The organism is Novacetimonas maltaceti, assembly GCF_002906255.1.
GTDB classification, from domain to species: domain Bacteria; phylum Pseudomonadota; class Alphaproteobacteria; order Acetobacterales; family Acetobacteraceae; genus Novacetimonas; species Novacetimonas maltaceti.
Genome location: NZ_POTC01000017.1, coordinates 1 through 57671 on the forward strand (window position 1 = coordinate 1; position 57671 = coordinate 57671).

The 57671-nt window shown below is 58.5% G+C and carries 55 protein-coding genes and 3 pseudogenes (1 of these 58 running past the window's edge); 33 read left to right on the forward strand and 25 right to left on the reverse strand.

Annotated features, from left to right (window positions below):
- Window positions 1-436: IS5 family transposase (locus KMAL_RS07865; protein WP_110095195.1), on the forward strand; the 436-nt coding region annotated here is incomplete at its 5' end.
- A gap of 8 nt (window positions 437-444) precedes the next feature.
- On the opposite strand, the pseudogene KMAL_RS07870 reads toward KMAL_RS07865, so the two are convergent.
- From KMAL_RS07870 to KMAL_RS07915, 11 genes and pseudogenes are all read right to left on the reverse strand, one after another.
- Window positions 445-1611: pseudogene (locus KMAL_RS07870) on the reverse strand (histidine kinase dimerization/phospho-acceptor domain-containing protein); the annotation flags it as partial.
- Window positions 1608-2279, reverse strand: a complete 672-nt coding sequence (locus KMAL_RS07875) for a response regulator transcription factor (protein ID WP_110095196.1) — start codon at window positions 2277-2279, stop codon at window positions 1608-1610. The gene KMAL_RS07875 and the pseudogene KMAL_RS07870, both read right to left, overlap by 4 nt.
- Window positions 2279-5353: an efflux RND transporter permease subunit gene (locus KMAL_RS07880; protein WP_110095197.1), complete on the reverse strand. Its 3075-nt coding sequence runs from the start codon at window positions 5351-5353 to the stop codon at window positions 2279-2281. The genes KMAL_RS07875 and KMAL_RS07880 overlap by 1 nt, the downstream gene beginning before the upstream one ends.
- Window positions 5353-6504, reverse strand: coding sequence for an efflux RND transporter periplasmic adaptor subunit (locus tag KMAL_RS07885; protein ID WP_019092070.1), 1152 nt, complete (start codon window positions 6502-6504; stop codon window positions 5353-5355). The genes KMAL_RS07880 and KMAL_RS07885 overlap by 1 nt, the downstream gene beginning before the upstream one ends.
- On the reverse strand, window positions 6501-7748 hold the full coding sequence (locus tag KMAL_RS07890; protein WP_019092071.1) for a TolC family protein: 1248 nt from the start codon (window positions 7746-7748) through the stop codon (window positions 6501-6503). Before KMAL_RS07890 ends, KMAL_RS07885 begins: the two co-directional genes overlap by 4 nt.
- Window positions 7749-7759: 11 nt before the next feature.
- On the reverse strand, window positions 7760-8236 hold the full coding sequence (locus KMAL_RS07895; protein ID WP_408887905.1) for a hypothetical protein: 477 nt from the start codon (window positions 8234-8236) through the stop codon (window positions 7760-7762).
- A 198-nt stretch (window positions 8237-8434) separates the two neighbouring features.
- Window positions 8435-8948: pseudogene (locus KMAL_RS07900) on the reverse strand (transposase); the annotation flags it as partial.
- Window positions 8949-9467: 519 nt separating this feature from the next.
- A complete protein-coding gene (locus tag KMAL_RS07905) occupies window positions 9468-9782 on the reverse strand; it encodes a type II toxin-antitoxin system PemK/MazF family toxin (protein ID WP_306308847.1) in 315 nt (104 codons plus the stop codon).
- Between the two features lie 87 nt (window positions 9783-9869).
- Window positions 9870-10022, reverse strand: a complete 153-nt coding sequence (locus tag KMAL_RS17230; protein WP_029335895.1) for an AbrB/MazE/SpoVT family DNA-binding domain-containing protein — start codon at window positions 10020-10022, stop codon at window positions 9870-9872.
- Window positions 10023-10099: 77 nt separating this feature from the next.
- Entirely contained in the window at window positions 10100-10768 is a 669-nt protein-coding gene (locus tag KMAL_RS07910) for a MucR family transcriptional regulator (protein ID WP_110095198.1), read from the reverse strand.
- 384 nt (window positions 10769-11152) lie between these two features.
- Window positions 11153-11452 carry a WGR domain-containing protein gene (locus KMAL_RS07915; RefSeq protein WP_039736669.1) on the reverse strand — a complete coding sequence of 100 codons (300 nt, stop codon included), beginning with the start codon at window positions 11450-11452 and terminating at the stop codon, window positions 11153-11155.
- Window positions 11453-11993: 541 nt separating this feature from the next.
- Here KMAL_RS07915 and KMAL_RS07920 point away from each other — a divergent pair.
- From KMAL_RS07920 to KMAL_RS07930, 3 genes are all read left to right on the forward strand, one after another.
- Window positions 11994-12383: a hypothetical protein gene (locus KMAL_RS07920; protein WP_087608997.1), complete on the forward strand. Its 390-nt coding sequence runs from the start codon at window positions 11994-11996 to the stop codon at window positions 12381-12383.
- Between the two features lie 61 nt (window positions 12384-12444).
- A complete protein-coding gene (locus KMAL_RS07925) occupies window positions 12445-13449 on the forward strand; it encodes a thiol:disulfide interchange protein (RefSeq protein WP_167376464.1) in 1005 nt (334 codons plus the stop codon).
- A complete protein-coding gene (locus KMAL_RS07930) occupies window positions 13446-13982 on the forward strand; it encodes a hypothetical protein (RefSeq protein WP_110095199.1) in 537 nt (178 codons plus the stop codon). The genes KMAL_RS07925 and KMAL_RS07930 overlap by 4 nt, the downstream gene beginning before the upstream one ends.
- Window positions 13983-14387: 405 nt before the next feature.
- Here KMAL_RS07930 and KMAL_RS07940 read toward each other — a convergent pair whose 3' ends face one another.
- The 6 genes from KMAL_RS07940 to KMAL_RS07965 are packed head-to-tail and all read right to left on the reverse strand — an operon-like array spanning window position 14388 to window position 20871.
- On the reverse strand, window positions 14388-14885 hold the full coding sequence (locus tag KMAL_RS07940) for a hypothetical protein (RefSeq protein WP_061275192.1): 498 nt from the start codon (window positions 14883-14885) through the stop codon (window positions 14388-14390).
- Between the two features lie 23 nt (window positions 14886-14908).
- Window positions 14909-17269: a DotA/TraY family protein gene (locus KMAL_RS07945; protein WP_110095200.1), complete on the reverse strand. Its 2361-nt coding sequence runs from the start codon at window positions 17267-17269 to the stop codon at window positions 14909-14911.
- A gap of 22 nt (window positions 17270-17291) precedes the next feature.
- A complete protein-coding gene (locus tag KMAL_RS07950; protein WP_110095201.1) occupies window positions 17292-18704 on the reverse strand; it encodes a hypothetical protein in 1413 nt (470 codons plus the stop codon).
- Window positions 18705-18713: 9 nt separating this feature from the next.
- Window positions 18714-19898: a hypothetical protein gene (locus KMAL_RS07955; protein WP_110095202.1), complete on the reverse strand. Its 1185-nt coding sequence runs from the start codon at window positions 19896-19898 to the stop codon at window positions 18714-18716.
- Complete coding sequence (locus tag KMAL_RS07960) at window positions 19898-20485, reverse strand: hypothetical protein (protein WP_010511933.1); 588 nt, start codon at window positions 20483-20485, stop codon at window positions 19898-19900. Before KMAL_RS07960 ends, KMAL_RS07955 begins: the two co-directional genes overlap by 1 nt.
- A complete protein-coding gene (locus tag KMAL_RS07965; protein ID WP_239020025.1) occupies window positions 20482-20871 on the reverse strand; it encodes a hypothetical protein in 390 nt (129 codons plus the stop codon). Before KMAL_RS07965 ends, KMAL_RS07960 begins: the two co-directional genes overlap by 4 nt.
- Here KMAL_RS07965 and KMAL_RS07970 point away from each other — a divergent pair.
- From KMAL_RS07970 to KMAL_RS08035, 13 genes are all read left to right on the forward strand, one after another.
- A complete protein-coding gene (locus tag KMAL_RS07970) occupies window positions 20870-21247 on the forward strand; it encodes a hypothetical protein (RefSeq protein ID WP_102325804.1) in 378 nt (125 codons plus the stop codon). The genes KMAL_RS07965 and KMAL_RS07970 overlap by 2 nt on opposite strands.
- A gap of 355 nt (window positions 21248-21602) precedes the next feature.
- The gene (locus tag KMAL_RS07975; RefSeq protein ID WP_025440161.1) at window positions 21603-22406 is read left to right on the forward strand and encodes a helix-turn-helix domain-containing protein; all 804 of its coding nucleotides are present in this window, start codon (window positions 21603-21605) and stop codon (window positions 22404-22406) included.
- A gap of 248 nt (window positions 22407-22654) precedes the next feature.
- Window positions 22655-23533 carry a hypothetical protein gene (locus KMAL_RS07980; protein ID WP_180999767.1) on the forward strand — a complete coding sequence of 293 codons (879 nt, stop codon included), beginning with the start codon at window positions 22655-22657 and terminating at the stop codon, window positions 23531-23533.
- 132 nt (window positions 23534-23665) lie between these two features.
- The gene (locus KMAL_RS07985) at window positions 23666-24301 is read left to right on the forward strand and encodes a DotI/IcmL/TraM family protein (protein WP_053323851.1); all 636 of its coding nucleotides are present in this window, start codon (window positions 23666-23668) and stop codon (window positions 24299-24301) included.
- Window positions 24298-25278 carry a DotH/IcmK family type IV secretion protein gene (locus KMAL_RS07990; protein WP_102325803.1) on the forward strand — a complete coding sequence of 327 codons (981 nt, stop codon included), beginning with the start codon at window positions 24298-24300 and terminating at the stop codon, window positions 25276-25278. The genes KMAL_RS07985 and KMAL_RS07990 overlap by 4 nt, the downstream gene beginning before the upstream one ends.
- Window positions 25278-26516: a DotG/IcmE/VirB10 family protein gene (locus KMAL_RS07995; RefSeq protein WP_110095204.1), complete on the forward strand. Its 1239-nt coding sequence runs from the start codon at window positions 25278-25280 to the stop codon at window positions 26514-26516. Before KMAL_RS07990 ends, KMAL_RS07995 begins: the two co-directional genes overlap by 1 nt.
- 678 nt (window positions 26517-27194) lie before the next feature.
- Window positions 27195-27749, forward strand: coding sequence for a hypothetical protein (locus KMAL_RS17570; RefSeq protein WP_239020026.1), 555 nt, complete (start codon window positions 27195-27197; stop codon window positions 27747-27749).
- A gap of 17 nt (window positions 27750-27766) precedes the next feature.
- Complete coding sequence (locus tag KMAL_RS08005; RefSeq protein ID WP_110095205.1) at window positions 27767-28312, forward strand: hypothetical protein; 546 nt, start codon at window positions 27767-27769, stop codon at window positions 28310-28312.
- A 907-nt stretch (window positions 28313-29219) separates the two neighbouring features.
- The gene (locus tag KMAL_RS08015; protein ID WP_048852463.1) at window positions 29220-29492 is read left to right on the forward strand and encodes a BrnT family toxin; all 273 of its coding nucleotides are present in this window, start codon (window positions 29220-29222) and stop codon (window positions 29490-29492) included.
- A complete protein-coding gene (locus KMAL_RS08020) occupies window positions 29461-29739 on the forward strand; it encodes a helix-turn-helix domain-containing protein (RefSeq protein ID WP_110095206.1) in 279 nt (92 codons plus the stop codon). Before KMAL_RS08015 ends, KMAL_RS08020 begins: the two co-directional genes overlap by 32 nt.
- Before the next feature lie 187 nt (window positions 29740-29926).
- A complete protein-coding gene (locus KMAL_RS08025; protein ID WP_110095207.1) occupies window positions 29927-30397 on the forward strand; it encodes a hypothetical protein in 471 nt (156 codons plus the stop codon).
- 274 nt (window positions 30398-30671) lie between these two features.
- On the forward strand, window positions 30672-31073 hold the full coding sequence (locus KMAL_RS17575; RefSeq protein ID WP_239020027.1) for a hypothetical protein: 402 nt from the start codon (window positions 30672-30674) through the stop codon (window positions 31071-31073).
- A 13-nt stretch (window positions 31074-31086) separates the two neighbouring features.
- Entirely contained in the window at window positions 31087-34170 is a 3084-nt protein-coding gene (locus KMAL_RS08035; RefSeq protein WP_110095209.1) for a secretion protein, read from the forward strand.
- A 95-nt stretch (window positions 34171-34265) separates the two neighbouring features.
- Here the strand turns inward: KMAL_RS08035 and KMAL_RS08040 are convergent, their stop codons facing one another.
- Window positions 34266-34535: a DNA-binding protein gene (locus tag KMAL_RS08040; protein ID WP_167370176.1), complete on the reverse strand. Its 270-nt coding sequence runs from the start codon at window positions 34533-34535 to the stop codon at window positions 34266-34268.
- A 431-nt stretch (window positions 34536-34966) separates the two neighbouring features.
- Between KMAL_RS08040 and KMAL_RS08045 the strand changes: the two genes are divergently transcribed.
- Window positions 34967-35650, forward strand: coding sequence for a hypothetical protein (locus KMAL_RS08045; RefSeq protein WP_010512313.1), 684 nt, complete (start codon window positions 34967-34969; stop codon window positions 35648-35650).
- Window positions 35643-36428: an RES family NAD+ phosphorylase gene (locus KMAL_RS08050; protein WP_231290174.1), complete on the forward strand. Its 786-nt coding sequence runs from the start codon at window positions 35643-35645 to the stop codon at window positions 36426-36428. The genes KMAL_RS08045 and KMAL_RS08050 overlap by 8 nt, the downstream gene beginning before the upstream one ends.
- 2 nt (window positions 36429-36430) lie before the next feature.
- Here the strand turns inward: KMAL_RS08050 and KMAL_RS08055 are convergent, their stop codons facing one another.
- Entirely contained in the window at window positions 36431-37087 is a 657-nt protein-coding gene (locus tag KMAL_RS08055) for a DUF433 domain-containing protein (protein WP_110095224.1), read from the reverse strand.
- A gap of 220 nt (window positions 37088-37307) precedes the next feature.
- On the opposite strand from KMAL_RS08055, the gene KMAL_RS08060 reads away from it, so the two are divergent.
- From KMAL_RS08060 to KMAL_RS08115, 11 genes are all read left to right on the forward strand, one after another.
- Window positions 37308-37766 (forward strand): DotD/TraH family lipoprotein, encoded by a 459-nt coding sequence (locus tag KMAL_RS08060; RefSeq protein WP_048852667.1) that lies wholly within the window; start codon window positions 37308-37310, stop codon window positions 37764-37766.
- The gene (locus KMAL_RS08065; protein ID WP_110095210.1) at window positions 37759-38799 is read left to right on the forward strand and encodes a type IV secretory system conjugative DNA transfer family protein; all 1041 of its coding nucleotides are present in this window, start codon (window positions 37759-37761) and stop codon (window positions 38797-38799) included. Before KMAL_RS08060 ends, KMAL_RS08065 begins: the two co-directional genes overlap by 8 nt.
- On the forward strand, window positions 38796-39959 hold the full coding sequence (locus KMAL_RS08070; RefSeq protein ID WP_110095211.1) for a type IV pilus twitching motility protein PilT: 1164 nt from the start codon (window positions 38796-38798) through the stop codon (window positions 39957-39959). The genes KMAL_RS08065 and KMAL_RS08070 overlap by 4 nt, the downstream gene beginning before the upstream one ends.
- Window positions 39959-40207 carry an IcmT/TraK family protein gene (gene icmT / locus KMAL_RS08075; protein WP_010511855.1) on the forward strand — a complete coding sequence of 83 codons (249 nt, stop codon included), beginning with the start codon at window positions 39959-39961 and terminating at the stop codon, window positions 40205-40207. The genes KMAL_RS08070 and icmT overlap by 1 nt, the downstream gene beginning before the upstream one ends.
- Window positions 40204-40626, forward strand: a complete 423-nt coding sequence (locus KMAL_RS08080; RefSeq protein WP_110095212.1) for a hypothetical protein — start codon at window positions 40204-40206, stop codon at window positions 40624-40626. The genes icmT and KMAL_RS08080 overlap by 4 nt, the downstream gene beginning before the upstream one ends.
- Window positions 40623-41132, forward strand: coding sequence for a lytic transglycosylase domain-containing protein (locus KMAL_RS08085; protein ID WP_110095213.1), 510 nt, complete (start codon window positions 40623-40625; stop codon window positions 41130-41132). The genes KMAL_RS08080 and KMAL_RS08085 overlap by 4 nt, the downstream gene beginning before the upstream one ends.
- Window positions 41129-42310: a secretion/conjugation apparatus DotM-related subunit gene (locus tag KMAL_RS08090; protein ID WP_110095214.1), complete on the forward strand. Its 1182-nt coding sequence runs from the start codon at window positions 41129-41131 to the stop codon at window positions 42308-42310. Before KMAL_RS08085 ends, KMAL_RS08090 begins: the two co-directional genes overlap by 4 nt.
- A complete protein-coding gene (locus tag KMAL_RS08095; RefSeq protein WP_110095215.1) occupies window positions 42285-42890 on the forward strand; it encodes a hypothetical protein in 606 nt (201 codons plus the stop codon). Before KMAL_RS08090 ends, KMAL_RS08095 begins: the two co-directional genes overlap by 26 nt.
- 3 nt (window positions 42891-42893) lie before the next feature.
- Complete coding sequence (locus KMAL_RS08100) at window positions 42894-45236, forward strand: type IV secretory system conjugative DNA transfer family protein (protein ID WP_007396657.1); 2343 nt, start codon at window positions 42894-42896, stop codon at window positions 45234-45236.
- Window positions 45233-46537, forward strand: coding sequence for a DUF1173 family protein (locus tag KMAL_RS08105; protein ID WP_007396656.1), 1305 nt, complete (start codon window positions 45233-45235; stop codon window positions 46535-46537). The genes KMAL_RS08100 and KMAL_RS08105 overlap by 4 nt, the downstream gene beginning before the upstream one ends.
- 227 nt (window positions 46538-46764) lie before the next feature.
- On the forward strand, window positions 46765-47370 hold the full coding sequence (locus tag KMAL_RS08115; RefSeq protein WP_007396654.1) for a hypothetical protein: 606 nt from the start codon (window positions 46765-46767) through the stop codon (window positions 47368-47370).
- Between the two features lie 34 nt (window positions 47371-47404).
- Here KMAL_RS08115 and KMAL_RS17865 read toward each other — a convergent pair.
- Window positions 47405-47678: pseudogene (locus tag KMAL_RS17865) on the reverse strand (MucR family transcriptional regulator); the annotation flags it as partial.
- Between the two features lie 306 nt (window positions 47679-47984).
- Here KMAL_RS17865 and KMAL_RS08125 point away from each other — a divergent pair.
- Window positions 47985-49529 carry a Fic family protein gene (locus KMAL_RS08125; protein WP_014106806.1) on the forward strand — a complete coding sequence of 515 codons (1545 nt, stop codon included), beginning with the start codon at window positions 47985-47987 and terminating at the stop codon, window positions 49527-49529.
- Between the two features lie 387 nt (window positions 49530-49916).
- Here KMAL_RS08125 and KMAL_RS08130 read toward each other — a convergent pair whose 3' ends face one another.
- The 5 genes from KMAL_RS08130 to KMAL_RS16920 all read right to left on the reverse strand — a co-directional run bounded on the left by KMAL_RS08130 (window position 49917) and on the right by KMAL_RS16920 (window position 55854).
- Window positions 49917-50402: a MucR family transcriptional regulator gene (locus tag KMAL_RS08130; RefSeq protein ID WP_014106805.1), complete on the reverse strand. Its 486-nt coding sequence runs from the start codon at window positions 50400-50402 to the stop codon at window positions 49917-49919.
- Between the two features lie 625 nt (window positions 50403-51027).
- A complete protein-coding gene (gene mobF, locus KMAL_RS08140) occupies window positions 51028-54246 on the reverse strand; it encodes a MobF family relaxase (protein ID WP_110095217.1) in 3219 nt (1072 codons plus the stop codon).
- Window positions 54246-54542 (reverse strand): hypothetical protein, encoded by a 297-nt coding sequence (locus KMAL_RS08145; protein WP_110095218.1) that lies wholly within the window; start codon window positions 54540-54542, stop codon window positions 54246-54248. The genes mobF and KMAL_RS08145 overlap by 1 nt, the downstream gene beginning before the upstream one ends.
- Before the next feature lie 295 nt (window positions 54543-54837).
- Complete coding sequence (locus KMAL_RS08150; RefSeq protein WP_110095219.1) at window positions 54838-55137, reverse strand: helix-turn-helix domain-containing protein; 300 nt, start codon at window positions 55135-55137, stop codon at window positions 54838-54840.
- A gap of 423 nt (window positions 55138-55560) precedes the next feature.
- The gene (locus tag KMAL_RS16920; RefSeq protein ID WP_139064261.1) at window positions 55561-55854 is read right to left on the reverse strand and encodes a hypothetical protein; all 294 of its coding nucleotides are present in this window, start codon (window positions 55852-55854) and stop codon (window positions 55561-55563) included.
- Window positions 55855-56258: 404 nt separating this feature from the next.
- On the opposite strand from KMAL_RS16920, the gene KMAL_RS16925 reads away from it, so the two are divergent.
- Window positions 56259-56930, forward strand: a complete 672-nt coding sequence (locus tag KMAL_RS16925) for a hypothetical protein (protein ID WP_146044181.1) — start codon at window positions 56259-56261, stop codon at window positions 56928-56930.
- Between the two features lie 109 nt (window positions 56931-57039).
- Window positions 57040-57671, forward strand: the 5' portion of a protein-coding gene (locus tag KMAL_RS08160) for a hypothetical protein (protein ID WP_110095221.1). It continues 43 nt past the right edge of the window; 632 of the gene's 675 nt are visible here — the first part of the coding sequence; it begins with the start codon at window positions 57040-57042; its stop codon lies off the right edge, out of view.

The window sequence follows — 57671 nt, forward strand, 5'->3', positions numbered from 1 at the left end:
AGAGCGAGACCATCGTGAAGCACTTGGCCGCTCTCGCGGCGGCTATGGCACAAAAGTCTGCGTGATCGCTGATGGACATGGAAAAGCCTTCGGTTTTGCGCTGGCCCCTGGACAGGCTCATGAACTGCCTCTGGCACCAGCCATGCTCGACAGCCTTCCCGCCACTCCCCTGTGGGTAGTAGCGGACAAGGGCTACGCGTCGAACGCCATGCGTGAACGGATATGGGACATGGGAGCACGGCCAGCCATTCCCGCGAAACGACGCGATGGCCCGGTCGCCTGCCCCAAATGGGCCTATCGGTGTCGGCATCTCGTTGAGAACCTCTGGGCTCGCCTCAAGGAGTGGCGCGCTGTCGCAACCAGATATGAAAAAACAGCAACGTCGTTCCTCGCGGTCATCCACATCGCTGCCGCAGCAGACTGGATCAAGCCCTAACAGGCCCTAGTCAGCCGCTGGAATATGCCGGGTGGCAGCGCGGGGCAGTCATTGGTGATGTCGATTCCACCATCTGGTAGCACGGCCACCCGCACGGGCATATGGTGCCCTCCATGCAGCAGGGCGTTTTCAAGCAGGTTGCGCAACATGATGCCGGTCGCATCCATGTCACCATGTACGAATATGTGGTGAATCCCGTCTGGCGCGATGACAATGCCCTGCCCGTCACACGGATTATGCCCAAGATCATCGACAAGGACATGCACTACGGTCATCAGGTCGAAACGGTCGCGCCGGAAAGCGACGCCGGACGAGGCGCGGGAAAACTGCAGCAGTTTTTCCACCGTGCGGCCCAGCCTGCGGGTCCGGTCGGCAATGAGCTCCACCCGCCGGCCCGTATCCGAAGCCGCCGGCATCAGTCGGCCCAGCATCTGTACCTGCGCCAGAAGGGCTCCAAGCGGGTTACGCAGTTCATGCGCAGCGCTTGCGGCAAAGGCGCGCTCGGTAGAGAGCGCTGCCTCCAACCGCGCCAACAGCGTATTGATCGAGCGCTGGATGGAGACTAGTTCGTCAGGGAGATCAAGGGGGGGAATGGGCTGAAGGTTGCCGCTGCCACGTGCGCGCATCTCGTCATGCAGCAGGTCCAGCGGGCGCAGGGCGCGCCGCACGATCAGGCGCACCAGCCACCAGATCACCGGCATGAAAAGCAGCATGGGCACGACAGAGATCAGCATCGCGCGCCGGACGGCCTCGCGCCGGTGGAAGGTCGGTTCCCCCACAAGAACGCGGTATTTCTCCGCCACGGGTGACGCGACATAAACGCGAAAATGCGGAACATTAGCAAACCAGGTCCGCCACGCGCGCTCGAATGCGTCCTGCGGGGCATTCTGGGAACGCAACACGACATGCCCGGTCACATCCACGATCTGATAGGCCAGGGTGCGTGGCCCGACTTCCGGCAGCCAGGCGATGGACGACGCCGCACCCGGATCATGCAGTCGTGTCTCCACAGCCGTCTGCAGGCGCTCGGAAACTTCCTGAAGCGAGTTGTCCAGCCGTTCCGTTACCTCGTAGCGGGTAAATCCACCTACCGCGACACTGAGGATCAGCAGCCCCAGTATCACGACCATGAGTACGCTGCTGATGATCCGGGTAGACAGGCTCCAGCTTTTCATGCGCCGTCCCTTGCATCGAGGCAGTAGCCACGGCCGCGTATGGTCCGGATGACCGTGTTGCCGACCTTGCGCCGCAGGCGGCTGATGAAAACCTCGACGGTATTGATGTCCACGTCCCGGTCCAGCGCATACAGCGCGGTGTCAATCTGCTGGCGCGAATAGATCCGGCCCGGACTGCGCGACAGCAGTTCCATGATGCTCCATTCCCGCGCGGTCAGGTCCAGCCGCTCGCCATCACGCGATACAGACCGGTTCTCCCGGTCTATCGTAATCTCTCCCACGCGGCAGTGCGCGTGCCTGCGCGGCGATGCATACCGGCGGGCCACTGCCGCAATACGTGCCACGAGTTCATTCAGGTCATAGGGCTTGACGATATAATCATCTGCCCCTTCGGACAGACCCGCGATACGGTCACTGATCTGGTCCTCTGCCGTGGTGATGAGGATGGCGATGTCTGATGATGTCCGACGGACCTCACGCAACAGGTCGCGCCCACTTCCATCGGGCAGGCCAAGGTCGAGCAGCATGAAATCATAATCCACCGTTGCCATGGCCGCGCGCGCGTCCTCCAGCGTCGTGAACCAGTCCACGGCATGCCCGTCCAGACCCACGCGCTCCTGCACCGCCACACCCAGATCGTATTCATCCTCGACAATAAGGATACGCATCAGTCCTGATCCTTTTCCCGCATGACCCGGGCATACAGTGATGGCAGCACAAGCAGGGTCAGCAACGTGGACGTGACCAGCCCGCCGATCACCACACTGGCCAGCGGGCGCTCGACTTCCGCGCCCGCACTTTCGGAAAACGCCATGGGAAAAAAGCCAAGGCTGGCGACAAGGGCTGTGGCCATGACGGGACGGAAGCGGGATTCCGCGGCCGCAAAGGCCGCCTGTGCCACGGCCATTCCCCGTGCCCGCAGGGCTGCGATCTCACTGACCAGCACCACGCCATTCAGGATCGCCACGCCAAACAGCGCGATGAAGCCGATCCCCGCCGAAATGCTGAACGGCATGCCGCGCAGCGTCAGCGCCACGATGCCGCCGGTTGCCGCCACCGGCAGGTTGACGAACACCAGCAGCGCGGGCCGCACCGCGCCAAACGCCACCACCAGCAGCGCAAAGATCAGGCCAAGGGCAACGGGCAGCACGATCTCCAGCCGCCTTGTAGCTGATTGCAGGTTACGGAACTGCCCGTCCCACTGCATGTTATATCCTGCAGGCAGTTTTACGTCCCGCGCCACACGGGCCTGTGCTTCGGCCACGAATGATGCAAGGTCACGCCCGCGCACGTTGGCCTGCACCACCATGCGCCGGCGTACCCGGTCGCGGCTTATGCGCGGCGGCCCATCGACTTCATGCACATGCGCCACCTGTGACAGCATCGCATTCCCCTGCCCGTCCATCCGCCGGACCTGCAGCGCGCCAATGGCGGCGGCGGATGTCGCCACGCGGGGGTCAAGGCGGACCTGCGTGCCGATGATGGCGTTATCCACGATCACCGGCCGGGCGCCGATATGCCCGCCTATGGCCTCCACCGTATCGAGAATGTCCTGCACCGCCACATTGCGGCTGGCAGCCTGCGTGCGGTCAATGTCGACCACGATCAGCGGCACGGTGCCGTCCCCCGCAGCCGCCACGTCCGCTGCCCCCTTCACGCCGGACATAGCCGCCACCACCCGGTCACCCAGCTCGGCCAGCATGGCCAGGTCATCGCCAAAGATCGAGACGGCAATCTGCGTGCGCACGCCAGAGAGCAGGTCATCCATGCGCATCTGCACCGGCTGGCTCCATGAATACAGCGCATCGGGCAGTTCGCGCCGCAGGGTATCATCCATCGCGGCGACCAGCCCCGCCTGCGTGCGGGCGGTTTTCCATGTGGAGGGCGGGTTGAGGAAGATGAAGCTGTCGGTCTCGTTCACGCCCATCGGGTCGGTGGGAATGGCGGACGTGCCGGTATTGCTGACCACCGCGCGCACTTCAGGGAAGCTGCGCAGGATCTGCTCCTGCTTCGTGACCGAAGCCAGCACGGTATCAAGCGAGGCCGAGGGCAGCCGCGTGGTGGTGACCGCCAGCGCCCCTTCATCAAGCTGGGGAATGAACTCACCGCCCAGCCTCATCGCAAGCCCCGCTGAAAGGGCCAGCACCACCAGCGTACCGCCAAACAGGATGCGTGGATGGGTTTCCCCCCATGTCACCATATGGGTATAGGGCCGGCGCAGGAAGGCAATCAGCCGCGTATCACCCGCAGGCCGCACGCCCCCCAGCGCAAGGGCGGCCAGAACGGGCACGCAGATGAAGCAGTACGCCAGCGACGCCAGCAGCGCCATGATGACCGTCTGCGCCATGGGGCGGAACATGTGCCCCTCGATCCCCTGCAGGGTCAGGATCGGCAGATAGACCATGATGATGACCAGTATGGCAAACCCCACCGGGCGCATGACCTGCTGCACGGAGGAGATGACCAGCGGAATGAATTCGGCGTCCGGCTCCTCCTCCCTGCGCGACAGCACATGTTCGATCACCACCAGCGAACCATCGACAATCATGCCGAAATCGATTGCGCCAAGGCTGAGCAGGTTGGCCGAGATACCGAACTGCCGCATGCCCGCCATCGCGCAGACAAGGGCAACCGGAATGACCGAGGCAATGACAAGGGCGGCCTGCCAGCTCCCGATCACCACCACCAGCACCCCCACCACCAGCACGGCGCCCATGACCAGGTTGTCACGCACGGTGGCGATGGTCTGCCCGGTCAGGGTGGCGCGGGTGTAATAGGGTTCGATCGTGACGCCTGCGGGCAAAGCCTGCCGTATGCCCGGCAGCGCACGGTTGATGGCGGCAAGCGTTGCGTTGGAACTCGCCCCGCTTTCCATCATCACCACGCCGATCACGATCTCGCCCTGCCCGTCACGCGTTACCGCCCCCAGACGGGTGCGCGCGCCCCTAGTGATGCGGCCAAGGTCACGCAGCCGCACGGCGGAGCCATCGGGGTTGGTCCGCACGGCGATATTGCCAAAATCCGCAAGGCTGCCCACCAGCCCGCGTCCGACCACGCTCTGCTGTTCGGCATGGTGCGTGATCCATCCGCCGCCGGATGCCGCGTTGCCGGCATCCACCGCACGATAGACCTCGCCTACCGAAAGGTTGCTGCCGATCAGCCGCGCGGGGTCCAGCGTCACCTCATAGGTTTCTTCCGCCCCGCCATTGACGTTGACATCCACCACACCGGGTACAAGACGCATCTGCGGCACCACGGTCCAGTTCATGATGCGGTTGAGTTCCATGAGCGAACGCCCCGCGCCACGGATCTGGAACTGCATGATTTCGCCCATGCCAGTGGCCAGCGGCCCCATGCTGACGGTAATGCCGGGCACGGATATGTTTGAACGCGCCTGCTGCATGCGCTCGTTCACGCGGGTGCGGTCCAGGTTGATGTCGGTATCATCGGCAAACTGCACATACACCACCGAGACGCCGCCGCGCGATACGGAACGCAGGTCAGTCATGCCGGGGATTCCGGTCATGCTGGTCTCGACGGGAAAGGTGATGAGTTTTTCCACTTCCTCCGTCGCAAGGCCCGGCGCCACGACCGAGACGAGAACCTGCCGGGGCGAAATATCCGGCACCGCTTCCACCGGCAGGCCCAGGACAGTCATGATGCCCGCGGCCAGCAGCAGGCCAAGACCGCCCAGCACCAGCATGCGCGCGCGGATCAGGGTGGCAAGGTAGGCATGTGCCATCAGTCTGCATCCATTCCGGCCAGACCGATGACGGAACGCAGGGCAAAACTACCATGACCCACCACCGGCTCGCCCTCTGTCAGGCCGGAACGCAGCACTGCCTGCCGCCCGTCATCCAGTGCCACATCGACCACGACCGGCCGGTAGTCCGTCGCGTTCACCCGCACGAACACGACGCTGCGCCCGTCAATCTGCTGGATGGCTTCGGACGGCACGACAAGACCCGCCACGCTGTCACGCTGAGCCAGTGCGGAATCCAGCACCATACCGGGCACCAGCGCGCCAGTGGGGTTTGACACACGGCTTATGACCCGGACCAGCCCGGTCAGGGAACTGGCCATCCCGTCCACCGTATCGATACGGGATGTAAACGGGCCGTCTGCCGTCCGCGTTACCTGCTGGCCGCCTGGTGCGATCCGCGCCGCCTGGTCCGGCGGGATGTCGGAGACAAGCCATATGCTGGACAGATCCGCGACGGTGGCCACATCCATGCTCGGGTCCACATCACCCGCCACTGACGTACCGATCACCTGCACCATGCCGTTGACAGGGGAGATCAGGGTCGAGGTTTCGTCTTCCGCGCCCTGACTGTCCTGCTCCGATGATGAATTGAACTCCTCGGCAAAACGGTGGCCCAACGTGTCCACATCCGCCTGGCGTGCACGCATGGTGGCATCCGCCTGTGCCAGCACGTCCTGCCTGCGGCGCAGTTCGGCCAATGATATGCTCTCGCCAGCCAGTGCCCTAGCCCGCTGCACCGCGCCTGCCGCATCGGTCCGGGCCGCAATGGCGGCAGCAAGCGCTGCACGCATCTGAACCGCCTGCAGGCGCGCAACATGCAGGGAATGATCCTGATAGCGCACCAGCGCCTGCCCCCGCTGCACGGATGCTCCGGGCTGTACCATTACTGCCAGCACCTTGCCACTGCCGGCGGGATGGATATGCACGACCCGCGTCGTATCGGGCATGACCCGGCTCATGACCGGCAGCATGGGTGCCACGCGACCCGGCGTGGCCGTGACGATGGTTACCCCTTCATTGGCAACCGCCGCCCCGTCCAGCTTCACGATCGGGGGCAGCGCCCCCTCCCCGGCATGGGCAGGCAGGGCGGGCAGGCCGAGAAGAAACAGGATGGAGGCAATCCGCTTCATGGCACAACACCTGTTGCAATCAGCATGCGGATGCTGGCGACATGCCATTCCACCTCAGCCCGGGCACTGGCCAGTCGGGTATTGGCGGCCGCCTGCCGGGCGGCAAGCGCCGTATCCACACCGGCTTCGCCTACCCGCCAGGCCCGTTCCTGCGCCTGGGCCCGCTTTTCCATATTCTCTGCGGCACTGCGGGTAGCCTGTCGTGCCGTGGTGGCCGCGATCAGGCGTTCACGCACGCGCATCATTTCCAGATGCACCATGCGCCGCGCCTGCGTTTCCTGGCTGGTGGCCGTGGCCAGGCGGTTGCGGGCTTCGGACATGATGGGCGTGTTACGGACCTCGCTGGGCAGGGGGATGCTGAAATTCACGCCCACACGATCATCCCACGGGCTGCCGTACTGCTTTTCATGAATGGCGTCCACGCCGATTTCCGGGTTGGGCATGAACGAACGGCGCGCCAGTTTCATGTTCGCTTCGGCGGCTTCCACATTGCGGTGCGCGACCTTTATGCGGGGATCGTTGTCTTCCATGTCGCGCGGGCTGACAAAACGGGCCTGCGTCACGTCGCCGCCACCATAACGGCTCAGGTCAGGCACAACCGGGCGCCCCAGCAGCACCTCCAGGGCCGTAGTCGCGTTCTGCGCTTCCTCCTGTGCCAGGGCCAGTTCATCGCGCGCGTTCTCCATCGCCGCCTGCGCCACCTGCCCGTCGGTCGCGGCCAGTTCGCCCCCCTGCACCGCGCGCGTGGCGCTGGCGGCCATGCGCGCGGTCGCATCATACAGGGTGCGGGCCACATCCACCCGGCTGCGGGCGATCAGGGCGGCGGCGCCTGCATCAAGCACCCGGATGGACAGTGCCATGTGTTCGACATTGAGCTGTTCATCAATCGACGCGGCTTCCGCGCTGGCGACCTGTTTCGTGGCGCTGCCCTGCCCCGGCAGCCACAGCGGCACCGACACGCCGCCCTGATAGGTTGTATAGCCTTCGTTACTGCCCAGCATGTGGTCATCCATGTATTCACCCGACAGGGTCGGGCCGCCGGCAAACCATGACCCGGCAGCGCTGGCGCGGGCGCGGGCGGAATGATGGCCGACCTGAAGTTCGGTGCGGACGGGATCGATCGCCCAGGCCATGCCGACGGCTTCATGGAAGGATGGGCCAGGGCGGGCGTCCTGGGCCAGGGCCATCCATGGCAGGGCACAGGCCATGGCGATCGACACGATGGGGGGGATGGCGCGGTTCATGCTTCAGGCCATCATGGAATGGCGCGACCACCATGGCTGATCCGTTCGGCCAAATCGCTCCACAGTCGCGCCATCAGCAGATTGATCTCGGACGTGACCGAAAACGGGGACTGCGAACGCGCCAGGGGCGAAAGGGACATGCGTTCCCCGATGACAAAATGCCCCTGCGAGAACAGCCGGGCCGAAATCGCCCCCTGCTGCCCCTGCCCCATGGGCCTCGTAACGGAAATACGCAGGTGTGGCGGCGGGTCGGCAATGAGACCGAAGACATGCCGTTCAGCTTCATCAGAGGGGCACGCCACGCCCTGCAGCACGGCGTCACGCAGTACGGAATGGGGATAACCCCCATACATGCCATCTACATGCAAACGTATACCATGCCGGACCATCATACATATGCCCTCTGTCCCATCATCCGCCCAAGCGGCCGACACCCCTAGGAAGAAAATACAGGCTGCATACAGACTATCCCGCACTATCCTTTGCATAATAAGCGTCTGTTCCCCGGCGTACATAAAGTTCCTGCCATCACGACGATGACTTTCTGACGGTAACAGAGAAACCTGACGTGAACCTGAACATCCGGTCTACAAAAGAGAATTTATATTATGAAAATGATTATCATTTCTATATTTAGAGTAAGCGATAATTTCATATGTGAATTTAAGGCTCTGTTAGAGCCTGAATTAGAAAGCGGTTTGATTGATTTGTCTCAGCACCCTGCAGATATGGACAATCATCACCTGTGCACAGGATAACGAGATTGGTGCCTCGACATGTTTCGTGAAACGGCGGCAGCGTCCGAGCCATACGAAGCGATGCTCCACGATCCAGCGTTTCGGCATGATGATGAAGCCTTCAGCCCGATCGCTGCGCTTGACGATCTCGATCGTCCGTCGGCCACGTTCGACCAGCACACCACGCAACTTCTCGCCAGCATATCCACCCTCACCAATCAGATGGCGCAGCCAAGCGAACAATGAGCGTATTTTGGTTGCTGCCAGCGGCGCACCGTTATGATCCTGAATGTCGGCGGGATGCACGACAGCTGCCACGACATGACACAGCGTGTCGGTCGAGATATGCCGCTCGCGACCCTTGATTTTTTTTTGCTCGCGTCATAACCACAGCGGCCGCTGTTGTAGCGGTTTTAACCGGCTGGCTGTCAATAACACCCACCGAAGGCGTGGCGTCTTGCCCACTTGTGCTGCTCTGCCACAGCTGGCTAGGCTCGTATCTCGGATTTGAGCATCTGTTAAAGTTCCTTGCTACGGACGGACATGATGCTGTCGTGCCCTCGGTACCCAGCTCTGCCTTTTTCAACCCGATCACCGGTATCATACATAGGCCCGCGTTGTGCAGCCGCACTCATATGCGGGCTGATGGCTCGTCTAGCCGGTACCCGGCGTTTTGAACGCTCATCGGCGTCAGGATAAGGCTCCAGACTCACCCCGCACCCAGACTGAAACAGGTGATTTCACACCCCTGCCCAATTAGAGTACAAAACCCGACCACAGCCCGGTGCCATTGCTAACGTATAGCAACCTACCGCCAGGAATGTGCTGGCAGCCGCAACCGAACGTGACCCTGTTCGGCTGTGCTGCACATCTCATGTTTCCGTTTTCTGGCGCAGAGGCCAACGTTGCCCTGTATGTCGGCGTAGAACGTGGTTGATCGCTCATCAGACAAGCGCATGCAGCGTCGAACCTACAACACATATTAAGAAGTCCGGCAGGACATGTTTGAATACATTGAAATGTTCGGGCTTCCCTGTTTCCCTCGGCCAGCCAGTAATCTGGCATGCTGACGAACTGCCTCAATTTCCTTTGCCGAGACCTTTCCTTTGAGCTTCGCGTTCCGCATCCGCCAGTCCAGACTTCTCACCTGATCAGAGAGGACCACACTGGCGGGTTTTACTACCACGGCTACTTCAAACGGATAGCCTTTGATTTTAGTGGTCATGGGGCAGCAAAGCGTCATCCCCGCTTTGGCATTATAACTTGCAGGGCTGAGAAGCACCGCAGGCCGATGCACAGCCCGTTTCCGCCCCGGCTGAGGGATCAAATTCCAACCAGACAATGTCGCCGCAGTCAGGAACCCACGTGACCTGGGATTTGATGCTCACCAGCTTTCGTCACCTACAGACTGTCCAAAGTCAATTTCATCATGCCCGTTCAGATCGGTAATCCCGGCGACGAGATCTTCCAGTTTGAGCAGTGTGGCGCGAACCGGCTCAATGATAACTCGATCACCTTCCTCATGGACATTCATCATCTGATCATCCTGACGTTCGGGTGATGCATGGATGCCTAGTTGCCTTATAACCAAGCCCGATAGGCCGGGCTGATCAGTCAGACCTTGGCCCCTTTTGCTTTCGTGCCGGTCTTCCGTATCGCACGCGGTCTCGCTGAAGTCTTGGAACCCGGCGTTTTCCTTGGCGATGCTGCGGAAGATCCGGTTTCAGTTGCCGACGACCTGGATCGCTTCGAAATCGTTTTTTTGGCGGGCACTACGGCCTCAGAAGTATCGACCGATATTTCTTTCGTCGCACTATCAACAGAAGGGACTACAGTTGCCTCGCCCACGGGACCGGTCGGGGGAACCAAAATCTTGCGTCCAAGACCCGCGTCTCGCGCCAGAGCCGCCCGCATTTTGGCATACTCCGGAGCAACCATGGGATAATCCATAGGAAGCTGCCACTTCTCTCGGTATTGCGTTGGCGTCATTCCGTACCTTGTCTGCAGGTGACGCTTGAGCATTTTGAGTTTTTTGCCATCTTCCAGACAGACGATGTGGTCAGGAAACACCGACTGCCCGACTGGAACTGCAGGCTGCTGGGCAGGAATGCTGCTGTTTTTCTCTGTGTCCGGTGTTGTTTCGCGGATAGCAGCGTAGACATCGCGGATAAACGCCGGGACATGTTCTGTCGGCAGAGAGGTATTGGTATTGCCGAGATGCGCTGCCACGATGTCGCTCATGGCAATTACAATTGCCGGGGATAGGTCGTCTGATTGGTCCATGATAAAGCCTCTCCGCTATATTTTTACCGAATAACATTGCCGGAGTGTAAGTCTATATGCAATCGGCAAAATATGGCGTATCGAAAGCTGAATTATATATTGCGGTACGTTGCATACATCGATCACATCGCACCATGAACATCAAGTTTTACGCAAATTGTATGCGGCGGAGCCTGCCCCTGATTACGCTATCAGACGGCGTAAACTGGCTTATGCAACGGGCCTTTCACGAAAACTACGGCTCACCCCAATGTCGATGATAAGTTTTTTAGTCCGAATATATCCACACACGAATTTTCCATGACGTGGTGAGCGGATACAGTATTTATCTCTATCACCTGTCCGATGATCACACCGGGTTACCCCTGCAGGTAATGCAGCCAGTCATGGCTGTGTAACGATATAGCCGCGTTTCAGGCGATAACGGATCATCGCGGTCAGGGCATTCACCGCGGCGCCTTCATCCGGATAGAGATCCACGCGCTGGGTGCCAGCTGTCCCGATCCTGCCCCAGTTACGAACAAGCGCGGCACCACCGAACAGGTCGGGCTGAACTGACAGTCCGTAATACCGCCACTCATTGAAACTGGGTTGAATACGGCGCAACTGGACCGATAGTGGGAACAGTCCAAGCTGTATTGTTTTCTCTGGGGGAACGGCGCTCGTTGATCTTCTGGATGTCATATTGGTCCTGCGCATCGCATGATGCTAACATGATCTATTATCCAAGTACAGATATTCTGAACTTCTTTCAGCCTTTTGCAACTTCGCTTGGAGCATGCATGGATCATTTCCTGCGATCTATGGGTCGGATGGTACGATGCGGATGTCTTCCGATACGTCAGTCATCCAGCATGTTGGTGGTTGCTTCAAGCCACGACCGATCGCAAGATGACGTAGAAGACGCTTTTTCTTGCCATCCAGGCATGACTGCCCTTCGATCACCCAGCAATAGCTCCGCATGTTTCGAACATACGTTGCCCGCAGAATATCGACGAAACACTCGGTAACAATAATGAGATATACGTTACAACGATACGGAATCGTGTAGATTGGGTAGCCTGATCATGATTCCGTGGAGCTAGGTGACCAGATTAAATCACGACGAAAATCGTGAATAATAGCAAAGTATATCGGGTTATGCCGCTCCAGCGCTCCGTAAGAAACATGGCAACCGTGCACTGCGTTGCTTCAGTGTGTTCGTCTTGATCAGTGTGAGGATGACATGAAGTTTGATGAACTTCACTCGCGTTTCGAGCTTATCGATGACGAACCATCTGGACAGCTATGTCTAACGCTGGTTCAAGCAATTTTAGCGCTTAGGTGCAATATTGAATATATCGCTTCTCCGGCGAAAACTTCAATCGCGAGGCGTGAGCAGGCGCAGGCGCTTTATCCTATCCTGATGCTTTGCTACGAAAAAGGCTGTCAATTGAAAAAGGACTATCCGGATTGCCATTATTTGCAACTCCGCGTTGATATCCTTGTAAAAATGATAAGCGAGATGTCAGTCGACGAGTTAGGAAGCGAGGCAGAAGAGACGTTTATTCTCCCCCCGATTAACCCTGCTTTTGAAAATCCCCTGTCTCGAGAAAGGGGGAACAACAAGGAATGATTTTTTAATCGTAGTCGCGTGATCAGGGCGTACGGGACATAGGTATTGTCCGGAGTCCGCCATGCGCAGTTTCTACGTGTTGCCATTTCTCCTGTTCATGCACGTGCCAGCGCGAGGACAGCAATGCTCTGTGTCTATTCCGATTGAGTCCAGGAGCGACACCATAGGGCCGCCCCTGGAACACAATGATAAAGGTAGGACCGATGCAGTTGCCCACCTTGGGATCGCCGGGGCCAACATCGAAAAACTACCCGATCTCCACGGCTTCGAAGCTGGCATTGCCCATACCCGGAACGAACTCCTGGTCTTTTTCGCCCCGGAAAGCCACGCGATCGTGCTTAGCGGCACGCTGATCCCGGTACCCTACGACACCCTACGTTCCCTGGCCGGGTCGCGCGCCCACGATCTCGCACCGGTCGATGGCATCAGGGGAATGTTTGTTCGGGCAGATAACCGTTTTCAGGTCATCTATGCGACCCCGGATGGCAAGGCAGCAGTCGCTGCCCGCATGTGGGGCGCCACCGGACAGGATATCACGAAAGACCAGATCAGGGGCATTCCGGGAGCCGTCCCAGAAATCAGTATCTCTGGCGCTTCATCCGACGCTAACGAACAGTCCGGGCTCCAGGGTCTCTCTGGAGGCCTTATAGGGACACCTTCAGCGCCAGAAGTCATTATGTTCATAGACCCGCAATGTGTCTACTCGATGAAGGCGATGCATATCCTTCAGCCCGCAGTCGATGCCGGGAAAGTTCGCCTGAAAATAGTCCCGCTGTCATTGCTTGATTACGAGGATAATGGCGCTAGTACCGTCAATGCGAGAGCCATGCTGTCGCTTCCGGCAAACGAAATGGCACAAGCGTGGGTCAACGGTCGTCTAAACCCGGAATTGACTGCACCTGAACCGGATAGTGGGGAGAAGCTTGTCCGCAATACGGAGATTGCACGGCAGCTAGGGCTCACAGGGACCCCAACCTTCGTCTGGATGCACCGCAATGGCCGGATCGGCCGGATCGACGGCGTTCCCACCGATGTCGCCACGTTTCTCACCTCGGTCTCGCAATGAAGACACGACAGGTCCAGACCGGCCCGCGACGTTTTTTTGCAAGAACGCGCAAGCTTGCCCGCCTGGTGATTGGCGATCCACGTACATTGGTCGCCTGGTCCGATGTGACGAGAAATGCCGCGCTGATTGAAGCCCTCGGGAAGGCATTACTAAAGCCTAAAGCCGGCATGCAGAACCCGCGGGCGCCAGACGGTACCCCTATTGATATCGCCGCGATTGCTGCCGAATATGGCGTCGAACCCCGCGTTGTCGCGATCTTACTCGATCAGAGACAACATGAGACATACAGGCGGGCGCTCGCTGCCAGTATGCTCGCCGTTGTTCTGGTTCTTGGCTGGACCGGAGAAATGCTCCTTTCCCACTGGAAGGGCAGCCAAATCCTTGCTGCGCTGGAGTTCGCGCCCTTCTGGACATTTCTGACACTCGTGGCGTTTCAGAACGCGTGGCTCAACTGGCAGATCCGCGAACGCCGCCTAGGTTCCGCTCGCCAATTTGTCGCCACCGCCGACAGCCTCATTCCCCGCAGGCCGTAAGCGCAAGTCCGTCTGCATTGCGCTGGTGAATAGACAGGATCGGCGGAGCACTCAGAACGTGCCGGGAGGCGCGTTCTTGTCGCCGCCCTGAGCGCCTGTTGCCCAAGAGGCGTGTTCATAATCCTCGCGCCCCGACATCGCCCGTGGATCATCAGGCCGGACGATCGTACCGGCGCGATCGTACGTGGGGGGTGTCCAGATTACGTGTGTCGATCCGTATGCAGCGTGCGGATCATAACGCGCATGCCTGGTTGGGGGAGCCTTTGGGCCATGCACATGGGCAGCGGATGACACGTTGCCAGCGCTGCATGCCGCAAGCCATGGGGAGAGGACAAGAGGCAGAATGAAATGTTTCACGAATGGTCTCCCGCGTAGAGGCGACCATCCTGACCAAAGATCTTGCGACTAGGGCTGCCGCTTTCTCCATTCATTTTCCATGGAAAGGTAGCCCCAAATCCGTCGTTCCATGTTCTCGGCTTTAGTCTTCAGCACTGTATGCTCATCGCTAAGTCGATGGTATTTGTCGTGGGCTGCCTCAAGATCGCACGCTAGGCGTTCCTCTCGGTCCCCAGCAGCCTTGAGTTGAGCTGCCTGCCGCGCAGTTGCTGCATCTGCAAGAGCGAGGGTGTCTTTCAGGTCTTTGATCTGAGCCTCCAGACCAGAAGCATATTCCCTGGATCTGAGCAGATGCTCCTCAAGTCTGTCAGATTCCGCGTTCTTCTGTCGCAGTAAACTTGTCATCTGCGAAAGCAGGTCAGCGAGTTCATCGGCTTCTGTCGGTCGCGCAGACCGTCGGCCGTAAAGCGCACGTTGTATGGAGTTTCCCAGCGTCTGTTCGTACTGGTGCGATGCACGTCCCAACATGAACGCTGCAGCCCCGCTCAGGCCACCATAGTTCGACATCTCAGTTCCTCCTGACCCTAAAGTCAGACGCTCTTTTTCATTGTTGTATCACTTATTAGAGCCCGAGCACCAGAAGATATGCCACCGTTGCCTTGTCCCGGCCCATTCTGATTATCTGCTTTATTTCCTGCCAGAGACTGCTGAATCGAGAGCAACGTGCCCGCCATACCGACAACGGCGGCGTCCCTGCTGAACTGGTCGATATCAACGCGATCCACGTCACCGAATCCGATCATGGCGGGAACCCGTTGGGGCAGGATCGAGATCATCCTGAATGAAATGAACGCCAAAGTGACATGAATCATGACAAAGAGGCTAACCAGAACAATCATGCCGAGGAAGTTGCTGACAATCCAACCGTTTGACAGCACCAGTCCGGCCGCAATGCCGAAACACATGTGGATCAGCCACGACACTGAATCAAATATAAAATATCCAAGGAAAAGCCCGAACAGCATCAGCACCGGCCGGAAGATGACATTGAACAGAAGGGCATAACCCTGTTTTGCATGACCGTGCAGCCCCTCCCCGTTCATGGTCATATGCGCGAGCATCCACAGAGGCGCTGCAATCACGGACTCACAGACCATGATGAACCATCCAGCCACGGCAAACATCCACATGACAAACGGGATCATCGGGATGACATAGGCGATAGTGAGGCCTGGCATAAGCATGGCGAAACAGCCGCCGATAATCGGCGCGCCAAAAAAGTGCATCAGCGCGTGCCCGGCCCCTGCCGCAACGGCACCTTCTGGATTCCCGCTCAGAAGCGACAGCACGCCGATACCAACGGTCCCGGCCGTAGAAGAAAGAACCGACGCAGTGCCCATCGTGAGAAGGGCAGTCGTGATCATCCAGTTTCCAAGTGACATGAGATTGCCAAACGGATCCGTCCAGTAGCCGTTCGTCCCGGACGGCTCGATAAATCCGGTTACGATCTGCAGGGCATAATCGTTCAGGTGCAGAGCGCGGAACAGCTGGTCGAGCACACCTGCACCGTCTCCACCCGGTATCGCGCCCGTGTACAGGTCCGCATTCCCGCCTGGCGCGGTCACGCCATCCTGCGTCGCAACCATGCTGTCGATGTTCTCCATAAAGGTGTCCGCAGACTGCACCAGGGGCGCAATGTCCGAGGCAAGATAGTTTCCGAGACCGGAATAGGATGGCGTAGTGATGGTTGGCGTTGCGGTCATGAGAGACAGGGTCTGGCCATTGAGGCGCGCGAATTCGAGATAGTAGGCTCCTGCGCCAGTCCACCCGAGATTATCCATCTGGTTGCTGGTGTTGACCGCATCTCCGTTCGTCGAAATCCCCCATTGGTGGAGCGCTAGCGTCTGATTGTTGACCGTGTCCTGAAGCTTCGAGCGCAGTTGTGCCGCCTGCGTCGTGAGACGCGACGCATAATCGTTGGTGGCATTGACGATGATGGTCATGAGTGGGGCCAGGGACGCTGTCGTTTTCGTCTGCCAGTAATTCTGCGCGACCTGCGCAACCTGGCTGCGAATGTCGCCAAGGATCACGGAATCAAGAACCTGTTTTTGCATACCCGCCTGGTCGACCTGGAAACCAGCCAGATTCACTGCGTCAGTATTGGGCGCCTGCAGACTTACGGCCCCGCAAACTGGTGTCCCGTCTCCTGCGCCGGCTGCCATATTGTAAGAATAGTTGATGATTCCCATCTTCCCGCCGGTCACGGACAGGACGGTCTGCCCGGTCGGGGCCGCAATCAGGTTCGTGTTATTCGCAGCAATGTTAATAATGGCCCGGCAGAACTCATTTTTCACAAGACCGGTCACAATCCCTTTTGTGCCGGGGATAAGGGGCTGTGCGATGACCTTGCCGTCTGGTCCGATTGCTTGCTTCGCCTTGTCATAGACGACCTTCGCCATACCGATGCCCCAAAGCGAGCCCTGCACGACAACGGCCTGCGCCGCATTGAAGCCGGTTGTCGGAAGCGGCCACATCAGGATGGCCGCAATCCCGATCCGCACGATCGACATGCTGGTCTGGTTGTTACCAAGGAGTTGCGCTGTTTCTGCACCCCGGTGGATGTTCATGAAGTAGATATAGCTTACGACCGCCATCGCAAATGCCATGACGAACCCGGAGAACCACCCGATCATGGTTCCTATGACGGTCGCCTCATTGCCGATGCTGGGCGCGCCCGTATCCTGGCCGAAAACCGGGAATACGGACCGGATGACCTGCGCCGCCCAGTCACTGCCCGGATCAAGCAGGTCCCATGTCACGTTATAGCCCGTGCTGCTGGCTGCATCTCCCGAACCGGTCGCAACAACCGTCTGCGCTGCCGCGGACACGGTAAGAGCCGACAGAAACAGAAGCGGCAGGATGGCAAATACAGGGCGACGAAAGGGCGTCATGGTTTGTCCTCCAGCAGCACAGTCACGGCGCAGGACTGGCGGTGGGACCGGGATTCATCCGCGTCATGAAATCCGTGACTGCAGTCACAGCCTTGTGCATCATCTCGCGGACCTTCTCGCTCATGTCTTCCAGCGCACTGGCCCCCTCTTTTTTTCCGGGCACTTCGGCAGCAGTCCTGCCGATCTCGGCATCGATCTGGGTGAAGCGCTGCGTCACACTGCCGGGCATTCCCATGCGCTGGCCTGTTGCCTCGGCGGCTTCCCTTCCCTTTCCGTAGGCTTCGAGCTTGCTGGTGACATTCTCCAGTTGCGCCGCAAATGCCTGGTTATTCTGTTTCTCCGTCACAAACTGGCTATGCAGATCCGCATACCGGCCACCGGCCTTCATCTCCGACAACACACCGGCAACACCGTCAGGGTCGCCCTTTCCTGCATCTGAAATCGCCGCCATGATGGAGGAAGCTGGCCGCTCCCTGAGGTCACGCAGGGCCTCCACCGCCTGCTTTCCCAGACGTTCGGTCGCCTCCAGGCTCTTTTCGTCACGCGCGTTGTGCAGCCGGGTGCTGAAATCGGCGGCCTTTTCCATCCACGATGATGCCGGGCTCGCAGGCTGGCTATCAATGCGCGAGGCAATCGCTTCTGCTAGGCGGGCAAAGCCGCCACCGCGAATAACCTTGACGTCCTCCTGATCCCTGGCCGCCCCGTTCGTTTCCCGTGTGTTCGCTGCCGCCTTTTCCTTTGTGCCGTTGCCATCCATCGTCGATCGGCTTTCCGGCGCGTCTTTTGCGGGACCTGTCTGTTTCTCTCGAAAGTCCTTCTGAGGATCCGTCGTATGGGTCTGTCCGGGTTGACTGCTGGCCGACTGCTCCGGTCCAGGCGGAGCGCCCTCCCCCGGCGACGCCATTCCACGGGTTTTGTCCGGCTGACCTTTCTCATCGTGCGCAGACCCGGCAGCATGGTCATGCCCTGGCGCTGGCTGATGCCCTGGTTCGGGAAAGACGGTCGCCCTCAGGTTCTCGATGGTGTGCGCGATGTCCGGGTGGTCCGGATCCTGACGTCCTTCAACCAGTTCGCTGGCAAGTGTCCGGATCGCGTTTACTTCTGGCTGCTGAAGGCGATGCGTTTCACGCATCATCGCAGCGACCACAGGTTCGTTCAGACCTGGGTAATGCGCCGCGCGCTCTGTCATCTCGGTGCGGAGAGGATGCTCCTTTTCAAGCGTCGGTCCCAAAAGGCGCTCTACATCCTGCACGGCGTATGCGACGCGCGTACGGAAGCCGGGATCATTATGGACGTCAGGCTCGCGGGATTCCTGCCGCAGCCGATCATATGCGGCGGCCTGCCCGGGTGCCTGCTTCCTGTATTCGGACTGCACGCGATCAAGGGTTTTCAGCACATCCTCGATATCGCCGGTTTTCTGCTGGGCCTCAGACATGGCAAACCTCTAGGGATTGATCGTGGGGGAAGGCATCGGTGTCAGGCCGTCCCTGAAGGCGACCTCTTCTTCCTGCGCGACCCGGGCAGCTCCCATGGTCGCGAGGTAGAGCCCGAGACGGTAGTTCTGCAGCGCAAGGTAATTGGACTGCGCCATCTCGGTGGCAACCTCGCGCATGACCGACGCGGGAGGCATTGCCTGGAGCGAGGCGTTCCAGCTTACGCTGGAGACCCTGCGATTGACTTCCAGCGCCATAGCCTGCAGCCACGACGCCTTGTCGAGCGGCGTGAGCCCCTCGGCCGTCATTTCAGCCTTCTGGTCCCGCGTGAGCGCGACAGACGGAACACCAAGAGATGTGACGTAGCCCGTGACCCAGCGGGCAAGAGACATACGACTGTTGTACGACCGGCGCCGGGTTGCGGCTTCACGTCCCCGAAGGCTGGACAGCTGCTCGCCACGCAGGGCCGCCGGCGCTACCGGCTGGATGAGCGTGGTCGCATAATCATTGGCTGCATCCACTGCGCCATCCGCGGACAGGGTATCGGCGCCGAACAGGCTGGCGGCACGCTGGTCGGCGTTCGGCAGCCGGGACACGGAAGAGCAGAGCCCCTGCGCCACGTCGTCGGATGAACAGTAGCGCTTGAGGTGCAGGGACATGTTCGCATCCGTGCCCTGTGACTTGCCGTAATAGGAGGGAGTCCCCTGACCTGCCTCACCACGGGGATCGCTCACGGTCGCAATGGCATACACCGCGGATCGAGCCGCCTTGGACGCGGCCACGGTGGACTGCTGGGCATCAAGGCCCGCGCAGAATTCCGGATTCATCATATGCTCGTCCCGGATTCCGGTTTCCTGCTGACGCCGTAGAAATCCGGCCATCGCCGCGTCCTGGGCATCCATGAGTTGCGACTGGGCACCGACCTGGGCTTTCGCGTAATTGGCAACTTGCGTGAAACCCTTCGTCAGGAGAGACGCAACGGAATTCGGGTTTGCAAGGCTACTGAGATTTGAATCGATGCTGTCCGTCAGGTTTTTCGTCATCGTATTGAGGGCGTTGCCCGTGAACGCCTGGAGAAGCTTGATCGCTGCAACGACCGCAGCATCACTGAAAAGCGCGTATGCCGGACGCGGCGTGACTGCCAGCACGCAGACGCACGAAGCGGCACCAATGGCAACCATCTGCAGCCTGCGCATCAGAACACTCCGTCCACGAGATTGCTCAGGCTGTATCCGGTCGGAAGCTGGGGAGAGCCGTTGATATACAGGTCAGTCGTACCGCTCGACGTCCCCGCAATGGCGGTCGCAATTGGCGGACCACCACCACCGAAGCTCAGGCTCGGGCACATGAGTCCGCTACTCGAGCCAAAACCGAGCCCCAGGTTAACGCCTGACAGACTGAGTCCACATTGGGTCGACCCCATGGCGTTACCCCATGCCGCCTGTGCGGCCTGACAGACCTGGCCGCCTATCTGGCCCTCGACGGCCTGCAGGAGGGCTGCGGGGTCAAGGCCGTTCGTGATGAGATTCAGTCCGGTGCCGTTGAAAAAATTGCTCAGGCAGGACAGGCCGTTGACGCTATCCGGCTGCTTTTCATAGGCGTCGTTGGCCTGGACGCGTTCGTTTACGGCTGTTGCCGCCGCCTGGGTCAGGGCGGCGCAGCCGACGCTTCCCGTAGATGTCGTGGCACCAGAGGCGCCTGATGACGTGGTCTGCGCATGCCCCTGTATCGATACAAGAGCGGCAGCCACTGACAACAGGACACGGAAGCGCAGACGGATCATGCGGCCTCCTGACGTGTAGCCGGACGCGTCACAGCCTCCAGCAGGGCAATCCTTTGCGGAGCAAGAAGGCGATGAAGCGCCTGGCGCCTGCTTTCCGAGATCACGCCACGTCCAAAAGGGCTGTCCGGCGACAACAGGTCCCTGCGGCCGCGCAGATAGGGGATCAGCGCGTCAAGGGAGCTGACCAGATCAGGCCATTCATGCGGCGCAACACCAGCGAGGATGGCGTACCAGGCCGTCCTCGCTGTCATATCATTGTCCAACATCGCAATGACGTCCTTTCCGCCCCTGATGCGCCAGATCTCGCCGAGCGCATCCAGCGCAAGGGCGACATTGGGCATCGGGGAAGGAGGTCCGGATTTCCGGACGGATGAGGGCTTGTTCATGGAACCTTCCTCGGGTGGTTACGACGAAGGTGTCGGGCCATCATGCGACCGGTCAGCGAATTCGATGTCGGACCGCGACTTTATTATGGCCGACATCAATGACGTCGCCCGCCTGGGCTACCGTGGTCGCCAGAACCTTGTTCCATTCCCGGCCGCCCTGCCAGTCAACAGGAACGCTGGTGTCCACGTCCGCCGCGAACACGACGCGCACCCCATGCGGAACGATCTGGCGTACGGCGAAGCCAAGTGGAACCTGCTTTCCGTATCCACTGGCGATATGGAAATATCGACGGGCTGGAACATTGCCGGATGTTCGAGGATCCGTACCAGTACCCGGCAATACGCCCGGCCCTTCCTGACCAGCATCTCCCGGTGAGGGTAAGGTCTCCCCGCCGGTCGTCCCCGTTGAGGGCAACGTCAATGCCGGCCGGGGCGGAGTGTCCGGAGAGGTTGTCTGGACCAGATGAAACGCGGCAGGTGTGGCAGATATGGGGCCAGAGGCCAGCGCCATAACCACGGCAGGCATAACAGGCATATGAGTGTCTCCATCAAGCTCTCCTGACCAGAGCAGCGGCCTTTGCGACCTCAGACACCTTTTTTACGGGCTCCAACTCGACTATCATGACGTTCCGTCACGGCTGATCCGCTGTCAGGACGCGGCCAGTCGATATCTTCTGGATGTTGGAAGTTTCTTTTGCTGAGGAAAATGCCTGCCGTGAGAGTAAACGAAAATGTCCCATGACAATGGCAAGATGCAAGCCGAGGCTTTATTTGCATCCGGCCAATTATATAAAGACATCGGGGAAATCATTTATGACAGGCGGACGGCGCTTGACTGGACGCAGGTGCACCTCGCCAAACTGGCACGGTTGAATGTATCGGTCATACGGAGCATCGAAGCAGGTCGTCCGGTTTCCCTGGAAACATTATCGGCGCTGCTACGGGTATTTGAAATAGATCCGCGCGATATTCTTCCGCAAGGTGCACCAGAAGGTACATGGTTTGCCCATCTGGATCTGGCGGCATCCGCCACGCAGCTGAAAAAAACCATGAAGCAGTGTTCGGACTACAATCTGGCAATCCAGAAATTACGCGACATTATTGGCAATATTTCAAAGACGTTTAACCTGCCGGAAATACCGGCCAGATTGCCGATCGATCATTATTCACACAGTGTCGCCTTCACCTCGGGGGAACGGCAGGACCTCCTCGAGATATTTGGGCGCAGGATTCAGATCTTCAGGACGCTTCAGGGGGCAACAGCGAGCCAGATCGCCCATAAATCACACGTTTCCCTGACCAGCCTGAGCCTGATCGAAGCAGGACTCAGAAATCCAAGCCTTGAAACGGTTTATCGCATTGCCGAAGGACTGTCTGTCTCCGTTTATTACCTGATCCCGGGAATACATGACGACGCAGACCTTTTGCGTTCCCTGGACATGACCGCGTGGGCAATGTCCGCGCAATCACAACTCGAAGCCCTCGCTGATCTCGAGTCCATTATTGGTCACCTCGACGATATCGCAAACCACTGACCGGGTGCATGAAGGTATGGAGGCTGCCAGGAAAGGGGTCTCCTTTCTTATGGCAGGCACTATGCCTTGGACTGTCCATTCCAGGTGATGTGCCCCGGCTGATCACCAACGCGGACCGGAAACCGCGTCCGGAGTCATATTAGCGCGTTCTGCGCTATTTATTTCTTGACGGTTATATAACGCTTAAGAGATATTATTCCCAAAACACGCAGCCTATCCCGAAAACGCGATGACGAGGGCATACCGCCATGAAGTCAGCATCGTTCGGCCAGGTTATAAAACACGGTCTGTTTACATGGCTTCAGACCTATCCCACGCCAGAAATGACGCGCGCCCTCTATGCCAGGCTGTGCGACGAGGTCCTTGTAGCGACAATGCTTACCCTGACAGTGCAGGAGGTAAAGGAGTCAGTCGCGCAATGGGCCGACCGACCCCAGAATGTTTTTTATGAAGCGCCTGCACGCAGGGGAGCATGGACAAGGACCCAGTTGCTCATCCTTGGCCAACGCTGGCTCTGTGGTGATAAAACCGCCGACATAGCCGAGATGCTTGGCCGCTCGGCCGGGAGCGTGCGTGCAAAAAGAAAGCAGCTTGGCCTGCCACCGCGCATCAGGCTCTCAAAAATACAGGCGGAGACCATACTTGCCGAAAAGCGGAGCGCCATTCCCGCAGATCCCGAAGCTGTCCTGACATGGGAACAGGCCTCCCTGCTTCCTCATGAAGCCCGGCGGGGACGGACATGGCTTGTCAGGAACAGCCTCAACAAGCTGACCCTCACAGGACATAAGGGAGGAGACAAGGTACGGTGGCACGAGGCCGCCAACATTGAAATCGCATACCGCCATTTTGCATTTCAGAACCCGCGTGAAATTGCGCGGGACTTCCTTATTTCGGAAAGCGCGCTGAAATCCCAAAGCTGCTGGGAACAGCTTCCGCCACGACGCGGCGCCAAAGTGCCCTGGTTCATTCACGCGAGGGCCGAATATTATATCGGCGAACACCACTACATCCGGCGGGAATGCCTCTGCAAGAGCGGATGCTTTTTCTGGACCACCCGCAAGGGTGGTGACCGGGTCAGCAGACGATACCGCCGCAGCATTGCCGCCACGCATGGCATTGCCGCCTGAGTAGTAGCGGGAACCGTCAAAGAAAAAACGTGCCGGTCGCAAGATAGACTTCCAGCCTGCTCTCATCACCGTCGGGAAATGAGAGTAGAGTGATGACCACCTTTTTTCATGCCCCCGTAAGGGAGGCGCGCCATGCGGCTGTTTAATTCCGCAGTAACCAGGCGGCTTACCGACCCCGACTTTCAGGGGATTGTTGTAGACAGATCACTGCTGCTCAACATCGCACTGGCGGGCGTGGTCATCGTGTTCGCGGCGCACGACGCCTATATCCGTGCACACCCGCCCACACCCCTCTATTTCTACGTTGACGGCCAGAATGCTCCCCGACCGGCCGTGGCCCTCACCAGTCCGGTACTTGGCCAGGATCAGCTTCTCGGCTGGGCCGTCAAATGGGCGATCGCACCCTACAACATCAACTATCGTGATTTTCCAACCCAGATGAACACCGCGGGCGCTCACTACACGCTCAACGGATGGAACACCTTTGCAAAGTCTTTCATTACGCAGGGGAATCTGGCGAAACTCAGGGATGCAAAACTGCTCTGTTATGCGCAGCCGACACGGGCCGCGACCGTACGCGCCGAGACAGTCGTGCAGGGACACGCGCGCTACGTAATACAGTTTCCTTTCATCCAGACCTGCGAAAACGTGAACCAGCAGAACACGCAAATGCTGATGGCAACCGTGACGATTGATCGCGTGGAGGACCTGGATCACCCGGATGGACTGGCCATCGAACAGCTTGTCGTCTCGTCGGGGAGGGAGTGACAACCGTGCGAATTCTTTCTCTCTTTCCGCTGACCCTGTCCATCCTGCCACTTGCGGCACTCGCACAGCAGCCATCACAGCCCGGGCCTGCGGCAACGACACCTGCAGACGATCAGGATCAGGCAGCCGAAGGTGAGGCCGAGCATGAGGCCATTCCTTTCACCCCCGAAGAAATCCTTCGGCTGGGGGAACGCCTGAAGGACGTGCGTCGTGCCACGGAGCAGGTCGGTACGGAATTCGCGACCCCTAATGCGCGCCCTGCGATCCGTGTCTCCTTTGCGCCTGGTCAGCAGACAAGCCTGATCTTTACGACAAAAGGCTATCCGACCGCATTGTCCTTCGTGGACAGCACGGGACAGCCCTGGCCGATCGCATGGAATACGTCTGGCAATTCCGCCAACCCGGACGGCAGCACGAACTGTGCTTCCGGCAAAAGCGGCGCGTCGGCCGGGAATCCTGCGGTTGAGACAACGGGTTTCTATACCTGCGTCCCGTTCAAGGGCTCCAATACCATCAATATCGAACCGATGTCGCTCCAGCCCAGAGGTGGACTGCTCGTAACGCTTCAGAACGCGCCAAAGCCGGTCTCCTTCCTGCTGATCGCGGGACGTGGATCCTACGATGACAACCTGACCGTTCGCATGTCCGAGGGAGGGCCCAATGCCCGGGAGCCGGTCGACAGCCGCCCCGGAGTGCCCGCGACAGGCGAGCCCTACATGAACGCCATGCTAAGCGGCATTCCACCAGCGTCAGCCGTTCCGCTGGCCGTCGAGGGTATTTCACCCGATGACGTACGCGCCTGGCGGATTGGAAACGAGGTCTATCTTCGCACGCGCCTTCATCTCATGACGCCCTCCTCGGACAGCATGGAGCAGGGTGAAGGGGGATACACGCTCTATGCCTTCCATGAGTCCCCCGTTGTCCTTCTCTCCGATGCGGGACGGACGGTCTCGGCCCATATCAGGGACGCACAGTGATGAAACCCAGGTTCAACCAGCTGCTCAGTGATGCGTCGCGGGGCGGAAACCGGCGTCTGCTCGCAATCCTTGGGAGTATAGGCACCGTTCTTGGTGTCACGCTGCTCATCTCCACCATCCACCGTAAGGAGCTTCCACGCTCGGACCCCGGCAGGCCGCCCGCCGCCAACCCCCTGCCCGGCGGCCTGAATTCCAATCCGCGCCAGCAGGAACTCCGCGAAGATCAGATCCGCGACGAGGCAGGTCGGGCACAGACTGCGGGACAGTCGTATTCACCCGATATTGCACCGGGCACGCCCGCCCATCCCGACGACAAGCTTCCCCCGCCCCCAGTCGCCCAGGAGGTCGGGGCGGACGTCAACCCGGCGCTGGCCAAGGCCGCCGCAGCGCCAGCCCCGCACGCGCCTGAGGTCGTGCCAAGCGTTCCCGTCGTACCAGTGCAGACGGATGCAGCCTTCCGTGCAGCCATGCCACGTGACCCACAGCTCCAGAAAGACGCCATCACCGCATACAGACATGCGATCATGGATCTCGCGGGCCGTCTTGATGGACGCTTTCCTGTCACAAATGTCCTGTATGAAAAGACGGAAATCGGAAGGGAACAGACAAAAAAACCGGTGGTCTCCCCTTCAATAACTTCGGCCGCGACAGCAAATTCCCAGACGGCCCTCTCCCGCGTCCTTGTTCCTGCCGGGCGGGGGATTTACGCCCATACGGTTTCAGCAACCAACAGCGATCTCGGGGGAGAAATCATCCTGGAAGCTGATTCAGGTCCACTCGCTGGCGACAGGATGAAAGCATCCGTCAGAAGGGCCGGGGGACATCTGAACAGGCTGGTTGTCCGCGTTGATCAGGTCTTCCATAAGAATGATCCGACCCCGATCCAGGTCGAAGGTATGGTGGTTGCGCCGGACACCATGGAAGCTGCGGTGGCCTCAAGCGTTGACCAGCTATACGTCGAGCGCTTTGTTCTTCCCGCCGCAGCCGCCTTTGTCCAAGGGCTCGGGCAGGCGATCGAGATGACGTCGAACACGACCGGTTCGATCGGAGCCCTCGGCAACGTCAACTACGTCCAGTCACTGAATTTCCCGCAACAACTGGGCGTGGCGGCCGGTGCAGCGGCCTCGCAGGTCAACAGCGCGCTCATGCAGCAGATGCCGACCCAGCCGCGCGTAAATCTTGCCGCTCAGGTCAGTGTTGGCGTGATCTTCATGTCGGACGTCGTCATGAAGAAGTAAGTTTTCGGGCACCGGTCGCATGATATCGGCGAATTCTGCACTCTCTACCAGAAGGCAGCATTCACCATGACCTCAGCCGCAACCGCAACGACGTCCCGGGATCCGTTCAGCGCGGATCGCGGCATTGAACCTGTTCCGTTTCGCAAGCTGGGCACGACGCCCGAGCCTGACCCTTCGCCTGAACCGGACACAATTGCCGAGCCTCTCTCTCCTCACCCGCAACCTGTGACAGCAGCACCTGACAGAAACCGACCCGTTCCACATGCAATAGCCCTTTTCAGGGCGCTTCCGCGTCGCAGGCAGGTCATGATCGCGGGTACTGCCGTCGGCAGTCTGCTCTCCCTCTTCCTCGTGATGGGCATAACAAAGAGGCAGGCGTCTCCCGTGGCCCAGGAAGTCGGAATGATTTCCGCCCCGCTGCCATCAGGCCCCAAAGCGTCTCCCGCGCCGGGACACTCACCTACATCATCGCCATCACCGCCGGCACCTCAGGTCTCGGCTACAGATGAGGATCTCAAGGCACTTCTTGCGATGAAAAAGCCGCCCCATCCCGCCAGCCCAATACCGGCTACCCCGTCGGCCGAGAACACGCCCGCGCAGAAACACGACACTGGCATCGAAAAGGCTGTTCCGACGGACGATGCGGTCCAGAAAGCAAGCCGCCTGCAAGCGGCTCCCATGACATCTGACGACCAGTTGCAGGTGCTGCAGCTTGTAACGGAAGAAGCAGCATTGGTGCAGCGGACCCGCAGCGACATCGCAGCACTCCGGCAGGATATTGACCGGCTGCGTATCGCCGATACGGCAAAGGCTTCGGATCTCAACCGCCGGATGTCGCTCCTCGAAGCGAAACGGGCCGTGGCCGACGCCGAAGCTCCCCCGTCAGATGGACCGGCCGCCACACGCGCCGCAGCCGACAAGGCACGGGCAGCCCTGGAAGCCGCGGTGGCCGAGCCGCAGCCAGCACCAACCCCGCCGCAATCTCCAGCCTCCCGGCCAGCGAAAATGCGCCCGACGCCTCCTGCTCCGCCCCCGACATGGACCCCCCACTACCGGATACTTGCCGCATCTCCCCAACTTGCCATGGTGCAGGACGACGCGGCGCCGGCCGGGCAACCGCCACAGTCCGAAATCGAAATCGGCACCGATCTCCGCGGATATGGGCGTGTGCGCGCCATCTCTCAACGCGGCACGATGTGGGTGATCCAGGCTGAACGCGGCATCATCCAGTAAAGCAAGGACACATCGACGTGCAAGGTCTGGTCAACCTCGTCAACGATCTCGCTCTCGCCATGGCCTGGCTGCTGCCAATGGCCTGCTATATTGCAGCGTGGATTGCCTTCCTGACCGGGGCATGGGGATTATGGCAGCAGCGCCAGCCCCAGAACCCGTTCGTCGGCCGTCCCTGGGTGCCCTGGATCGGGATTGTCCTTTCCGGCGTCTTTGCCACCTTTGACAGGATACTCACCAAGTCCACCACCTCTACCGGTCTCGATACGCAGGTTTCGCTGGGAGCTTCTGTCACCGGCTACACGGAAGCAACGACGGGAAGCGTCATTTCCGGGACAGGCCCAGAGGATGCCATCCTGTCAATCGTCAGTGATTTCGCCCTGTTCTTCGAAATGTTCGGCGCCTGGGCGGCGTTCATGGCGGTCGTTGCGTGGAACGCGTCGGCGACCGGAAAAACAAACCGCTCAAAACTCAGTTGCCTCATCCAGTTCGTTTTCGGCGTGATCCTCCTCAATCCCGTCAAGGAAGCAACCTGGATCCTGAGCCACTGGACAATGTCCGGCTAAAATTATGACCCAACCCGTAGCGCTGAGATTGGCCAAGGTTCGATACTTTCTTCCTGCGCCTTTTTTTGATAACCGATAAACATGATAAAATTGGGAAATAATAACCCGAAAAAGCGGGGCGCGCGCCATCTGGAGAGATGGCCACATGTGGCCGTGCGCCAGGGCATTAACCGTGCTGGAGCAATCCGCCGGCTGATCGCAAGGGAACTTGAAGCCGCCGAACGCGATGGCTGGGATGGGTAATCTTGTTCATAACGAACGGACCAAGCTGCGGGCAAACCTGCTGAATACCGCTGCGGGATCTTGCCTTTCGCTAGGTGTTCTATCTCCTTTGGCTGCGTCATTTTTTAATCTGACAGCCAACCGCGTTCCTACTCATATCGTTATCTTGGGAGTCGCTTTCTGGCTGGGAATGGCGTATTTTCTCCATCAGCGGGCACAAGCCGTTTTAGGAGGGCTTCGAGAATGACCTTTATGCAGTTCTTCGCCTTTATTGGCATGCCAATCATCATTGGCGTTCTTGGTTATGGTATTTCTAAAATGCCTATCAAGGATAATTGAGAGTTTATCGTCAGTTCCAATCAATGGTTGATCGTATGATACTTGTTTATAATTAGTATAACAGACCCATAAAATTTGAGGTCCATGCAGAAATAAGGGTGTATTCACGTTAATACCTAAACTATTCTCGATCACTTTCGCTTACTGTTCATATTTTATAGAAATTAAACAAGAAATATTTCATTATTACTAAATATTCGAGCGATTCTGGATAAAGATATATGCCCCGGATTTTTATGCTATCGGGCATACGAGGTTGATGGTGACCTGTCGAAATGGCTAAAAGTTGCGGGATGCCCGTAGTTTTCACTTTACAGCAAATACGGTAATCCCGTATTATCGTCTCATGGATAACAGGTTTGACCCCGCAAAAGACCTCGCCAACCAAAAAAAGCACAAACTGTCTCTGGCCTTTGGCGACCGTATTTTCGAGGACGATAATCACCTGATCTTGCCCACCATCCGCATTGAGGATGAGGAGGATCGCTACAAAGTGGTTGGCGTCGTGGGCGAGAAGCTGTTCACCGGTGTGTTTGTCTGGCGGGACGATCTGCCCCGCTTTATTTCCGTGAGAAGGAGCAACAAAGGTGAAGAGAGAGCATATCATTCTGCCTGCTGATCCGGCGGATTCCGAAGACCGCGCGGTATCCATCGAAGGCATGGAGCGTGGGCAAAGGGCGCGGTTGATCCGTAAAACCCGTAACGATCTCGGTCTGTCTCAGGTCGAATTTGCCAGCCGTTTCCGCGTTCCTGTCGGTACATTACGGGACTGGGAGCAGGCACGGGCGATGGCCCCCGACTTCGCTGTAGCCTACGTTCGGGTCATCGGACGGCACCCCGATCTGGTAGCTCAGGCGGTGGCCTGAGCTGCCTTCCCAACCAGCCGGGGATTCAGCCCATCAACCCCAAACGCCGGATAGCCATTTTTATACCGAAGTCATAGTGTAATGTTCGACAAGGTAGATTTTTTCGGAAAAAACATTCGCAGTCGCATGTTACTGGCCGAAGACTCCTCTGAGGGACATGCCTCCCTCTTTAACGGAGCCCTTGACCATGAACCTCTCTCGCACAAGCATCCCCGACGCGGCGCGATTGACGCGTCTTGTGACCAAACGGGTCGGATACAGCCAGCGTGCCGTCACGGCACTTGGCACATTGGCCGTCCCGATCCTCATTGCCAGCCATGCGCTGGCCCAATCCGCAACCGGCAGCGCAAACGGTATCGGGGCCCAGATGCAGGCCACCGCCCAGGAGGGGCTGACAGCGGGCGGCTTTGTCGCTGCAGCATGCATGTATGTCGCTGCCTTCATCTGCTTCATCGGCGGCGTATGGGCGGCCTGGCAGAGCCGCAACGAACAGAACCGTTCGCCCGGAAAGGTCGGTATGGCAATCGCCGGCATCGTGCTGTGCGGTCTTTTCGCAACGGGTCCGCAGTGGATCAACAAGGCTGCCAACACCGCGTCCGGTGGCTCGGCAACCGTTGGTACGCAGGCTCAGGCCTATCAGTTCACGAGCGGCGGCTAGGAACCCGATCGCAATGGCCCGTCTCACCCAGTCTTTCCGGCTGCTGCCGCGCCCATGGGATCCGTCAGCGCCAGGCGCCAGGAAGATGGGTGAGCCGGGCCTTTTCACATGTGCCTGCTGCGGCCTGATAACGCCTGGTCGCAGGTTTCCATGGCATGGTGACGGACCCGGGCCTGTCTGCGCCTTATGCAACATCCTGCAGGATCCGACCCGTCCGGCCATTGAACGCGAAGCCGTCCTGATATGGTGGCCGAAACTGCCGCAGACCCGCATCATGACCCTGACCCGCTGCGCGCATCAGGCCCTCATGCAGACGCTCGGCAATGGGCCAAACGGACAGGATTCCGTCTGGTATCGTGCAATGGACGCGATCGCGTCAGGGTCGGATACCGCGATGATGCCTGCGCAATGCAAAAGCGCTCTCGCTGTGCTCCGCGCTCTGCATGCGCGAACGACCGAAGCCCGGCGGCGGCTGGAGACAACCTCTCCCCGACTGCTGGCGACTGCCCTGCTGATGGCGAACCGGGCGGACCCGCAGATCAATGAAAGCGCGACCACCCTGATGGACGGCATCCGGCTCTTCCCCCTGGGCCGTCTCTACAACGGCCCCACCGACATCTACCCGGCGCTCGTCAGGGAATGGCTTGATGCCGATCCCCAACCGGTCATGACATGACAGGATCACATCAATGGGCGGTATTCTTTCCAGTCTGCTGGCCGGCATCAGCCTCGGGCTGCGCCAGCCCCTTGCCTCATTCTGCGATGTGGAAAGTACGCACGGGGACCATCTCATCACCAAACGCGGTGAATATGTCTCCGTACTGCGCATCAATGGCCTGCGTCGCATGTGCACGCGGCAGGAAGTGGAAGCACTCGCCGAGCAGCAGCGTATAGAATTGCAGGGTCTCCTTGAAGAACGTGGCCATGCCATCGTGGGATGGTATATTTCCGATCCCGAGCGCTCAGGTATCGAGATTGACCGCCTGAGCCTCAATGGTTGCCGGTCCATAGCCCGACAGATCGGAGCGGACCTTTCGGACGTCATCGAAGAGAGGCGCCGGCGCTGGCCAAACGTCATGCGCTGGGAGGCCACCTGTTACGTCCTGTGGACCCGGCCCAGCGTGCTGACACGTGAGGACCGCAAACAGGTGGCAGAGGAGCGCCGGACCCTTGCCTCCCAATTTCCCCGCGTGGGCAATACCCAACGTTTTGCCCTGCGCTCCGATATCATGGCTGCCCGCCATGAATCGTTCATTTCACGCGTCCAGGCCGCCTTGCAGGGGTTCGACATTTCCTGCGAATTCCTCGGTCCACATCAGGCATTGCAGGTCGCGCGCGAAGCGACCTATCGTGAAACGGCGGGCTCCGCCTGGAAACCGACCCTACTGGGTGACCGGGTCATGCCACGGCTTCCGGATGATCTGGATGATCCGCAGCCACACCCGCAGGGCCTGCTCTGGCCGGCGATCCGGGACCAGATCTTCAATGCCGACGCCGAAACGAAAGGCGGGCAGCTCGTGACCGTGGGGGATTATACATACGCCCCGGTCGACATGACAATTGGCCCAGAGGATCCGCGCCCGTTTTCCGAACTCTCCAGCGTGCTCGGCCGCAAGAGACTGCCATGGCGCAGCGCCATGATCCTGGAGGGCGGTGGCCGCGCCGCCTTCGGCTTCAAGGAAGCCGGAGCCGGGTTTCTGGCGATGTTCCCCGGAAATAGCGACATTCGACGGGCGTTTGCTGCACTCAAGCTGGAGCGCCAGAAAAACAACCATAATTCCGTGCGGATGCGCATGACCGCCACAACCTGGGCTCCGGTTGGAGCAGAGGCGAAGCTGCGACGGCAGGCGTCGGACCTCTCCCAGGCGATTGATGCGTGGGGCAACAGCAAGACAACTCGGATTTCGGGCGATCCGCTGGAAGCGGCCATGGGTTCTGTCCCTGCCCTGGCGCTCGGTTCGACTGCGACCTCATCGCTCGCCCTTGTCGGTGACGCGTTCTCCATGATGCCGTGGGCACGCAGTGCATCACCGTGGCAGAGAGGATCCATCCTCTTCCGCAAGCCCGATGGTTCAATCTGGCCCTACGATCCGACCGGGGGCGGGCTACGCCCATCCGTCGTAGACATTATCGTAGCCCCGCCTGGCGGCGGAAAATCCGTTCTGGCCAATACCATTCTGCTGGGCTTGATCCTCAGCAGCGCCGCGATCAGCAGCCACGGCACGAAGCTCCCCTATATCGGCAAGCTCGATATCGGGCCGTCCTCGCGCGGACTGATCGAGATGCTGCGCAACGCGCTTGGCCTCGAACGCCAGCACGAGGCGGTTTACGTCAAAATGCAGGCAATCCCGGGCTTCGAGGTCAATGTCTTCGATACCCAGGTTGGGCTGGAATATCCCCTGCCACTCGAGCGCGTCTTCCTGCAGAATTTCATCTCGCTTCTTGCCACGCCGCTGGATGGCAGGCCGTGGGAAGGCATGGACCATCTGGTAGAGGACGTGATCGATGAAGCCTACCGCCTCTGTACCGGGGTGCAGGGGGGCACGCCCAAAATCTACACCCCAGGGATCGAGCCCGACGTCGATGCCGCAATAACATCGCTGGGCATCAGCCTGCCCCACCATGCGGGAGAGGACGATCCGACATGGTGGCGGGATGTCGTCGATGCCCTTGTCAATTTCAGGGAATACCGCCTTGCAGGTTTTGCCCAGCGCCATGCCGTACCGGTCCTGCAGGATCTGCTGATTGCGGCCCGCAGCCCGGAAATCGAAAAACGCTATTCCAAGATCACCTTGGAAACCGGTGAAAGCCTGATCGACACGTTTGATCGCTACATCATGAACGTGATCAAGAATTTTCCCATGCTGGCGTCCCCGACAAGGCTGGATATGGGGGACGCGCGCGTGATCGTCCTCGATCTTGCCGAGGTTGCACCATCCGGCTCTCCCGCGGCCAACCGCCAGACAGCGCTCATGTATATGCTTGGCCGCCACATTCTGGCCCGGAATTTCTTTCTCCATCCCGATTATGCGGACGACCCGCATATGCCCCCGTCCATGCGGGACTATCATCTCGCCCGCTTCACTGAGATGTATGAAACGACGAAGCGTGTCGACTTCGATGAGTGGCACCGTACCGAACCAGCGCCCCAGGTAGACAAGCAGGCTGTCCGCGACGGCCGCGAGGGGCGCAAGCACAACGTCCAGCTCGCCTTCATTTCACAGAACCATACCGATTTCAGCGAGGACCTCTACAAGATATCAACCGCCCGATGGGTCCTCAAATGCGGTGATCAGGAGACGGCAGACAGCCTTATCCGACGCTTCAAGCTGTCCGATGCCAGCGCCTATGTCATCCGCAACGCGCTGCCGGGTCCGGGAAAGAATGGTGCGCCGTTCTTCGTGGACATGTCGGCCGGAGAAGCAAAGTATGAACAGCTTCTGGTGAACGTCCTGGGGCCAATCGAACTCTGGTCTTTCTCGACGACGCCTGGCGACACGGCGCTCCGTTCGCGCCTTTACAAACGGATCCACTTTGCCCGCGCCCTGCGGATGCTCGCCACCGTATTTCCCTCGGGAACAGCAAATAGCGAAATCGAACGCAGAAAAAGCGAGCGCATGAATGTTTTTGGTCTCGCGACCGATGAAGCATTTGCCGGCGTTCTGGACGAACTGGCGGATGAGATCGTGGAAGGTAGAGGCGTGGCCGCAGGATTGTATGAAACCCTGCGCGCCATTGATGAACAATCGGAACTCGAATTTACCACTGGGTAGAAAGTGACCGATATTCGCCTGACTGCCTCACGTCTTGAATGTTACAGCGATGTTGAAGCAAACGCCGATTACGATATTGGCGCTGAAATCAGGCATCAGAACGAAGCACCGTCCAGATCAATAACACCCGTTCTCCCATGCGCGGCCTTATCCTTGTCCTGCTGCCTGCGTAACGTGGTCGCGGAAGCTCGGCCTCGACGAGGCTGACGTTCAGCAGTCAACGCCAGTCCCAGATCGTCCATGCGGATATCAATCAGGTCGGCCAGAGTGCCGATCCCAACACCGGAATCTCCCTTTTCCAGGCGCGCGCCACGAAGGTCATGGCCAAGTTGTTCAAGAGCCAAGCGAAATTTGGGTGAGCCCATGACTATAATTCATATCTGACATACAACACGCCTTATACCGTCATATATGACCTTCTGCGAACTCTGGCACCCGCCTTTTACGGCACCCTTCCTACCAGCAGTCGGCTCCTCGCGTAGAAAACGGTGTTCGCACTCCCCGCCATAGTGCAGGTGCGTATAAAAAAGAGCGCAGATCCGCCCCCCTGCTTCGGGCGCAGCATCGGTCTTCAAGGTACCAAATTTGCCTTCAATGCTGCCCCAGGCCCTGTTCGTTCCCATGTTGCCCAAAGCCCTTACGCGTGCCTCAATCGACTTCGAACTCGCCACCTCACAAGTGGTGTTAGGCGTCGCCTGCTGCATCACCCGTCACGGAACGATCACCGCTACTCACCATCATTGACTAGGTAGGATATCTATATATATATCTATCTATCATATCCCAGGAGGAAATCATGGTCGCAGTCCCAAATCGAGAAATCACGAACACCGGCATTAAGCCGATAACTGGCTCTGTTCGTGAAATTCGCGAAAGTCTGCAGGATACAGACAACAATCAATTCGTTGTGTTTCAACTTGCACATGCCAATAAAAGCACCGCATCGGCATTTGCAGAGGCCGTTCGGCTTATTGCTCCCCTGATCATTGATCGGCTTGCCATTCATAAAACAGCGACCCTCAAGAAGCTTGTTGATGCACTTGTTCCGGCTGCGTCTCCTCCCGAGCACCTCATTACTGAGGCACGCATGAACGCAGATGCTCGGCAAACGGTTCTTGAGAGCGCAGAGTGGATCAGCGCTGTTCGACTATCTGAAATTGCAGGTTTCAAAGGCCAAAATGCCAGCGCCCAGCCAAACAAATGGAAACGCGAAGGAAAAGTTTTTGCTTTGCGACATGACGGGAATGATCTGTATCCGGCGTATGCACTCGACCGCGACATGCAATACCGCCCAATCAAGGGACTTGTCCCAATTCTAAAGGTGTTCAAAGGCAAACTGGATGCATGGGACATTGCAATCTGGTTTGCGTCAGCAAACAGCTTTCTTGGCGGCACGGCTCCTAAGGATTTACTTAAAAGTGCGCCAGAGCGCGTCTTAGCGGCAGCAGAAGACGAAATTGCAGGTGTGCTCCATGGTTAAACCGAGGCGGCCAACTCAGCCAAAGTCTCGTAGCACCGCGCATTCCGGTACAACGAAGATATCCACATCTCGCGCAAAACCGAAGACGACAGAGTCACCGTCGACCCCGCCTGTCGCCGTCACAGCAACGTCCCGCACAATCGCGCGTCCCCCTCCAGACCTTAATGCTCTCGTAAAAAAAACGATTTGGTCGGCAGACAAGACAATCCACCGCATCCATCCTGAGACTTACGGAGCAAATACGTTCAATCCTGGTCCCCAAGGAAATGCCCGATTTAGCCCGATCATTGATGCAAATGGTATATCCATTCCGACCATTTATGGCGGCACGACGTTAGAATGTGCAGCCATGGAGACCGTCTTCCATGATGTTCCCCATGAGCCAGGACTGAAGACCGTTGCAAAGCGAAAGCTAAAGAACCATCAATATTCACAACTTCAGTCCTCGACTGACCTCACGCTTGCAGATCTTAGCAGCACAGCCTTGCGCAAGCTCGGTATTCCACGTGTTGATCTCATTGAGACTGATAAGGATATATATCCTCAAACGCGCAAGTGGGCCGAAGCCATTCACGCTCAGTGCCCAGACGTTCAAGGTTTAGAGTGGGTGTCGCGTCAGGACGACCGTGCGCGCGCTATCATCCTATTTGGAGATCGCTTGCCACCAGATCCATTGAGCAGTATTGCACCTTCGGTCGATATCGTGGAAAATGAAGACACTTATGCGGCTCTAGTCGAGTTAGCCGAGACCATCGGTGTCCAGATCACTGGGAAGTAATATCATTCTTTTGCCGATTCAGTTCCAGTCTCTATGGCATCAAAAATACCCATCTCGGCCAATGCACCAGCCGCCCGCCGGAAACTACGGACCGGATATGGACGCCCAGGTTTGGGATAAGCCTCCGTGTAAGCAATAGCAGATTCAATCTGTTCCTCGGTCAGGGTCGGATAGTCCGCTTTGATCTCCTTGATTGTCTGTCCCTGTACGAGGGCAGCAACACGATAAGCAGATATATCCGTTCCCTTGATAACAGGATCAGTCCCATCCTCCTCTAATATATTTTTCTTGGCATCGAGGAGTTTCTTGTATTTGGATAGAAAGTTACGCTGAATTTCGGTAATATTGGCTTTAAAAGGACCAAAGCTTACGGTTCTGGCTTTTGCTTCATTTTTTTTGAAGGCCTGATATAGCTTCCGACGCCCCATCGGAGTTAGATCCGCATGCATCTGCTTTTCAAGCGCCAGAAACAACAACTCCGAGAGGCCGATCTTTCGTACCCGCCTACGCCCTTTCTCCACACCGTGAACCGGCATGCCCTCTTCCGGCTCGCTGATCTTCTCTACTTCCCCACGATCAATCGCCCGGTTGATATCCTTTTCTGACATACCGATTAGAAACTGCGCTTCGCGTGGGGTAACGGGCTGGATTTCTATCATGTGCGTCTCCAATTGATCCCATAATAGGGAATAATTAGGATATATCAAGTCGTACTAAGCGCCTGCCATGACCCTGCGGGTCAATTTAGCGAAAGCAAATTCCAAAGAAGACCCAAATCTGCTCTCGGGGCCTGCATGAAATAAAAAGCAACGCAGCCAATTTTTGCTGTAGCAGTCGCAAGATGATCTTCGAAGCTTCTCCCATCATCCGGAGAAGCTCATGAAACATTCTCTGCTCATTTTTCTTTTGTCCATGGCGCTCAACGCCTGTGCGCAGAGCCTGTCGTCACCTTCTCCCATTGCGACGACCGGCATGGCCAATCCTGAACTGGCCTTGCAGCGGTCAATAGCAGAGACCACGACTGATCTTCGGGAACTTGGCAGCATCCGCCCGTCTCCGGTCGTTGCATCTACCAACCAACCCCCGCTCCCCGATGACCTGACCCGCCGGATCTGGTTCGTGTGGGACGGCCCGCTGGGCAAGGCCGTCGCAAAACTTGGCCAGGAGATTGGCTATAGCGTGACTGTCACCGGCCATCCCCGAGCAATGCGCGTCGCGACCAACAGCGTTGCCGCCGTGGTGGATATCCTTCGGACATTGGGCGATCAGGCCGGAGATCAGGCCATGGTCTCGGTAGACCCGCTTCACCACGCGATAACGGTGGCCTGGCATGCGTAAGATGGCGCTCTTTCTATCTTCGGCCATCGTCGTGACGGCCGCAGGCAGCCCGACCCATGCGGCGTCTGTCTCCACGGGGAAGGTTGTCATTGAGGAGGGGCAGCACGTCCGGCTACCGACATCGTCTCCATCCCCGCCATCGGCCCGCAGCGGCACATTGGTCCCGGAGCCACAGCCGCCCCAGCCGGGTGCGGATCAGGTGGACGGGGCTGACCCCGCCCTTGCCAATCCCATCAATAAACCGGTGACAGGAGCCTCAACGCTCGACGAGGTGGTCGGCGGCGAAGCGCCCCCCTCTCTTGAGGCCCTTGAGAACACCCGCCCCAATGACGAGCCAGGCGATGACCTGAAACCCGGTCGAAGCGTCCAGCTTCGGGAAGCCGCGCATATTTACGGCGCGCAGGGCGGTCTGGCCGCCCGGGCATTCGCCATCAACGAGATGCTGCGGCGCCATGAGGAAACACTCGACGCCACTTATGATTTCCGGTCGATCGTACTTCCGATCGGGAGCGGCCAGACCCTCATGCAGCCCCCCATCGTCACCGAGGCACAGATGGCCTTTGCGCTCAATGACACCGGCCAGGTGGCGCACGAGACAGAATGTGTTTTCGAGATCACCCGGGAGGCACAACTGACATCCGCGCCCCCGGACTGGCGCACGTATCTCGTCCGGACATGGGGCAAACCGCATCACCCGGTAGCCGCGGCCCTGCCCCGCACAAAGGCGGAAGTATCACACTGGAACCAGTGGGTGGCCGAAGGCTGGGCAGATGGAGAAAAGCAGGCGACCGAAATCTTCCTCTCCGATCTGTCGCGCCTGCAGCGCGACATTACCGGCATGGCCCGCTACCGGGTGCTGCTGAACGCCGGGCGCGTCGAAGAACCACGCGTCGTGTTCGAGCACCAGGACGCCGTGGGAGGAGGAGACACCCTCCACCTCAATGACCGCACGATCCGGATCGCGAGCCAGCCGGGGCTTCAGGGCCACGTCCGGCGCGGAAGCGACTACGGTTATCCGGAGCATTGCCGATGAATATCACCATCCCCGTCACGACCGACGAACGCTGGCCGGATGAAGGCAGGAAAGGGTTTGCCTGGGTCGAGGAGCGACGGCGTAACGCGCCGGGGCTGGACTCCCTCCTTCGCTGGGCGCATGGCCTCGGCGCCTCGCGCATCGACATCAAGACCGGCCATCCGGTCACGATCAAGGTGCACGGCGTGATCCGCTACGCCACATGTAAAGCGACGGACTCCCTCGCGCTGGCGGATATCGTCGGCCATGTCTATGCCTCTGACGGGATGGCCATGCTTGGTGTCGGCCATATCCTCGATACGGCCTACAGCGTGGCACTGGACCGCAAGGTCAATCTGCGTTTCCGGATCAATCTTTCACCCATTTCGGTCAAGCGGGGCAGCGGCGTCCACATCGTCATGCGTCCGATCCCCGCGCGTCCCGCAAGCCTTGACCAGCAGATGGTCGAACAGGAAATCCGGGACACGAACAGGCTCAAAAGCGGCATGGTCCTGTTTGGTGGGGCAACCGGTTCCGGAAAGACCACGTTGCAATTCGGGCTTGCCATCGAAAAACTCATGGACCCGACCGTGTATTGCGACATGGCAACTGGCGAGGAGCCCATCGAGTTCCTGCTGGACGACCTGCGACCGCCTTCAGGCTCGCGGATCAGCCAGACGGAGATCCGCCCTCCTACCCTGACTTTTCCCACGTTCACCCGCAGCCTGACACGCCGCGAGATGAGCGATGGCATCATCACGGAATGTCGGGACGGCGAGACCATGAATGCAGCCATCAATATCGCCATGATGGGCGGTATCCTGGGCACGACGCTGCATGCAGACAGCGTCTCCCTCATGATCCAGCGCGCGATCGCGCTCTGTCCGCCCTCGGAACGTGACAACCTCGTCTCGGCCCTCGCTCAGGCGCTCCGGTTCTGCATCAACCAGCGCCTTGTGCCCCGCAAGGGCGGCGGGCGTGTTGCGATCCGCGAATTCCTCACCTTCGATCGTGATCTGCGCCGCAAGCTGACCCGGACCGAGCCAACAGACTGGCCGGACGTCGTGGCCGACGCGGTCGAGGCGCAGGGCCAGTCTTTCGGAAAGGCCATCCGCAAACTGCTTGATGCCGATCTGATCACCGAAGACACCGCTCTGGCGGAAGAAAGGAGAGACGCGTGATGTGGCGTGCAACGGCCTATCCTGTCCGGGTTTTCATTCTCGATGCCCGCAGCTGTTTTCCCATTCTCATCTCCGTGACACACTGGAGCCTCACCACCCTGCTGATCGGGGTCTTCGGCGTGGTGTTTTTCGGCACGATCTCGTTTTTCGGGCTGACGCTGCCGGCCGCGATACGCTCCATGCGACGCTTCCTCATCGGGCCGGTCCGCACCGCCCTGCCGACATGGCAAAGGAGGCGGTTCTCATGAGCGCGATCGACCTGGCGGCGATCAGTGCGGCGCAGACACGGCTTCTGGCCAAAATCGGCAAGCCGATTGAACTGCTGGACCGTGGCACCGGAAAACGGGTGGTCGTACCACCGGCTGACGCGGCACACCCTGAAGCCTATCTGCCCGTTTTCCTGATCAGTGCCGAAACCCTGTGGCTGGAACTGACGGGAACGGGCTTTGCCCTCGATGTCAGCAGGACGCCCGACAGCGCGCTCGGCTATGCCGTCCGCAAGGTGCGCGCCGGTTCATTTACGGTCGTGATGTTATGTCTGATCGATGTCACGATGAGGCTTGCGGAGATGGACGACGCGCTGGTCCTCAATCATCTGATCGACTTCTGGGGCGAAGCCCATGGCCGGATCGCTGATGTTGCGCCGACCTTGCAGGGGGCGACATGATCCCCCGCCTCGCTCTGGCGGCACTCGGGGCGTTTCCCCTTTTTGCCGCAAGCACGACCGCCAGTGCCGCAAGCATCGAAGAAAATGGCCGCCAGATTGCAGCCTGTCTGGAGGCTTCGGCAAAAATCTCCGGCGTGCCCCGTGGCGTGCTGCTCGTCCTCCTCTATGTCGAGGCCGGCCGTCCCGGAATGGTCAGCCCGAACGGTAACGGCACGGCGGATCTCGGGCCGATGCAGGTCAACACGACATGGGTCGATCGCATCGCGAGGCGATGGCACAGCACGCCTGCGCAAACATATGCGGCCCTGCGCGACAGTTCGTGCGCCAATATCGAGGCAGGCGCCTGGATCCTTGGTCAGGCGATGCACGAAGCACACGGCGACCTCTGGCAGGCCGTAGCATTCTATCACTCTCATACCCCACGCCATGGCAATGCCTATCTCCGGCGTTTCTACGATATCGCCCTCACGATGATGGCCAGAAACCGCAGGGGAGATCGCTCATGAGCACGAGCCGCGTCCCATGGTCATCCAGCGATGACTATCTGCTCTTTTCCTCGATCATCATCATCGTCGGGGTCCTGCTGTTCAGCTACATGGCCTGGAGCCTGTGGCATACGCAGATCACGGCCTTCTATCTGCGGGCCATGCTGGGGCAGATCAACCTGCTGCATACGTCTAATCCCGACCTGATGCGCCTGCGTTTCCAGTTGCAGGCCGCGCAATATCGACCGGATCTGGTGCGGGCGATCCAGCTTTATTATGGCCTTGCAATCCTGGGCAATGCCCTGAAATGGCCGGTGGCCATCGTGATTGCCCTCCTGGGCGGGTTATGCATGTGGCGTGCTGCCCCCGGCCGATTTGCAAAAGCGCTCGATCTGGAAGGTCTGATCGCGGTCCAGGCAGAAATGTTTCCGACACTGAAAGGCTTCGTCCGACGCCGACTGGACAGGCTTGTAACGCCCAGGGATGGTATCCCCCTGCCCGCGGACCCGGCTCTGACACGTGCCGAATGGGGCGCGCGCTTCGCTGTCGATGCACAGGACCGCTACAGTGAAACCGGCGCGCTCGAGGCATTCACGCGCCAGTTGGGCCGCCACTGGTCCAGCATCAACGCCGCATCCCCTGTCGAACAGGTGCTTCTCGTTGCCTTTGCGATGCACTACCTCCAGAGGCGCCGGGAAGCCCTCGCCCTGCTTGGTGAACTCTCTTCCGGTCTGGCCGACGTCGGCCTTGATGGTCCGCATGGTCCTCTGGCGCCGCTTACGGTGCCAGAGTCCGTTGTGCGAAGCGCCCGCTCTGCCCTGCAGGACAAGGAAATCACAAACTGTATCGATGCGGTCTGCGAGCGCAGCGGATGGAGCGTGACCGCGCTCATGACCCTGCTGCACGAGGCCCGGCGTCAGGCGGGCGTACTGGCACCCTCCTCATTCGCCATCGTGAAGCTGATCGACCGATCATTGTGGTACGCGCTGCACTCACTCGGCTTTCCTGCTGAAATCCCGGCCGAAGACCTTCATCCCAATCCCCGCATCGAGGCCGCTGGCGCGCGTGCGCACTGGAGCGAAGAGCGGCGCTACCAGCGTCCGATCTACATCCCTGCGGTTGAAAACGCACTCGCCATCCTGCGCCCGATGCCCGAAGCACAAGGATCTTCCCATGACCCGTATCATCCTCCACGCTGATGGCCGGGCGCCCATCACCATTGAACTCGACGGGACAGGCTTACAGCCGCTCCATTTCCATCTTGGATCTGATTTCGGGCAGGCGGAGACGAGTGATGCAGCAGCCACTTTACCAGAAGCGACAGCGGCACGGCGCGGGCGCCTGAAAAAAGCATTGCCCGCGCTCATCGCCGGGGGGCTGGCCGCCATCCTGATCATCGGCACACGTCAGGCCATGGTTTCCGACCGCGCCGTTCCCGACACGGGGCCCAGTGGCATACTACGGCCGCCTGCAATTCTACCCCCACTCTCCGGCGCGCCCATGACGGACGAAGGCGCGCCAAGGGTCCGCTCAACCTATGTGCCGGGCGCGCGCATGCCGGTCGATGGAAATGTGGTCGGCAATCCCGACGGTCACCCGGCGAGCGCGGAAATCGATGCCGCACGACGCATCATGACGCAGCGGCCTATCACCACTTATCCGCAACCCCCAAGCGGAGCGCAGACAGCGCCGACGGCGCCGGTTTCCCCCACGGCACCAACCGCTCCCGTGGCGCCCACGATCGACACGGGAAAATCTCCTTTCGGGCTGGAAGACTGACGCATGGTGAAGCGCGAGATCGGCGGACCGCAGGTCCACCAGCAACTGAAACACGGCTCCACCTATCGCGACACGCGTCCCTTCACGGTCCGGATCGCCGAAGAGCTGCAATCCAGCAGTTCCGGGTTCGCCCTCATGATTCTGGCAGGGCTCAGCGTGCTGGCTCCCGCGATCGTCGGGATCACCTTTCCACTCGCCCTCTGCCTGACGCTCTGGGTCATGACCCGCCAGCCCGTGCTGCCTTTTCATCTGCCCAGGTATTCCGGCCTGAAGGACAAACACGATCTTGATCCCAAAACCCGTCGGCCGCGAGCGGCGGCAGGCATCATATATCTTGGAACGGACGGACTGACCGGCCAGCAACTCTGGCTTTCATCCGACGCGGGGCGCCAGCACGCCGCCGTGCCCGGCACAACGGGTGCAGGCAAAACGACATCCGCCATCTCCCTGCTGGCCAATCCTCTCGCGCATGGATCCGGGTTCATCCTGATCGACGGCAAGGGTGACAACACGGTCCACGGCGATGTGCTGGCGCTCGCCCGCCGCTTCGGGCTGGACGACCAGGTGCTCAATCTCAATTTTCTGACCGCAAGCGGCATCCGCCAGTCCAATACGTTCAATCCGTTTGCGACCGGCAATGCCGACGCCATACGTGAAATGCTGGTCAGCCAGCTTGGTGAGCCTTCGAGCAACGACGCCAACGGCGTCTTTCGGGATCGTGCTGTCGGCCTTGCCGGCACGATCGCCCCGGTCCTGACCTGGATGCGCGACACGCACGGCGTGCCGATCAACATCGAGACCATGCGCTATGCCATGGAGCTGCGCTGGATCGGCACGCTGGCCCGGCATCGCGTATTCCTGATCCGCAATCCCGGTTCCGATCACCCCATCGAGATCCGCGTTCCCGAAATTCCCGACGATATCCTCTATCCAGCCCAAGCCTATCTGGGCGAACTGCCGGGGTATGATTCTTCTCTGGCGTGGAATGAGCAGAAAGAAAACAAACCGAGCGAGCAGCATGGCTACGCCAAGATGTATTTCACCCGGGTCTTCACGCAGCTTGGCGTCAGTCTCGGGCACATCTTCCGCGCCCAGATCCCTGATATCGACATGCGCGATGTGGTGCTGAACCGCCGCATTCTCGTCGTCACGCTGCCCGCGCTGGAGAATTCATCGGATACGCTGGCCGGACTGGGCAAGATCGTGGTCGCGGCCGGTCGCGGCGTCATGGCCCAGCTTCTTGGCGCCCGCCTTGACGGCCCCGCCGAGCAGGTCTTCAAGCTCAAGGCAGGCAGCGGCGACGCACCGTTCCATTTTTTCTACGACGAACTCTCCGCCTACGTCACGGACGGCATGGACCGGCAGTTGGCCATGGGACGCGGCCTGAACTGCATGTTCTGGCTGGGATTTCAGGATCTTCCGGGTCTTACGACACGCATCGGCGACAAAGCCTTTACCCTGCTCGGCAACGCCAACCTCACCCACGCCATGCGCCTGCAGGATGCCATGCGCACGCGCGAGTGGATCGAAAAGCAGTCCGATCGGATCGAGGTCAGTCAGGCCACGCATTTCGAAGGCAACTCGGCTGGCAGTTACCGGGAAGGACGGGGTGCCGAAGTCCGGGAAGTCGCCCGTATTCCCTGGGCAGACCTTCAGTCACTCATCGAGGGCGAGGCCATAACGATGTATGCCGGCCGCATCGTCCATTCGAAGACGTTCTTTGCCGCCGTCAATGGGCGGTCAGGCGCGATCCGCATGGCTCAGCCGGTCATGCTTGCAGCGCCGCTGGACCTGAATCGGGTGCCCCCGGACCAGCAGTTGCTCGCCCTCCTCGCGACGATCGAAGGCGGCCTGTTTCAGTCTGAACTGACCACGGTACACGACGAGCCGGATGTTCGCGCACTCGAGGAAGCAGTCGACCGCCTCGGTCCAGGTTCTCAAGACATCCTGCGCAATTTTGCACAGATTGGTGCAGCAGTCGCCGCCGCACCACGCCGGGTTGCGACCGCCAATGACGCTGAAGAGAATGAGCCCGCAGCCGGAACAGACATGCTGACACCATTTTCCTATATGCTGCGTGACGCTGCCTCCATCCCGAAACCCGGTTTTCAGACACCGCCCCGCACCATACCTCCCATCGACGGTCACCTGCTTGGACGCCTTGAAGCCATTGAACGCCGCGTGGACCGGCAGCCTGGTATAGCCCGGCGTCGGGCACTGCTTATATTGGGTGTCAGGGACGCGATGACAAAAGGCGCACCGAAGGAGGGCGCGGCCAGCACCGGGATGACCGAAAAGGAAATCCTCGCCCAGATCAGGATATTGCGAGAAAAAACCTCGGCATGACCGGCACGGTCATCATCCTTCCCGGCGGGGAAAGGTTCCAGCTCGAATGGCGCCGGACCGACCCGGAGCGCTGGGAACGCCGCCTGAAGGCAAAATATGATGAGAGCCGGAGCGCGGAGCGTTCTGACAAGGCGCGATGCCTATGCCAGCATCGCGGCGCCGTACTACCTCTACAGATCCGTTACCGGGCAGACAGTCACAGTTATCACCTCGCCGTCTGGCCAAATGAAGGGTCGTTGCACGAAAAGACATGCCCCTTCTACAAGCCTGATCCGGAGAAAAGCGGGCGCGCCAGCTATGTAAATAGCGTAATTCGCGAGGGTGAGGATGGGGATGTCGCTGTGACCCTGTCGATCGGCCTGCGCCGCAAGGGGCTACCCCGGCCAGTCGATGACACGCCGCTGCCTGCTTCAGATCGGCCTGGACAGGCGCGACAACGCCGGATGACGCCTCTCGGGCTGCTCCATCTCCTGTGGGAGCGGGCGGGGCTGACCGAATGGCGGCCACAATTCGCCGGACACCGCACATCGACGGTCGCCCTGGGCCGGATCGCCTCTGCCGGAACCCGGATCCGGGCGCAGGGCAGACTGATCTCCGATCTTCTCTGTCCTGTTGCCCCAGGGCATGAAAAGTTCGGACGGCGTCTCCATGCCGTTGTCAGGACAGAAGGACCGGAAAACCATCTGTTCCTGATCGGGTTCGTGGAGACTCTGGAACCAGATCCCAGGGGCAATTTCACGATGGCCCTGAGCGGACAGCGCGACGGTTACCGCTGCTTTCTGACAGTGCCTGCGGCCGAGAGGAACCGTCTTGCCCGGTCGCACCAACTGGCGGCAGCCACGCTCGCCCTGCCCGAAGCGGCGCGGCAGGCACATGTTGTAGCGCTGCTCTATGTGACGGCGCGAAACATCCTAGCCCCCAATAGCCGGTGGAGGGGCTGGATCCAGGCGGAAGTCAGGACCGGTGCCCTGATGACCGTCTCTCGCAGCATGCTTCCTTTCGAAAGCAGCCATGAACTGGCGGTAGCCGATGCCCTCGTGGCAGCGGGACGCGCATTCGAAAAACCACTGCGTTTCGACGCGGAACGGGATCTCGTTTTCCCGGATTTCATCCTGCAGGACACGGCGCGGAATGACGGATATCCAATGGAAGTTTTCGGTCGCACGGACGAGGCCTACGCTACCAGACGAGCCGAAAAGGAAAATTACTACGACGCGACCTTCGGAGCGGGTGGATGGTGGTCATGGGATGCGACAACAGGGAGCCGGATGCCGCCTTTTCCATCAGGCAGGCTGAGATAAAACAGGGTGACTTCTTCACTTGGCTGCCTTATATGTAGCACCATGAAGCTGAACTCCCATCAGGTTGCTCTGGCAGCAATAAGAAAGCAAACCCTTGCGAACACGAAGAGCAAGCGGACAGCCCATGCGGCTTTGCTGCGAATGGGGATTATCGATAGCAAAGGCGCGGTTACCAAAGAGTACACGCGTGACCCACGCATTGAGGGCATGCTTAAAGCGTAACTGCGTTGACAGCTCTTCATACATCTTTTGTACTCGGTTATCATGGTTGTTCTGAAGAGGTCGGCCGGAAACTGATTAACGGAGAAAGCGCACCAACTCCGTCGGAGACCGACTACGATTGGCTTGGACCGGGTTTCTATGTCTGGGAGTCCGACCCGTTACGTGCGCAAGAATGGGCATATCAGAAACAGCGCCGGGATTCCGGTTTCAAACCGTTCGTTATTGGTCTGGTCGTAGATCTGGGCAACTGTCTTGATTTAACGACACGCGAAGACCTGGAGATGCTCAAGACCGCCTATGAAGGCCTGCGAGAGACATTAAGCACGGATGATATACCGATGCCGGTGAATCATGATTCCCGGCACGACGTAAATAGTGATAAACTTTTTCGTAACCTCGACTGCGCTGTTATCAGGTATCTTCACGATTCTATTGAAGCCACAGGGTCTCATCTCGCACCTTATGATACGGTGCGCGGCCTTTTCCAGGAAGGCGGCGAACTCTATCCCGGTAGCGCCTTCCGGGAAAAGACACACACGCAGATCGCAATCCGCAATCTGGATTGTATAAAAGGAATCTTTCGTCTGCCGGACTCTAGCGTCGGGATATAAGGTAGACAGCCGTCTGTTCATCATCATGACTGAATCAAAAGAACAGCCACGCCGCCTCGTCTGACGGCGCGCTCCGCTTTTGGTGGATGGCCTTCTTTCTGCCCCGACGCTTCTCCTGCGACCTCTCTGGCAATGCCGGTTCCGTTGCCTATATCATCAAATTCTGTCGCAGCAGACGTTATGTCTCGCCCCAATCCGATTTCTCGTGCAAGTTCCGATCTGCGCACTGTGTAATTGGGAGCGACCATAGGATAATGAGACGGAAGTCCCCACTTCCGCCGATATTCTTCAAGCGTCACGCCATAGGATGTTGATTTTCATTGAGAACTGATGGTGTGGACGGCTCGCAGTGGTCCTGAGAGGATGCTGAAGAGTTGACTGTCCAGTGGAGGAAACCATCACGCCGCAGTTGATCCGTACCATCAGTTCTCAGTCAAAATCAACGCCATGAGGGCGCTTCAGCGAATGGGAATTATTGATCACAAAGACGAAGTGACGCAATCATACGCGTGGCCACGGCTGTCCATATATATTTTTTTACACAAGGCACCGTTTATATGCGATTTTAAGCATCAATAAACGGTTTTGGACAACTCGGCAGGAATCTAATTCGAATGGCGGACCCGATTGGCGGCATGTGGCTCGCACTGAAATATGATGCAGAGCCATTCGGCGGACTGGCTGTCAAAAGCCAGCTTGGAAGTCGCCGGTCGAGCAGTCATCATAATTTATACAGCATCGAGACATATCCCGAAAACATGCGTCCGGCCGACACGGCAGCCGCACATCTGCAGTTTCATCTGCGACACGAACCCACTAGCCTTGAGTTGCTGGCGCGCGTTTTTGCGAAGACCGGACCAGGTTTTGTCCAGGAGTGGATAAACAGTGCACCGACAGGGCAATATGCCAGACGGGCGTCATTTCTCTTTGAGTTCGTCACCGGACAAACGCTCGTGCCGCCAGTCGACCTCGGCGGCAACTACGTCTCCGCACTGGACGGATCTTTTCAGGTAACAGCGTCTCCAGACAGGATGAGCAACGTCAGCCGATGGCGCGTCCGTGACAACATGCCCGGGAACCGCTTTTTTTGTCCCTTTATCCCGCTATCCACTCAACTCAAGACGGCTTCGGAGATGGACGTGTCTGCCGGTTACGGTGAACTGGTGCAGGAGTTCGGCGAGAACATGCTTGCCCGGGCCGCAGTGTGGCTGACAAACCGGGAAAGCAAGGCAAGTTTCACCATTGAAGGTGAGGAGCATCAACTTGACCGGATCCAGCGCTTCAGCCACGTACTCGCCACGAGAACCGGGCAAGGGACAGTCCCCCTGACAGATACTGACCTTGCCGAATTGCAACGCAACATCCTCGGTGACGTCACAATAACCGAGCATTTTGGCTTGCGGCTGTCACCGGTATTCGTTGGAGAATACACGATGAGGTACGAGAATGTTGTTCACTACCTCGCGCCTCCCGCAGACGACGTAGCGGATATGCTTGAGGGATTAAAAATTTTCCTCGACAGGACTGAAGGACAGTCTCCTGTCATGCGTAGCGCCGTGGCAGCCTTCGGGTTTGTCTACATCCATCCTCTTTCTGACGGGAACGGCCGTGTCCACCGGTTCCTGATAAATGACGTTCTCAGGCGGGACGGCGCCATCCCCGACCAGATCATCCTTCCCATCTCAGCCACCATCATTGGAGACCCGACGAGCAGGCGAAACTACGACCAGATTCTGGACAGGGTTTCAAAACCCCTGATGCGACAGATCACGGATCATGTCTCTTTCGATCGTGACATGAAGACCTATCCTGATGGGATAAAATCCAATCTCGACTTCTCAAGCCCTGATCTGGCGAGACCGGCCTGGCGCTATATCAATTTCGCCCCCCACGTTATCTATCTCAGCGCAGCACTAGAGATGACCATCAAGCACCACATGAAAGAGGAAGCCATATATCTCCGGTCGCACCATAATGCCCGGCAGGCACTCAAGGAGCTTGTTGAAATGCCGGATATGGATGCCGACCGCATCATCAGGTCATTACGGGATACTCGTTTCATACCCAGCGGCAAGATTCAGAAAGAATATCCCATGATCGAAAAATTCACGCTTTGGAACGCCATCTCTGAGGCGCTGAGGCATTCATTCTCTGAATGACTACACGTGGACCGCCCGTGACAAGAAGAAAGTTGTCCGTCACCAGACATGGGATCTGCAAAAGGATTGTCCGAGTGGAAAAGGCAGGCTGCCCTCGTGAGAGCACAACTTTGTAGACATCGCTTATGGATTTTCACTGAGAACTGAATTCTTCCACAAGGTGCATAACGCAAGGCTTAGGATCGCGATCCGCAACCTGGATTGTATAAAAAGCATCTTTCGTCCGGATTTATCGACGTAACGCCCCGAACTGGATCATGGTCCGGTCAAACAGGAACAGCCGCTGTCGGCACCCTACGACGTAGCGAAGAAGTTCTGCCTTCGTATATTGCCGCGTTCCTGAGCCAGCAGAGCGCCGCGCCGCCCGGTCGGCGGCGCGTTCCCCTTTTAGTGGATGGCCTTCTTTCTACCCCGGCGACGTCCTTGCGGCCTGTCAGACAATGTAGGTTCTGTCGTGTCCTCATCACCAGATTTGGTGGCAGTGGACATTATATCCCGCCCCAGCCCAATCTCTCTTGCAAGTTCCGATCGGCGTACTGTGTAATTGGGAGCGACCATAGGGTAATGAGATGGAAGTCCCCATTTCCGCCGATATTCTTCAGGCGTCATGCCATAGGATGCCTGCAGATGCCGTTTGAGCATTTTCAGCTTTTTCCCATCTTCAAGACATATGATATAATCCGGAAATACGGACCGCTTGATGGGAACGGCAGGTATCTGTTCTTTTACGCCCGAAGCAGTCGGGACGGACAATGAATTGTAAACAGTCCCAATCAGCCTGATAAGTTCGTCCGGCGATATTTTATTTTCCGATACATAAGCAGTTATGATTTCCACGGTCAGCGCCAGCTGTCTTTGTTGTTCTTCGGGCATTGTCCATCACCTCAACAGACGAAAAAACTGTGACCCTGTATATAGCACCGCTATTGGGAATAGTCCTCGACGTTTTCGAGGATTTGGCAGATTGCAGAACTGGTATGCTCTTGAGCAGATATCCGATAGGATCCTGCGCCTGCTCATCTGTATTTCATCTGACCGTCAACACTTCTTGCTTTCTACGGCAATCCTGTTACCCGTTTCCCGCCCAGCATCAAGACGCCATATCTGCGATAAGAGATCATCTGGATCCGGTGTCAGCAGAACACTCAGACACAGCTTCCTCTTCGGTCCAGGAAGGTCTTGAGGCGTGAACATGCCCGGAAGCTTCTGTTGGACCAATAACGCATAGCAGGCTTTCAGGGATCGGTTCGCGTACAACATCATTGAACCGAGTACGCAACTCCTTCTTCAACCAACAGTCGAACGGATCAGGATCTCCCCGGAAAGACACATCATGCATCATTGACCTGCTATCTACTGCTCGCCGCCTCCCTAACGATACGCAGCCGACTTCGTTGCGCAAATGACCAAAGCGTGCGTCAGATCTGAGATGTTGTCGCGGTATGGCACATGGTCGGCAGGATTCAAATCCGGTAAGAACAGCAGAAAGCCGGACGCTCTAGCTGGCGGCGCCTGGCGACGCAGATGGCACAGGGGGACGCCTGCCCAGCACCTGGGCGGCCCGTTGGCTCCGAAGCGTCTGCTCCGCACCCGTCATGACTGCTGGTGCGTTCCTGATCATGACCTGCAGCCTGGCGTCGATCTCGGCCAGACGCGCCTTATGCAGGCGCTCGGCCTGCCGCGCCTGCGTTTCCAGAATAATCTCCCTTCCATAGGGGCGACCTGACTTCGTCAGTGTCTCCTGCATGCGCCCAAGCGCGATCAGTTCCCGGATCCTCGCATCCCGGGCCTTGCGGGTTCGGGCAACCAGATCCGTACCCAATGATTTATAGGGTTTATGCGCCATTTTCTTTGCCACATGATTCCACAGGTCGTCACTGGTGATGGGCGTGGTATCCCCGAGCGGCCTCTGGTTCCGGACCGCCTCAAACGTCGCGCCATCGGAGATCATGGTCCATGTGGTTCCACGCGCCCGGCTTTCCGCGACGTATGAGGTAAATCCCGTCGCCAGTTCAACGCCTCGCGGCAGGGCATTGATATGCTCATCGGAAGTAAGCCCCTGTGCCGCATCAATCGTCATGGCATGTCCGAACCCGAGCATTACCCGACCAGTCTTCACATCACGAAACCGCCGCCATTCGACATCGGCAACAAGCCCGTCCTTCGTGCGGACGCGAAGCCCCGCATCGCCATGGGCCAGAACCTCCACCACGTCGCCGTTATTTCCGACTGTGGCGCCCTTTCCATCCACACTGCCCCATGTCCGACGATACAGCCGAAGCCGGTCGCCCGTAGCGATCGCGAGATCATAGGTTTCGCCGCGCTGATCAATAGCCTGCACGGTGATTTCATGCGTCGAGATCTCGCCGCGCTCCTGCAGGATTTTACGGACAGCACGACTCAGATCGGCAGCATCCTGATTGGTCAGCGCCGACATGCTGATCGTCTTGGTCCGGCCTCGCCGCAGGCCGGCACCGTCGGCGACCAGGGCATCGCGACGCGTCACATACAGCCGGGCAATATCCTGCAGGACTTCCTCATGGTCGCCGCCGACCAGACGGATCGTTCCATCCGCCCGTTTCATATCGATCGCATCCCGGACTTCCTTCAGATGGAACCTGTTACGGACGTCGTCATCATTTTCCTCGTCCGTATGCGCGTTGGCCGCAGCCCCCGTGAACTCGTGAGATTCCAGATCGCTCTCTTCCGGTTCTGCGCCACGAAACAGATCAGCAATCTCGCGATTTCTTGCAGATACCTGCCGGACGCTGGACAGAAGTTCAGGCATATCTTCCGGATCCAGGACCCGGCGCAACATCTCGATGGCGTCCCCTGCCTCGATATTCTGCGCCTGCTCGTGGTCACCCAGCGCCTTGATCGTGCAACCAGTATCACGCTGCACCTGTAACAGGCGAAGCATCTGGCGTGGGCCGACCTGACCGACCTCGTCAATCACCAGTACCGTGTTTCGATCCACATCGACGTCACCCCTCTCCAGCCGCGCCAGAAAGGGCAGCATAGCGCTTGTGTCAAAGATGCCGGCCTCACGTAATGCGTCTGCCTGGCGCCAGGCATTGGCAATCCCGATAACCCTGCGACCATTCGTGTCATAACGCGTATCATGTTTCCACGCATCAACCAGCGGAGACAGCAGGGCCGTCTTCCCGGAACCCGCGACGCCGGTGAGCATGGAGAGCGCGCCGCCCCGGCCAAGAGCGTAGATCGCAGCCTTTTGCGTCTTTCCATGTTCGCTCGCGAAGTCAAGCGGCGATCGTCCGATCGCTTCTGTGATCTGGCGGTCCGACAGCGCCCCGCTCCGGTCTCCTGAAGCACGAGCCGCCTGAATCGCGAGGTCCTCCTCGATAGCGATCTGCGCGGAATTCGTCACCCTCAGCCGGTCGCCACGCATCTCCTGAATCAGCGAGACCCGTTCCCCGCCGAGTTCAAGACCACGCTGTTCAATAAGGGCCACGACATGATCGATGTCCTTCACCCCACCCTCGATGCCGGTGCCGATCAGGCCCCGGGCAGCATACGTTCTGAGCTTGTCGTGATCGATCATGGCGGCTGTTTCAAACTCCCTTGCGAGATGACGGGCAGCGAAACGGTAGGCAATATCGTATCGTTGTTCCCTGGTGCCCACAGGCGCTGCTGGCGTGCCAAGCAGACTTTTTTCCTCCCAGCCAAGACGCCTGGCCTGCTCGCGCCATATCTCATGGTCACTCGTACCTTTGTCCTTGTCGAGCCGGGCTGCCAGGCCGGCCATGGACAGGATGCGGCGCTTGCGGTCGATCGGCATATGCGCCCAGTCCGCTCCTTCCGCCGCGGCGTACTCCTTGGCCGCCCTGATGACGTTGCGTCGTCCCTTGCTGAAGAAATCCGATATATCCTGCGGCACGGCCGAGATGACCGTCGCCTGTTCATTCGCATCGTATTGCTGGGCGATGCCGATCCGGCGCAGTTCATCAGCGAGCTGTGCCTGGAAATATGCTCCAAATTCGTGAACGCGCGATCGCAGCCGCTTCGTGTCGAGTGAACCCACATGTCCCTCTTCCGTGACTACGACATTGAACAGGGCATTATGGATATGGGCATGGGGATCGCCGCCTGTTGGCGTATCGATCAGATAGGTCTGGCCTGTCCCCGCGTCACGCGCCTCGACCGTCGGGCGCGCGGTATCATGCCGGAATGACACCCAGGCGACCTCGCCCGGGTTGGCACCGTCTTCGCCCCCATGACCGCGCCGCGCGAAACCGATTTCCCGCGCGACATAGAGCATGGTGGCGTCGTTTGCCCGATCAATGGCGTGCCAGATGGCTGCCCTCTCGGCCTCGGTCGGCGCAAACTCGGCCGCAAGCGTAACTGATTTGTGTGGCGCCAGGGTCAGATCATAGGCACTGATCTTGCGGGCGTTCCTTGACCAGTCATCGCCATTATCGGCCCTCTTTGCTTCAAACAGGCGATTGAGTTGCGCGTTCTTAGGTGGTGTCTTCGGATCAATGCCAAGAGCCGCTGCAATCTCGGGTCGCATGCCCGGTCGCCACGAGGCCCGCCCATCGCGACCGGTGTAATAGCTGGTCAGTCGGCCACCATCCGCGTCAGGCACTTTTCCAGGCTGGGTACGGAAATCGTGCTCTGGATCTGGCAGTTCCTGCGTGAAATAGGCAGTGATCAGCCGACCGCTGCTCTCAGCCGAGATTTTCCGGAACGTCATCATCAGGCATCGGCTCCATCCTCATCATTGGGCCGGGCCGAGCGGGGCATCCTGCCCTCCTGAATATCGAGCACCCTGCCGGTTGTAAGATCAATACGTCTGAGCATAGGGTTCTGGGCTGCGATCAGGGTCACCAATCGGCCGAGAATCTCATCGAGCGTGGGCCCGTCGGAATCTTCCGGCGAGAGGATTTCAATGATCAGGGACAATTTGTCCTCAATCGCCCGAAGCCGTTCCCATAGGTCGTCGCCCCGGACTGGGGATATGCTTTGTCTCCCGGTTGTCTCGCTCATCTTCATCGCATCCCACGTCAGAACATGGGAAAGTGTCACGTAGCATCACGCGACCATACTGGTTTTCTTCTGCCCGAGGCATCCTTCATTGCCCGCGACGTTCACGCGGTAATGGCTCCGTCCGAACGTCGTGTTTAGGCAGTAGTCATAAGATGTAACTTGCTACATCGACAACCCAATGCTTCCCCTGCCAAAAAGGTGGAGAAACCATGCCCAACTTGCTCAACGACGATCAGCATGTCTTGTTACGTGAACAGAGCCTGTTGTCAGGATAACATTCAGATTCTCGGCAGCAGACGTGCTATTCTTCCAGCTCCACCAAAACTGCCGGACTAATCTCCAGAACACGGGCGAGACGCAGGATTACCAGAAACGTCGGATTCCTCATGCCTCGTTCCATCCCACTGATATACGTTCGATCCAGTTCAGCACGGTCTGCAAGTTCCTCCTGGCTTATGCCGAAACGGATCCGTTCTCGGTGTATGATGCGTCCAAGCACCACACGAGGATCTTCACCCGTCACCGTTCTGATTTCCAGCGCGGGTCGTCGTGGTCTGCGGGGCGCCCGGGCCCGAGTTGAAACACCTGTTGTTCTGCTCATAAGGAAAAAGATGAACAGGCTTGCAGATTATAATCCACGGACTATAGTTCTATGGAACATAGTCCACACGTTGGATTTAACTCAGCAGCGGGGGCATCATTCGTGCTCTTATCCCCTACCTCGAACCACCGGCTGCCTTTGGCATACTCCATTCATCCTCGGGAAGCGACAATCCCGAATACTGGCGGCTGCCGTGCGGAAAATATATTGGAGGGAACCTATTTTTGGGACCGAAGTCGAAGCGACTTTAGTGCATCCTCGATAATGCACATCAACAGCGTGGACGCTCACCGGCGAATCTGACCCGTGATCGCGGGTATCAAACCACCACACGGACAGGGTTCAATATCTGGATCCACACGACGTGTGCCGTGACACGCGTGCTAAAGAAGCACGTTGCTCTGGTTCTTGGTTCTGTCGTGCTCAGCCGATGAAGGGAATGAAATCATTAATATCAGGCGGCTTCTTGCCTTTTTCAGCAAGCACTTCCGCATTATTCTGTGAATTGGCAATACGACAGAGCGCTCTGGCAGCCTCCATATTGAATGACCCGCAACGCAACCATTTATAAACCGTTTCGCCACTTCGATCCACTTCATGGGCGATCCGGGCAACGTCCAGGCGCATCAGGGGCGTTCGATGTCCGGGGAAAATATCCCAGAGGAAAGTGTAAAGTTCTCCTGATTGCCACCTCGGTGGCTTACGAAAAGTAGGCAAGGCCCATCTCCTGATGTGATACCTCGACCGTCTTATGTTACGTCAAACTCTTCCACCAGAAGTTGATATGGATATCACCTATAAGTTGATTTTCTGGTCAAACGCGAGGTAACTGACTGCAGACATCGCCTCCCTTCCGCAAGACATTAAGAAATATCAATGCGATACGAGAAACAGTTTTTAGGAATCTCGCCCATTTCCTACTTTACAGGAACTGAAAAACGAATCACTTTTTTACATAATACGTGGAAAATTATGATACTATTCGATCCATAACGGACTAAAAAAGTCTCCGTTCAATCCATCTACGAAAGACTTATATTGTGTATACGGGATATCTAACCACCCCATTTCAATAACTGCACCTCAGTTAAGCTATGTACAATCCGCCCGCGGGACAAAAGATGAAAACGTCTGTTGATAGCTCTTTCTCAAAGCGTCTGCTTGATGCATGTGAGCAGTTCGGTTACGGACCGGCCCATAAATACGGGCGTCTGACATGGTTGCAGACAAAGCTATCAGAACATAATATCGAGGTTTCGCTCGAGACCATCCGGAAATGGTGCACCGGAGCCTCACGCCCCCGAGATGACAAAATTTCTATTCTCTCCAGGATCCTTGAGGTGGATCGTGCATGGCTTGCGCTTGGGATCCAAGCTGCGCCACCTTCCCGCGCCAGAGCCAATCCGCAATCACCCGTAACCGATGGCGCCGCATATATTCTGGCCGGGATGATATTCATGGACGGCGGACGGGCCGTTTTTCCCGCCTACGAGGATCACGAGGCTTTAGATCAGCATATTGATCTGTACGCCACCATCAAGGGAGCACGCTATGCGTTCCGTATCATAGTCGGACTCGCACGACGAGCGACTATCGCATTCGATGTTCCTGACAACGCTAGCCCGGCAGTAATTTTAGGATTTTACAGGGAAGGCACCGACGTTTCGATCTTTGAAATTACACCTCGCCTCATTGATCAGTCAGGAAAACGCCAGAAAGAAGGCTTTCTCGTGCGGCTTACCCGTCAGGAAATCAGGGATAGAAGAGTGGAATGCTTCGCGACGCGTATTTGAAATCGTCAGAAGATATACTCAAACCGGGAAGTCTTATACGGGTTCCGCCATGGAAAAAGCTCTGTCCCATGTTACGTTTAGTCACAGTTTATGACGGAGACTCAATCTTATGCGGACACGTATCGCGTTAAGCAGCGTAATGGCAACCATCATCCTGGCGGGCATTTCAGACCGAGCATTTGCCGGTCGCGAAGAACGCCTGATGAAAATGTCCGAGGCAGAAATTCAGGAAAAAACGACGGTCGTGAATCAGCCGTGGAACCAGGCCATCATGATCGAACAAAACCGGTTGCCGCTAAAGCGATCGATAGACGGGGGGCGAGCGTGGCTAGACGCCGCTATCCTGACAAAGCCCAGTCCACTTGGCAAGCCTGGTGATGTCCTGTTTTACGTGGGGGCCGGAGCATGGGGCACGACGGCATATTACGGCAGCGAATTCAGGGATTACGCCCACATGAAATACATGGACAGCACCGGACCTGCCTTCATCAATGTCGACCAGACTGATAAGAACGGACAATGTTCGGAAACCATCATGCCAAGCGGTGGCATAATTGATGGCTATATTCCCCCTGCGACAATCGAAAAGTCCTGCGCTCATAGTGTAGAACTACTTTCGCCAATTTTACCCAGTACTGTCAGGTATATCGCTAGTCTGGACCATCCGTGGGAGTTTCAGTTTGTTGCCACTGATGGCACTACGTTAAGCGACATTATTACACCGATGGAAGCTAAAGCATT

Coding starts and splice junctions, on each gene's coding strand:
- KMAL_RS07980 (WP_180999767.1), top strand. CDS start 22,655: ATGAAGTCAGCATCGTTCGGCCAGGTTATAAAACACGGTCTGTTTACA.
- KMAL_RS08050 (WP_231290174.1), top strand. CDS start 35,643: ATGGTTAAACCGAGGCGGCCAACTCAGCCAAAGTCTCGTAGCACCGCG.
- KMAL_RS08100 (WP_007396657.1), top strand. CDS start 42,894: ATGGTGAAGCGCGAGATCGGCGGACCGCAGGTCCACCAGCAACTGAAA.
- KMAL_RS08035 (WP_110095209.1), top strand. CDS start 31,087: ATGGGCGGTATTCTTTCCAGTCTGCTGGCCGGCATCAGCCTCGGGCTG.
- KMAL_RS08015 (WP_048852463.1), top strand. CDS start 29,220: ATGGATAACAGGTTTGACCCCGCAAAAGACCTCGCCAACCAAAAAAAG.
- KMAL_RS07895 (WP_408887905.1), bottom strand. CDS start 8,236: ATGCAAAGGATAGTGCGGGATAGTCTGTATGCAGCCTGTATTTTCTTC.
- KMAL_RS07930 (WP_110095199.1), top strand. CDS start 13,446: ATGAAGACACGACAGGTCCAGACCGGCCCGCGACGTTTTTTTGCAAGA.
- KMAL_RS17570 (WP_239020026.1), top strand. CDS start 27,195: ATGACATCTGACGACCAGTTGCAGGTGCTGCAGCTTGTAACGGAAGAA.
- KMAL_RS07995 (WP_110095204.1), top strand. CDS start 25,278: ATGAAACCCAGGTTCAACCAGCTGCTCAGTGATGCGTCGCGGGGCGGA.
- KMAL_RS07985 (WP_053323851.1), top strand. CDS start 23,666: ATGCGGCTGTTTAATTCCGCAGTAACCAGGCGGCTTACCGACCCCGAC.
- KMAL_RS17230 (WP_029335895.1), bottom strand. CDS start 10,022: ATGATGAATGTCCATGAGGAAGGTGATCGAGTTATCATTGAGCCGGTT.
- KMAL_RS17575 (WP_239020027.1), top strand. CDS start 30,672: ATGACCCTGACCCGCTGCGCGCATCAGGCCCTCATGCAGACGCTCGGC.
- KMAL_RS08130 (WP_014106805.1), bottom strand. CDS start 50,402: ATGCCCGAAGAACAACAAAGACAGCTGGCGCTGACCGTGGAAATCATA.
- KMAL_RS07925 (WP_167376464.1), top strand. CDS start 12,445: ATGCGCAGTTTCTACGTGTTGCCATTTCTCCTGTTCATGCACGTGCCA.
- KMAL_RS07940 (WP_061275192.1), bottom strand. CDS start 14,885: ATGTCGAACTATGGTGGCCTGAGCGGGGCTGCAGCGTTCATGTTGGGA.
- KMAL_RS08125 (WP_014106806.1), top strand. CDS start 47,985: ATGGCGGACCCGATTGGCGGCATGTGGCTCGCACTGAAATATGATGCA.
- KMAL_RS07960 (WP_010511933.1), bottom strand. CDS start 20,485: ATGATCCGTCTGCGCTTCCGTGTCCTGTTGTCAGTGGCTGCCGCTCTT.
- KMAL_RS07970 (WP_102325804.1), top strand. CDS start 20,870: ATGGAACCTTCCTCGGGTGGTTACGACGAAGGTGTCGGGCCATCATGC.
- icmT (WP_010511855.1), top strand. CDS start 39,959: ATGTGGCGTGCAACGGCCTATCCTGTCCGGGTTTTCATTCTCGATGCC.
- KMAL_RS07890 (WP_019092071.1), bottom strand. CDS start 7,748: ATGAACCGCGCCATCCCCCCCATCGTGTCGATCGCCATGGCCTGTGCC.
- KMAL_RS08065 (WP_110095210.1), top strand. CDS start 37,759: ATGCGTAAGATGGCGCTCTTTCTATCTTCGGCCATCGTCGTGACGGCC.
- KMAL_RS08025 (WP_110095207.1), top strand. CDS start 29,927: ATGAACCTCTCTCGCACAAGCATCCCCGACGCGGCGCGATTGACGCGT.
- KMAL_RS16925 (WP_146044181.1), top strand. CDS start 56,259: ATGAAAACGTCTGTTGATAGCTCTTTCTCAAAGCGTCTGCTTGATGCA.
- KMAL_RS08070 (WP_110095211.1), top strand. CDS start 38,796: ATGAATATCACCATCCCCGTCACGACCGACGAACGCTGGCCGGATGAA.
- KMAL_RS07965 (WP_239020025.1), bottom strand. CDS start 20,871: ATGAACAAGCCCTCATCCGTCCGGAAATCCGGACCTCCTTCCCCGATG.
- KMAL_RS08085 (WP_110095213.1), top strand. CDS start 40,623: ATGATCCCCCGCCTCGCTCTGGCGGCACTCGGGGCGTTTCCCCTTTTT.
- KMAL_RS07950 (WP_110095201.1), bottom strand. CDS start 18,704: ATGTCTGAGGCCCAGCAGAAAACCGGCGATATCGAGGATGTGCTGAAA.
- KMAL_RS07975 (WP_025440161.1), top strand. CDS start 21,603: ATGTCCCATGACAATGGCAAGATGCAAGCCGAGGCTTTATTTGCATCC.
- KMAL_RS08095 (WP_110095215.1), top strand. CDS start 42,285: ATGACCCGTATCATCCTCCACGCTGATGGCCGGGCGCCCATCACCATT.
- KMAL_RS07875 (WP_110095196.1), bottom strand. CDS start 2,279: ATGCGTATCCTTATTGTCGAGGATGAATACGATCTGGGTGTGGCGGTG.
- KMAL_RS08150 (WP_110095219.1), bottom strand. CDS start 55,137: ATGAGCAGAACAACAGGTGTTTCAACTCGGGCCCGGGCGCCCCGCAGA.
- KMAL_RS08045 (WP_010512313.1), top strand. CDS start 34,967: ATGGTCGCAGTCCCAAATCGAGAAATCACGAACACCGGCATTAAGCCG.
- KMAL_RS08055 (WP_110095224.1), bottom strand. CDS start 37,087: ATGATAGAAATCCAGCCCGTTACCCCACGCGAAGCGCAGTTTCTAATC.
- mobF (WP_110095217.1), bottom strand. CDS start 54,246: ATGATGACGTTCCGGAAAATCTCGGCTGAGAGCAGCGGTCGGCTGATC.
- KMAL_RS08090 (WP_110095214.1), top strand. CDS start 41,129: ATGAGCACGAGCCGCGTCCCATGGTCATCCAGCGATGACTATCTGCTC.
- KMAL_RS07955 (WP_110095202.1), bottom strand. CDS start 19,898: ATGCGCAGGCTGCAGATGGTTGCCATTGGTGCCGCTTCGTGCGTCTGC.
- KMAL_RS07885 (WP_019092070.1), bottom strand. CDS start 6,504: ATGAAGCGGATTGCCTCCATCCTGTTTCTTCTCGGCCTGCCCGCCCTG.
- KMAL_RS08080 (WP_110095212.1), top strand. CDS start 40,204: ATGAGCGCGATCGACCTGGCGGCGATCAGTGCGGCGCAGACACGGCTT.
- KMAL_RS08060 (WP_048852667.1), top strand. CDS start 37,308: ATGAAACATTCTCTGCTCATTTTTCTTTTGTCCATGGCGCTCAACGCC.
- KMAL_RS08145 (WP_110095218.1), bottom strand. CDS start 54,542: ATGAAGATGAGCGAGACAACCGGGAGACAAAGCATATCCCCAGTCCGG.
- KMAL_RS07915 (WP_039736669.1), bottom strand. CDS start 11,452: ATGACATCCAGAAGATCAACGAGCGCCGTTCCCCCAGAGAAAACAATA.
- KMAL_RS08105 (WP_007396656.1), top strand. CDS start 45,233: ATGACCGGCACGGTCATCATCCTTCCCGGCGGGGAAAGGTTCCAGCTC.
- KMAL_RS07920 (WP_087608997.1), top strand. CDS start 11,994: ATGAAGTTTGATGAACTTCACTCGCGTTTCGAGCTTATCGATGACGAA.
- KMAL_RS07945 (WP_110095200.1), bottom strand. CDS start 17,269: ATGACGCCCTTTCGTCGCCCTGTATTTGCCATCCTGCCGCTTCTGTTT.
- KMAL_RS07910 (WP_110095198.1), bottom strand. CDS start 10,768: ATGGACCAATCAGACGACCTATCCCCGGCAATTGTAATTGCCATGAGC.
- KMAL_RS08040 (WP_167370176.1), bottom strand. CDS start 34,535: ATGGGCTCACCCAAATTTCGCTTGGCTCTTGAACAACTTGGCCATGAC.
- KMAL_RS07880 (WP_110095197.1), bottom strand. CDS start 5,353: ATGGCACATGCCTACCTTGCCACCCTGATCCGCGCGCGCATGCTGGTG.